Source organism: Pantoea coffeiphila (assembly GCF_016909495.1).
GTDB classification, from domain to species: Bacteria; Pseudomonadota; Gammaproteobacteria; order Enterobacterales; family Enterobacteriaceae; genus Erwinia; species Erwinia coffeiphila.
In genome coordinates this window covers 55,867-113,537 of the sequence record NZ_JAFBFW010000006.1, presented here as the reverse complement: position 1 = coordinate 113,537, position 57,671 = coordinate 55,867, and the positions used below count along the sequence as shown (strand labels likewise).

Here is a 57,671-nt window from a genome sequence, read left to right as displayed (position 1 = left end):
ACGGCAGTTGAGAATGATGCAGCGGTAATCACCGAGATCTATAACGATGCGGTACAGAACACCACGGCAATCTGGAATGAGAAAAGGGTGGATATCGGCAACCGTATTCAGTGGATTCGCGACCGCCAGGCGGCCGGGTTTCCGGTGCTGGTGGCGGTGAGCGAGGCGGGGGAGACCATTGGCTATGCCTCCTACGGCGACTGGCGCCCCTGGGATGGCTATCGTCATACGGTTGAACATTCCGTCTATGTGCATAAAGACGCACGCGGCCACGGCGCGGGGCTGGCGCTGATGTCAGCCCTGATTGAACACGCGCGCGAACAGGGCAAGCACGTGATGGTAGCGGGAATTGAATCCGGCAATCGGGCGTCGATTGCGCTGCATGAAAAGCTGGGATTTAAGCAGAGCGGCCAGCTTCATGAAGTGGGTATGAAGTTTGGCCGCTGGCTGGATCTGACCTTTATGCAGCTGAAGCTGGATGCGCGTGAGCGTCCGGCAGCCGACGAGTCCGAGCGACTGTCACCACGGTCAACGCAATAAAAGCCAAATGTAGATGCCGTTCTTAAGCCCTACACCTCCCCTTTCACCAGTTCAACAAACCGCTCCACCAGCGGATTCGGGCGGGCAGAAGACCAGGCGACTGCCGTAGTGACCACTTCAATGCGCTCTTCCAGCGGTAACGTCACCACGCTGGTGAGCGACAGATGTTTCAGCGATGCCGGGACCAGCGCAATGCCCTGCCCGCAGCCGACGAAAGCAATCTGTAGCGCTACGGAGCGGACCTCATGAAGAATGCGTGGCGAAAATCCCTCACTGCGGCAGGCGGTGATGATGCTGTCGAAATAGCCCGGATTGAGGTAACGATAAAACATCACCCACTCTTCATTCATCAGCGATCGCAGGCTGATGCGGCTCTGCCCGGCCAGACGGTGATCGTGCGGTAGCGTCACCACCAGTTCCGCACTGGAGATCGGCAGTGATTCGATGCCTTCACCCTGTTCGCCAGTCAGGCGGGCGAAGGCCAGGTCGATTTCGCCATTCTGTAGCGCCGGAATCGCTTCGGCGCTGTCGATCTCCTTAATGGAAATCACGATATCCGGGTTCAGTGCCTTCATCCGCCGGATGTAGCCGGGCAGCACGTCCAGCATCGCGGCGCTGATGGCACCGATCGTCAGCACGCCGCTGTGTCCGGCAACGGCTTCGTTGATTGCCAATTCGAGCCGTTCCACCTGTTCCGCAAACTTCTTCACCGCAGGAAGGATCGCCAGGCCGACCGGCGTCAGCTGCACGTTTCTTTTTGAGCGGTCGAAGAGCTTAACTTTTAGCGATTGTTCCAGCACCTGGATTTGCTGGGTTAAGGGAGGCTGCGTCATGCCCAGTTTCCTGGCTGCACGACCAAAGTGTTTCTCTTCGGCCACGGCGAGGAACAGCCACATATGGCGGATGATACGGAAGTTAATCATTTTTTCTCGATACGCTGTGGATATCAGTTCCATGCCGGATGGCGGTTTTATATATCGAACTTTAGCGCTGGTGGGGTGAGATATTCAACATTTTGCCCGAGGGTTTTATGAGGGCGTGACGTCTGCGAATAGGGTGACGGCTTAGACTGGTCGGGGCACCGCTCGGGCGGGTCCTCGCGCCGCTTTGCGGTGCCCTCACTTCGCTCGTCAGCCGGTCGGACCGCCACAGACGCGGGTCCTGCGCGGCTGTGACTTTCGGCCACGTCCGTGTGGCCGAATCCTGGCTTCCTCGCTACGTTCAGCGCTGCGGATTGCCCGTTAGGCACCCCGGCCAGTCTGCTTTTTACTGTTGCGTTTCCTGTTTGAAAAAAGAGTCTGGCTCTGGCTCTTAAAATTAACGAACACGCGATCTTCAAACAGCGATGCCAACTGTAAGAGGGGCTCGGCATCGGCGGCTGCCGGATAATCCGCAGCGCTGAGGTGAAGGCATTGTGCCAGGAGAGCGCAGCATGAATGCTGCGCTCAGGCCGGGCTTGAACAGGGATGTTCAATCCTGGCCGATCCGCACGGCACAATGCAGTAACCGAAGGGACCGCACAGCGGCGCGAGGACCGTCCGGCAGCCGCCGAGGCCGGGCCCACTCCCTGATTCATATAAAACGCATATCAGACACATACCTGATTACGATTTCACATATCAGAAACCGTCAGCGATTATCTCTCTTATCGCAAAACACACGCCCCGCTAAACCCCAAGGAACACGCAGAACAACAAATTATCCGGCCGGACAGGCACCTGACCACAGCATTGATTTAACCGCTATTCGGCGTGAATCGAACCGCCGACAGCATTTCACTCTACAGATATAAAATGGTTCAAATGACGCTATCCGCCCCGTCCCGCGCAGCCGGGATTACGTTTGCCGTACTCGCCGCCTTTGGCTTTTCCTTTAAGGCGATTTTCGTCAAACTCGCCTATCAGTCTGCACCCGTGGATGCCGTTACCCTGCTGGCACTGCGGATGAGTATGTCGCTGCCGTTTATCCTGCTGATGGCGATCCCCATCCTGCGCCAGGGCCCGGCGCTGACGCGTAAAGATTATGGATGGCTGTTCCTGCTCGGCGTGGTGGGCTACTACGGTTCCAGCATGCTGGACTTTATGGGCCTGCAGTATATCTCCGCCGGGCTGGAACGGCTGATCCTGTTCACCTACCCGATGCTGACCATCCTGCTCGGGGTCGCCTTCTTAGGGAAAAAGTTTGAAAGAAAGGTGCTGCTGGCGATGGCGCTCGCCTACGCGGGGATTATCTTCGCCTTTATGCACGACGTCAGTGTCTCCAGCGAAATTGGTACGGTGATCGTCGGCGGCCTGCTGGTGTTCGGCTGCGCGGTGCTGTATGCCGGTTACAGTGCCGGGTCGGAAGCAGCGATCGCCCGTCTCGGCGCGATGAAGTTTTCCGTGCTGGCGCTGCTGGTATCTACCCTCGCCACGCTGGTTCACTTCCTGTTCACCCATCGACTGACGGCGCTGAATCTTCCCCTGCCGGTTTACGGCTGGTGCCTGGCGATGGCGCTGTTCTCCACGGTGCTGCCGATTTTCTGGCAGTCCGCCGCCGTGTTCCGCATTGGTGCCGCCAGGGTGGTGATGATTGGTCTTCTTGGCCCGGTACTGACCATTTTCTTTAGCTGGTGGCTGTTAAAGGAGCCGATCTCGCTGGAGCAGATGGTAGGAACGGTACTGGTGATAGGCGGGCTGCTGGTGGTGATCCGCCGTTAACGCGCCCGGCGAGGCTCAGGCCTCTTTGAGAAGCACGGCACAGTCCGAATCTCTGACCGCGGCCTTCACGGTCAGAGATCCCAGAGCATCAGCAGTACTTCGGTTTCATCCACAGCGTGCCCTGCTCGTGACTGTCCACTACTGCATCCACGAACGCCACGCCTTTCAGTCCGTCATAAATCTGCGGCACCGCCGCGCCGGCCAGGCCCGGTTCCTGCCCCGCATCACGCGCCCGCAGCGCATCGGCGAATCCACTGTAAAGGTTCGTAAATGCCTCGATGTAGCCTTCAGGATGGCCCGGCGGCGTGCGGGTGCGGGAACGGGTTAACGCAGCCAGATCGTCGCGCCCGCGTTTAATCACCTGGCTGTTGCCCTCCAGCGGGGTATAAAGCAGTTCATTCGGCTGCTCCTGGGCCCACATCAGGCTGCCGGTTTCGCCAAAAACGCGCAGCCGCAGTGAGTTGGAGCAGCCAATCGCCACCTGTGAAGACCACAGCATCCCCCTTGCACCGCCCTCATAGCGAATCAGTACATGGGCGTTATCGTCCAGCGCACGCCCCGCAACAAACGTCGCCAGATCGGCCATCACGCTTTCGGCCTTCAGCCCGGTCACATAGCCCGCCAGATGGTAGGCATGAGTACCGATATCGCCCACGGAACCACCCCGACCGTTTTTCTTCGGATCGACGCGCCAGGCGGCCTGCTGATTGTTTTTCAGCTCCACGCCGGTCGCCATCCACTCCAGCGGATACTCCACCTGCACCGTGCGCACCTGGCCTATCAGCCCGGCGGCAATACGCTGCCGCGCCTCGGCAATCAGCGGATAGCCCGCATAGGTATAGGTTACGCCGAGGAAGCCGCCGGTACGCTGAACCACTTCGGCCAGCAGCTCCGCATCCTCCAGCGTGCTGGTCAGCGGCTTTTCGCAAATCACATCGATCCCCGCTTCCAGGCAGGCGCGCGCCACGGGATAGTGGGTGAAATTGGGCGTGCAGATAGCAATCACATCCACGCCGTCTTCACGCGCGGATTCGGCGGCGATCATCGCCGTAAAATCGTCATAGGAACGGTCAGCGGCAATAAAGTTTTCTGCCGCAAAAGCATGCCCTCGGGCAGCATTGATATCGAATGCCCCGGCAACCAGCTCATACTGATTATCCAGCCGGGCAGCAAAGCGGTGGATGCCGCCGATGTAGGCTCCCTCGCCGCCGCCGACCATCCCAAGGCGAATGCGCCGCCCCTTCAGTGGTGTTTTTTTCATGATGGTCAAAGCCCCAAAATTTTACGGTTAAGCGCCGGATCGGCCCAGGATTTACAGAAGTCATCAAAGGATTTATCGGTCACGCGGATGATATGGTCGCGGATAAATGTCGCCCCCTCGCGCGCGCCGTCTTCGGGATTTTTAAAGCAGCACTCCCACTCCAGCACCGCCCAGCCGTCAAAACCGTAGCCCGTCAGTTTGGAGAAGATCGCGGAAAAGTCGATTTGCCCGTCGCCCGGCGAACGGAAGCGCCCGGCACGGCTGCTCCAGGGCTGATAGCCGCCCCAGGCCCCGCTTTTACCGTTGGGGCGGAACTCGGCATCCTTCACGTGAAAGGCTTTAATCCGTTCGTGGTAGTGATCGATAAACGCCAGATAATCCATGCCCTGTAGCACCAGATGGCTGGGGTCATACATCATATTGCAGCGGGGATGGTTGCCGGTTTTCGCCAGAAAGCGCTCGAAGGTCAGGCCGTCGTGCAGATCCTCGGTAGCGTGGATCTCGTAGCAGACGTCCACTCCCTGCTCGTCAAAAGCGTTGAGGATCGGCAGCCAGCGGCGCGTCAGTTCGTCAAACCCCTCTTCGATTAACCCTTCCGGCCACTGCGGATAGGGGTAGAGATAGGGCCATAACAGCGTGCCGGAAAACGTTACGTGTTTGCTTAGACCGAAACGGCGGGAGGCCTTCGCCGCCAGATGCAGCTGCTCGGTCGCCCAGCGCTGCCGTTCCTGCGGATTATTGCGCACGGCTTCCGGCGCAAAGCTGTCGGCGGGCAGATTAAATGCCGGATGCAGCGCCACCAGCTGCCCCTGCAAATGGCTGGCTAAATCGGTGAGTGTCAGATCGTGTTCGGCAAGGATGCCGAGAATTTCATCGGCGTAGGTCTGGCTTTCCGCCGCGCGCGCCAGATCGATCAGCCGCGTATCCCAGGTGGGGATCTCCACGCCCTTAAATCCTTTCTCTGCCGCCCATGCCGCCATACCGGCCAGCGTATTGTAAGGTGCGCTGTCTCCGGCAAACTGCGCCAGGAATACACCAGGACCTTTAATTGTCTTCATTGTGGCTCCTGTAGAAAAAGGCACCTGCGGGAAACGCAGGTGCAAATAACCCCACTAAAAATCATTACTTCGTCATAAACTGCTGATAGTTCTGCGGCGTAACCTGCTGGAATGGAATGAATTTAATGTCCTCAACTTTGCCGCCTTTCGCGGCTGTCTCAGCCATATCTACCGCGCCGTAGGCCTGTGATTTCGCATCCTGGAACACGGTGACGGTCAGCAGGCCGGTTTTAATCGCCTGCAACCCGTTCGGACCGCCGTCGGTGCCGCCGACCAGAATGTCTTTACCGGGCTTCAGACCGTTGCTCTTAATCGCCATCGCCGCTCCAATCGCCATTTCATCGGCGTTCGCGGACAGAATGTCGATTTTGTCCCCGGCGAGGAGCCAGTTGTTCATCAGGTTCATGCCGTCTTCACGCATCCATTTGGCGGTATCTTCCAGCGTCACGTGCATATTCGGGTGTTTGGCGATGACCTCTTTCGCTCCCTGGGTTCTGAAGCGGGTCGCATCGTTGCTCAGCAGCCCTTTCATGATCGCCACGTTGACGCTTTTACGATCTTTCACCATCTCGGCCAGATACGCCATTTGCAGCCTGCCCGCCTCTACTTCATCGCTGCCGATATAGCTGACGCCGTCCCCCATTTTCGAGTCCGACGGCATACGGTTGAGATAAATCAGCGGAATTTTGGCCTTTCTGGCGGCCTCGCTCATGTTTTTGGTGCCCTGGGTGTCCACCGGGTTGACGATAATCACATCAACCTTCCCGTTGATAAAATTCTGTACCTGGCTCAGTTGCTTATCGACCGCGCCCTGCGCATCTTCAAACTGCACTTTCATATCGGGATAGGTTTTACTTTGGTCCAGCACGTATCCCCGCAGGCGGGACAGGAAGACATCATCCATTTGTGCGATGCTGACGCCCACCTGAACGGCAAAAGCGGCCGGGCTGAGCGTGAGAAGGGTCAGACAGAGTAAGAGTGATTTTTTCATTATTGCCTTCCACATTAATGAGTTAATCGGCGTTAACCGACTACGAAGGTTTATTATCAACTGCCGTTATTTAAAAATGGCCCTGCCTGTCAGCAGGACTTCGCACCATTTTTTCCAATAATAAGATCGGAGCAATAAAAATTGCAATGCGCGAAAATTGAGCGCATTTCACGAATGAAACGGACGTTAAGCGTTGTAAATTCATCATGTTAATGTTTTGTTAATTACTAAAATGCCGTTATCACCCGCCAGGCAGAATCGTTTTCTTAGAGGGTAATCACATTAATTCAGGGGAAATGAACTGAGATCGTTACGGGTTCCACAACGCCTGTTCCGTTGCTACCCTATGAACGTTAATTAACTGTTATTGAGGCAAGGGATGAAAGTGGTTACCGAGCAGGCTGATGCAGAGTTTATGCAGGCATTTTTTGAAAACGAGGCCGAAGGCGAACACGACGAGCGGCGAACGGTGAAAATTCAACAGGCACTGACCACCGCCGTCGGGCAGAAAAACCGCGAGTCGACGCTGTTCTGGCAGCACGCCATCACTTTCCTCGCGCTGTTTGTTTTTCTGTATGCCGCGCTGGGCGCGTCGCTGACGCTGGATCTCTCCGCCGGGAATGCCAGCCACGGCCATAAAAGCATTGAATATGCGCTGGAAGCCATTCCGGTGCTGATCGCTTTTTCCGGCTACTTTATTGCCATTCTGTACCTGTTCCACTGTAAAACCAGCGCCCGCCGTACGGAGAGCTGGGACCGGGCCATTCACGCGCTGGAGTCTCAGAGTTCCGGCAGCCTGTTTACCGCCGTTAATACCCGCAGCTCAGGTGCCAGTGACTATTCCGGTCCGGCGATTGCCACCGCGCTGGCGCTGTTTATCGGTCTGACCTGGCTGGTGATTTATAACTATCTGACCTTCACCACCAGCGGCGTGATGGGCAGCGTGATCTCGCTGTTTATCAGTACCATGACCTATGTGATCCTCGATATCCAGCTGCTGAAACCAACGCATAACCACGCGGCGCCGGAAGAGCCGGAAAAAGCAGAAGATAAAACGGAAGAGACAAAGAAAACGCCTGAACAGGATTAAGTTCGACGCTGGCACTGATTTTGACGCAGCGGGTGGTAATGCAGCAGCATTTTCACCCGTGTTGCCCCATACTGACTGCTGTCACAGCTGAAGCTGACCAGCCTTGTAAACTCCCCGGAGACGGGCCACCGCAGGAGATGTTATGAAATATCTACTCCCCATCCTCTTACTTTTCACCGCGGCCTCTGCCAGCGCGGCGGACGAGCAGCAAACCCAGGCCAGCTATATCAACCATCTGTGCAGCGTGGTGGTGAAACAGCCGGAAGCGTCGGCGGACTATTACCTGCAAAAAATTAAAGAGATGAGCATGCGCGGCGAATCACCGTCGGCGCTGAATAAAGACGAGTTCGATCAGGAAATTGCCGAAGAAGTGGTTAACAGCTGGCAGTCGCTGTCACCGGAACAGCGCCAGCAGGCAAAATCTACCGATGCCTGCCAGCAGCTGATGGCCAGCGAATTCCAGCAGGCCGATTAACGTTCGACTCGGTGAAACTCACAGGCCGCAGGCTTCCCACCTGCGACCTGCTATTACTTCCTCCCCACGCACAAACTCATGGCAGGCATTTCGCCGTTCCTGACGCCATCGGCACCGGCGTTTAACTTCTGACAGCCATGGACCCTGTCATGGTCTTCTGAACAACACAAAGCTGCGCCCGGCCAGCGCGAAGTCCTCTTCCTGCGTGATCACCTGCCCCTGCTGCTGCGGATCGGCGGTGTTCAGCTCCAGTACCCAACCGCCTTCACCTATCTGCGGGATGCGAAACGGCACGCTGCCCTCAAAAGGATTGAACAGCATCAGCACATCGTGCCAGATCCCTTCCTGCTGTTGCAGATCGGGCCGCGTCAGGTACAAACCGATGGTCGTGCCCTCATCCCACTGCTCTGACTGCTGCGGGCCGCCGCCGGCGTTAAACCACTTGATCACCATGCCGTCGCGCCAGTTCTCGCGGCGCAGCAGCGGCTGGCTGGCACGCAGCGCAATCAGGCGGCGCGTAAATTCACGCAGCGCTTCAGCGCTTTCCGGCAGGTCTTCCCAGTGTATCCACGAAATCTCGCTGTCCTGACAGTAACCATTATTATTGCCCAACTGGCTGCGGCCAAATTCATCCCCGGCCAGCAGCATCGGCGTACCGTGGGAAAACAGCAGCGTGGTGAGGAAATTGCGCTTCTGGCACTCGCGTACGGCGTTGATGCCCGCGTCGTCCGTCGGGCCTTCCGCGCCGTAGTTGAAGGAGCGATTATCGTTATGCCCGTCGTTATTCCCTTCGCCGTTGGCCTCGTTGTGTTTCTCGTTGTACGACACCAGGTCGTTCAGCGTGAAACCATCGTGCGCGGTGATAAAGTTAACGCTTGCCGAGGGACGGCGGCCGCGCAAATCGTACAGATCGCCGGAACCCAGCAGGCGGGCGGCAAAATCGGTGGTGACGTTCTCGCCCTTCCAGTACTCGCGCACCGTGTCGCGATATTTATCGTTCCACTCGCCCCAGCCCGGCGGAAAGCCGCCCACCTGATAGCCGCCCGGTCCGATATCCCAGGGTTCACCTATCAGCTTGATTTTTGCCAGCACCGGGTCCTGCATCACCGCGTCAAAAAAGCCGCCGCGCTGATCGAAGCCTTCCGGCTCGCGCCCCAGAATGGTCCCGAGGTCGAAACGAAAACCATCAATATGCATCGCTTCCGCCCAGTAGCGCAGTGAATCCATCACCATTTGCAGCACGCGGGGATGCGAGGTATTCACCGTATTTCCGGTGCCGGTGTCGTTGATGTAATAGCGATGCTGGTCCGGCAGGGTACGGTAGTAGGAGAAGTTATCAATGCCCTTAAAGGACAGCGTTGGCCCCAGCTCGTTGCCCTCGGACGTGTGGTTGTAGACCACATCCAGAATCACTTCGATGCCGGCATCGTGATACGCCCGCACCATCTCACGAAAACCCTGAATGCCCCGGGGACCATAATAACGGCTGGCGGGAACGAAGAAGCCAAGCGAATTGTAGCCCCAGAAATTTTTCAGCCCTTTATCCAGCAGGTGCTGGTCGTCGGGGAACCAGTGTACCGGCAGCAGTTCCACCGAGGTGATGCCCAGGCTCTTGATGTAGTCAACCGACGCCTGATGGCCCATCCCCTCAAACGTACCGCGCAGCTCGGGCGGAATGGCCGGATTCAGCTGGGTAAAGCCTTTGACGTGGGTTTCATACACCACCGCGTGCGGCCAGGGGACCGACGGGCGTCGGTGATCCTGCCAGTCAAACGCATTGATATCGATCACCCGGCACTTTGGCGTAAAGGGGGCGCTGTCGCGGCTATCGAAGCTTAAATCCTTCTCTTCATGCCCCAGCTGGTAGGCAAAATGGGCGTCGTTCCAGGCGATATCACCGGCCAGCTCCCGCGCATAGGGATCGATAAGCAGCTTATGCGGGTTAAATCGGTGGCCGTTTTCCGGATCGTACGGGCCATAAACGCGATAGCCGTACAGCGCACCGGGCCTGAGGCCGGGGACGTAGCCGTGCCACACCTCATTGGTGTATTCCGGCAGCGTCAGCCGGGCAATTTCATGCTGCCCGCTGTCGTCATACAGGCAAAGCTCAACCCGCTCCGCGTGGGCGGAGAAGATCGCGAAATTTACCCCTTCGCCGTCGTAATTTGCCCCAAGTGCGTGACCGTATCCTGCCCTGATTTCAACTCGTTGTTCGTTGGACATTGTTTTCCCTTAATCCATTAGCCATGGTGTCAGCAACACATCTTCAGACGGCAACCAGCACGACCGCCCGGCCGGGCAGTGTAGAAAGCTCCAGCCTTTCACCGACGTCATAGTCATTACCGCTGAACAGTTCGCGGTAGCGCTTTCCGGCAAGCCGCGCCGGTAACGCCACGGCCGTTTCCTGCCACAGTTCAGCCGCAGCATCGGCAAGCGGCTTATCCGAGACGCTGAAGACCATACGCGGAGCAATAACAATCGCCGCGCCCTCGTCGTCCGCACGGGCGAAGGCGATCGCGTTATCCGCGCGATGCCCGACGGCCTGAAGCGGCAGATAATCACCCCGTCGGAACAGCGCCGGGGCGCGCTGGCGCAGCCCGAGCAGCGCGGCGGTGACGTGCTGATTAACCCGCCCGCTCCGCCAGTGCTCATCGGCGCTGAACGGCTCAGGTTCGGCCAGCTGCTGTGCCAGCAGAGCAAAGTCCGGCTCGCGGCGGTTGTCCGGGTCCACCAGGCTGAAATTGAGCGCCTCGCTGCCCTGGTAGATGTCCGGCACGCCGGGCGCGGTCAGCTTGATCGCCGTCTGCGTCAGGCTGTTGATCAATCCGCCCCGGATAAACGGCTGCAGCGTCTGATGGAAATCCGTCAGGAAGCGGGCGTTCTCCGGCGAGAATAAATGGCGGGCATAGTCGAGTACCGCCGTTTCATAGGCTTCATTGGTGTCCACCCAGTCGGTACGCAGCTTGGCTTCCCGCAGCGCTTTTTCAACAAAGCCCAGGAAACGCGCTTCCAGCGATGCCAGCGCGGCGGCATCGGGGATCTGACGGGATGCCGGCCACACGCCGGCCAGCGCCTGATAGAGCATCCAGGTATCGGCGGCTTTGGGCGCGGTGCCGTCGTTAAGAAACTTCACGTGGGTCTGGTTCATCTGCCGCCAGCGGGCAAAGCCGTCACGCCAGATATCCGGCGCTTCGGTCAGCGTATAGAGGCGGGCGCGGGCGTCCTCTCCACGCTTGGTATCGTGCGTTGAGGTTCCCGAGAGCGCATCGGGCTGCTGCGCCAGGCGGCGTTGCATCTCCTTATGGAAGCGCGCCAGCGAAAATGCGCGTTTAACCGGCTCGGCACCGACTTCATTCAGTGCCAGCCCCATGTTCTGGCGGAAGAACAGCGTATCCTCGACCGATTTTGCCATCAGCGGCCCGGTCAGCTGCTGAAAGCGGGTGCGGAATTCGGCGGCATGGTCATAGGCCGCTGCGGAAAGCCCGCCGATCAGAATGCACACCACAAAGTCCACCGCCGCGTTTTCCGGCGGCTCCGGCCGGTTTTTGACCTTCTCCGCCACGCGGGTCAACAGGCTGATATCCGCTTCGGACATGCCCGCCGCCGTGCCATAGGTACGGTAGGTGGGAAAGGCCAGTAGCAGTTCGCGCAGCGCATCGCGCACGCTGGATTTTTCCAGCGCTACCCGCGTCGTCTCAGCAATCGCCATTGCCAGCCTGAACAGGCGGGTAAACTCACCGGAAAAATTACGATCGACCATCAGAATCCTGGCCTCCCGCAGTTCGGCGCGCATATCCACCTCGCTTCCCACCGCGTCGTGCCAGACGTGGCGCAGGCGGTCAATGTTCTCATCATCCACAAGGACTTCGGACAGCGCGGCGATAAATTCATAGCCGGTAGTGCCGGAGACCGGCCAGTCCGGCGGCAGCCGTTCATCCTGCGAAAGAATTTTCTCAACGGTGATATAGCAATCCGGCCCTGCCTCCTGCCGCAGTCGTTCCAGGTAGCTTTTTGGATCGGCCAGGCCGTCCACGTGATCCACCCGCAGGCCGTCAACCAGACCGCTTCTGACCAGTTCGAGAATCAGTCGGTGGCAATCCTCAAACACCGCGTGGTCCTCAACCCGCACGCCCACCAGTCCGGTCACTTCAAAGAAGCGGCGGTAAGAGAGTTCAGTGGGCGCATCCCGCCATGACATCAGCCGCCAGGACTGGCGTTCGTGCAGCGTGGCGATGTCTTCGGGATCGGTCAGCGCCAGCACCGCCGCACGATTCCCCGCCCAACTGTCCGGATTAAGCGGGTAATAGCAGTCGTAATAAACCAGCGCGGGATCGCCGGTTAACGGATCGTTTTTAACGCCGATCTCGCCGTTTTCCAGCACTTTCTCGAAGGTATCGCCAAGGAACGGAAGTGTCAGGCGCTGCGTTTCGTCGATATCAAAATAGCGGGCATAGCGACTCTGCCGGCCATATTTTATGACGCTTCGCCACCAGGCGTTTTCCAGTGAGCTGGCCATATGGTTGGGAACGATATCCAGGATCAGGCCCAGCCCGGCCGCTTTCAGTGCGCGGGCCAGCCGTTCAAAGCCTTCGCGCCCGCCGATTGACGGTTCAATTTCATTGAAATCCGTGATGTCATAACCGTGGGTGGAGCCGGAGGTGGCGGTAAAAACCGGCGACGCGTAAAGATGGCTGATACCGAGTTGTTTCAGATAAGGAATCAGTTTAACGGCGCGATCGAAGGTCATGCCGTTGCGGAACTGAATACGGTAGGTGGCGAGTGGGATCATTTCGCGGCCCCCTCTGCAAGCCGAGCGACCATCGCGTTCTGCCCCAGCCGGGTGGTTTCCGCGGGCCAGGCAAACAGGGTTTTACCCGGCAGATCGGGCAGCGACAGGGCGTTACTGCTGAGATTCAGCGCCAGCGACAGCGTTCCCGCCGGGAAGCGCCAGCGAACGACTACCACCCCCGGTGCCGCCATCAGGATCTCTCCGGCCCCGACAGCACCACCGGCGATCAGCGGCACGATATGCTGCTGGCGCAGCAGAAGAAGCTGACGCACCAGCGTCAGCCAGGCTTTACCCTCTTCCCGGTGGCGTTTTTCCCAGTCGAGCTTCGATCGCTGGAATGTCTCCGCCGCGTTAGGGTCCGGCACGCTTTCGCCGCTGTATCCGGCGTGGCCGTCAAACTCCTTCGCCCGCCCTTCCCGCACCGCACGGGCCAGCTCACCGTGGAAATCGGTGAAGAACAGGAACGGATGGGTTTCGCCATACTCTTCCCCCATAAACAGCAGTGGAATATGCGGCGATAAAAGCAGGGTAGCAAGTAGAATACGGGTTCGATCGGCACCGGCCAGCGATATCAGACGTTCCCCCTGCGCACGGTTACCGACCTGGTCGTGATTTTGAATAAAGTCGACAAACGCCGTCGGCGGCTGCCCGGTACTGTCGACACCGCGCGACTCGCCGCTCTGAACGGACACTTCGCCCTGCCAGGCAAAGCCCTCCGCCAGCGCACGGGCCAGCCATTTTTCCGGCTGCTCAGCAAAATCGCGGTAGTAGGCCTGGGTTTCCCCGGTCGCAAGGACGTGGGCGGCATTATGAAAATCATCGTTCCATTCCGCGGTATACAGCGGTGCGGAGCCGTCTTCAGCACGCGGATGCAGGAAGGTCACATTGCGGCTGTCTTCCGTGGTGAGGTGAATCGGGCGGTCGGTAATATCGCGGCGGATACGTTCGGCGATTTCCACCAGCACGTGCCTGGCGGAGTCGTCTTTGATTTGGTCGATGGCATCGAATCGCAGCCCGTCCAGGCGGTACTCCGTCAGCCAGTAAAGCGGGGCTTCCACGATATAGCGGCGTACGGCGTCAATTTCGCAGGCGATGCCGTTGCCCCACGGCGTGGTGCGCTGCGGATCGAAAAAATCTGGCGACAGCGTCGGCAAATAGTTACCTTCCGGGCCAAAGTGGTTAAGGACAATATCCAGCACCACCGACAGGCCGTAGCCGTGGGCGGCATCAATAAAGGCTTTAAACTCGTCCGGCGTCCCGTAGGCAGCGTGCGGCGCGTAGAACAATACGCCGTCATAGCCCCAGCCGCGGTCGCCGCCGAACTGCGCCACCGGCATCACCTCGATTAGCGTGATGCCGAGTTCAGCAAGCCAGGGCAACTTTTCAATAGCCGCGCTGAACGTGCCTTCCGGCGTGAAGGTGCCGATATGCAGTTCATAGATCACAGCTTTTTCCCACGACACGCCGCGCCATTCCGCGTGCTGCCAGCGGTAACTCGCCGGGTCAACCACCCGTGACGGCCCGTTAACTCCGTCCCGTTGTGCTCTGGACGCCGGGTCCGGCACCGTGCTGCCGTCACTCAGCACGAAGCGGTATTCAGCACCGGGTTCAACGCCCTCAACCTGGAGCTCAAACCAGCCGTCACCGACCGGGCTCATCGGCCGATCGGTTCCGTCAAGACGCAGGGTAACGTGCTGCTGGCCCGTTGCCCACAGGCCAAAGCGGACAACGCCAGCGGCGACGCATTCCGCCCCCCAACTGCGAAAAACAGATTTACCATTCATTCTTTAGCCCCGTTTAACCCGTTAATTCCGTGAGTAACATCAACCCGGGCTGTTAAGGCGGAGGGATAGCGTGAAACGGTATCCGCTTCAGACAGCTTACGAAAAACAAGCTTAGTCGAAGCTAAAGAAAATGAAGGCCGGTCGCGTCAGTCCGCCAGCTGCCAGAGGCACTCATAAGGGCGCAGAATGCCCGTCGGCGCGCCATCCTCGTAGTTATGCAGCAGCACCTCACCGCTCAGCGCTGGCAGCGTTACCGCCTGCTCTTCACCGCTCAGATTCGCCAGCACGCGCAGGGTTTTCCCCCCAGCGGAACGGGTATAGCACCAGATAAACGGATGATCGGGCAGCAGATCCTGGTAATCGCCCTCGGTCAGCAGCGGCACGCTTTTCCGCAGCTGAATCAGCCGCTGATAGTGATAAAACACCGAGTCGTGATCGGCCAGCGCCTGCTCTACGTTGATCTGGCTGGCGTTATGCGCCACTGGAATCCACGGCGTACCGGCGCTGAATCCGGCCTGCGCATCGGCGCTCCACTGCATCGGCGTGCGGCTGTTATCGCGGGATTTACGCGCCAGAATGCGCAGCAGCTCCTCATCGCTGCGCCCGGCACTCTTCAGCTCGGCGTACATATTCAGGCTTTCCACATCACGATACTGTTCAAGGCGGGTGAAGCCCGGATTGGTCATGCCGATCTCTTCACCCTGATAGATGTACGGCGTGCCCTGCATCCCGTGCAGCACCATCGCCAGCATCTTCGCCGAGGTGACGCGCAGCGCGCCCTCATCGCCAAAGCGCGAAACGATGCGCGGCTGATCGTGGTTACACCAGAACAGCGCGTTCCAGGCGTGGCCGTGCATCCCCTGCTGCCACTCGCGGAATATCTGCTTGAGCAGCACGTAATCCGGCGCGGCATCGGTCCACTTATTGCCGTTGGGATAGTCCACCTTCAGATGGTGGAAGTTGAAGGTCATCGACAGCTCGCTGCCGTCATTGGCGGCGTAGCGGCGGCAGTCCTCCAGCCGGGTAGAGGACATCTCGCCCACGGTCATCAGGCCCAGCGGCTGAAACACGTCATTGCTGAACTCGTGCAGAAAATCGTGAATGCGCGGCCCGTCGGTGTAGAAACGGCGGCCGTCGCCCACGTCATCCGGCAGATAATCCTGCTGCTTGGAGACCAGATTCACCACGTCCAGCCGCAGACCGTCGACGCCCTTCTGCGCCCAGAAGCGGCAAACCTGCTTAAGCGCTTCGCGCACCGGCGGATGTTCCCAGTTCAGGTCTGCCTGTTCGGTGGCGAACAGATGCAGATAGTACTGCCCGCTCGCTTCGTGCCACTGCCAGGCCCCGCCGCCAAACTTGGAGCGCCAGTTATTCGGCGGCCCGCCGTCTTCAGCGGCATCCCGCCAGATGTAGAACGGGCGGAACTCGCTGTCGCGATCCTGCGATTTCAGGAACCACTCGTGATGCGTTGAGGTGTGGTTAAACACCATATCCATGACGATGCGGATGCCGCGACGATGGGCTTCCGCCGTCAGCTGCTCGAACTGTTCCATGGTGCCGTAGGCCGGGTCGATGGCACAGTAATCGGCCACGTCGTAGCCGTTATCCACCTGCGGCGACAGGTAAATCGGCGTCAGCCACAGCGCGTCCACGCCCAGCGTTTGCAGATAATCCAGCCGGTTGATAATGCCGCTGATATCGCCCGTGCCGCTGCCGGTGGTGTCCTGAAAACTTTTTGGGTAAATCTGGTAGATGGTTCCGTTTTTCCACCACTGCACTTCGTTACTCATTGCCTGTTCCTTATTAAATACCACTACACCGCAGCCAGCGCGTCACGGCGGGCTTTACGCTGGTAAACCAGCACGGTCAAAATAATCGGGATAACAGTTGCTGCCAGCATCGCCAGCGCGTAAACGCTCCAGAACTGCGGCTTGATAGAGAGGATACCCGGCAGGCCGCCAACGCCAATACCGTTCGCCGTCACGCCAGCCAGGCCGCAAATCAGCGCCGCCACGGCGGACCCGATCATCGCGCACAGCATCGGGAAGCGGTATTTCAGGTTGATGCCGTACATGGCCGGTTCGGTCACGCCGAGGAACGCCGAGATCGCCGCCGGTACCGAGATTTCGCGTTCGTTATGTTTTTTACTGACGATAATCACACCCACGACCGCCGCGCCCTGGGCAATATTCGACAGGGCAATCAGCGGCCAGACCGGGGTGCCGCCGGTGCTCTGCACCATCTGCATATCGATCGCCAGCGTGGTCTGATGCACGCCGGTGATCACCAGCGGCGCATAGAGGAAGCCGAACAGCGTTGCACCAATCGGCGCAAGGCTGCCGGTCATCACGCTTTTCACCGCAAACGCCACGCCGTCACCGATCATGCGGCCGAACGGCCCGATCAGCGTATGGGCGAGGAACACCGCAATCAGCAGCGACGTTACCGGCACGATAACCAGATACAGGTACGCGGGCACAATACGCTTAAGCGCATTTTCCACCAGCGCCAGCGCCATACCGGCCAACACGGACGGGATCACCTGCGCCTGATAGCCCACTTTTTCAATGGTGAACCAGCCGAAGTTCCACACTTCCGGCAGCTGCTGCCCGAGGTTATAGGAGTTCATCAGCTGCGGAGACACCAGAGTGATGCCCAGCACGATGCCGAGGATCTCGGTGCCGCCCATTTTTCTCACCGTTGACCAGCACACCGCCACCGGCAGGAACATAAACACCGCTTCGCCCAGCAGCCACAGGAAGTCGTAAATCGACTGCCACATCGGGTGCATCTGCGCCAGCGTCTGGCCGTTGCTGAAGGGAATATCACCGATAACGTTGCGGAAGCCGAGGATCAGACCGCCGCTGATCAGCGCGGGCAGCAGCGGGAAGAAGATTTCCGCGAAGTGGGAAATACTGCGCTCAAACAGGCTCATATTCTGCCGGGCGGCAATTTTTGCCTGCTCTTTGCCGACTTCATTCTGGCCGATTGTGGCAATCAGCACTTTGTAGTAGTCGCCGACTTCCGGCCCGATCACCACCTGGAACTGCCCGGCGTTGGTGAAGCAGCCTTTGACCATCGGCAGTTCTTCCAGCCCCTGCGGCGAGGCCTTCTTCGGATCGCTCAGGACAAAACGCAGACGGGTTATACAGTGGGTCACGGTGGCGATGTTGTCTCTGCCGCCGACAAGGTCGATCAGCCGATCAACATCCTGTTGCTTAACTTTACTCATAAGAAGTGGCCTTATCTCTGGAAGTGTCCAATGCCGGTTCAGGGGCTGTCTGAAATCGACGCAAGAATATCCAGATCAGCTACGCTCTGTCATGGGAACGTTCCCAGTTTTGCAGAAACGATCACAAATTTTCAGGATCGTGAGGGTTTAATCGGGCCGAAAGACGGCGTTAAAGCGCCAGTTTTCCGCGAATAATTGTCTGCTGCAGATCGGTGGACCCATCAAGCTGCGCCAGCAGCTGCCGGGCAGCGGCATCACCGGCGGCACCGTATCCCAACTCCACGGAGAAGGATTCCGGGAACAGGAAATGCAGCAGCGGCAGGTTACCGATACTGCACACCAGTACGCCGCTAATCTGCTGTTGCTGAAGGTATTTTTGGGCGCCAAGGGCAATAGTGTCGGAGGCACAAACCACCGCGCGGATATCGTGTTTCAGCAGCTGCGGCAGCAGATCGTAGCCGCTCTGCCAGGTCAGCTCGCCCAGCGCGATATGCGACACTAACCCGTGCTGCTGGCAGAATTCTTCATAGGCGCGCGTACGCTTCAGGCCGGTGGTGGTATCGCGGGGGGAAACGCCGATAAAGCCGATCTCGTTAATCTGCCTGTCCAGCAGCGTCTTCATCAGCAGCTGCACCGCCCCGGCGTCGTCATAACACACCGAAGAGAGGCCGGGCATCTCGCGGGCCATCATCACCAGTTTATCGCGCCACGGCAGCAGCATTTTTGCCGTCAGGCCGGTAAAACCAAACAGGATCACCCCGTCGATATTACGCTGCTTCAGCACCTGCAAATGCTCTTTCACCCGCTCCACGCTGAACTGGCTTTCCAGCACGATGGCGTCATAGCCCTGCTGATAGAAAAGCGGCAGCATGGCGCGCACCGCCTGATTTTCCGAGGGTGAATCCAGGCGCGACACGACAATAGCGATCACCTTGTCGCTGAAGCCACGCATCGCCCGCGCCGACTTGGACGGACTGAAATTATGCTCTTCAATCACCTGCAGCACGCGCTCGCGGGTTTCCGGCCGAACGTTTTCTTCGTTGTTCAGCACGCGGGATACGGTGGATTTCCCCACCCCGCTGAGGCGGGCAATGTCCTTGATCGTCAGGCGATTTTGCATGGTGTGTTCTGTTCAGCTGGCTATGGCGGGCAGTTTACCGCCTTTCCCGGCTAAAAATACAGGGTGGGATGGTGCGCAGATATGGCCTGACAGGGGAAACGATCGGACGCGACGGCTCAGATTGGCGGTAATAATCTGACCTGCGTAATGCGGTCACGGCCCTGAGCCACTACAGCGTTTAATTCCGCCAGAGCATCAGGGAACTGTATTTCCGGATATGACAAATCCACTCCCTTAATTCGATACGGAGAATCGGTGAATCCAGAAATAATCACTCTTGTAGATATCACGCAATTATATTACTGCTGACGCACTGGCAATAACTATTCCTGAAGGATTTTTTCCGCCCCAATTGCTTGAACGAAAACGATTGCTTAACGCCGACGACACCCGTGTTTCACGGCAACAACATCAATTTTCCAACCTGTGAAAACTCACACTCCACAAACAAATAACCATATGATTTTAAATGCATATTTATATGAACATGGCACCATAAAATCAATAGAAATATGTCTTCATCTTTAGCCGATATAAATCGTCAGGAATGATAATAAAATTAATTCCTGTTAACTCCTGCATGCTCACACGCTGAAAACATGATTTGGCCCTGACTGCTGCCAAATATCTCGCCATTCATTGAACCTTATCGCGGTTTTATTTCACAAAAGTGTAAGTGTTGTGATAATAAAATAATAAATGTGCAACAAAAAATAAACAAAGCACTTCTATATTGGCCCCTTCAATTTTTGGGAGGGAGTGCCATGCGTAACTGGAGTGAGCCTAAAAAAAATAAAGCCCATATCGAACTGATCCCGATGATCGATGTGATGATGTTTTTACTGGTTTTCTTTGTTCTGATTAGCCTGAATGTGATCCCGGCTCTGGGCCTGAAAACCCAGCTGCCGTCAGCCAGTAGCGCCCAACAGCTTAAACCACAGAAAAAAGCCATCATCACCCTCGGTAGCGGCGAACAGCTACAGCTGGACGGCCAGCCGCTGGCCATCGATGCGCTGGTCAATACCCTGAAGCAGCAGCAGCAGGAAAACCAGACCACCACGATTATCGTCAACAGCGATAAAGACGTGGCGGTCGAGCGCCTGGTTACCGTGATGGATACCCTACGCCAGGGCGGTTTCTTCTCCATTTCTATCGCCACACGGAAGCAGTGATATGTATCTGCTTTATCGTTCACGCCACGTTGTCAGCTGGCTACCCGCGCTGGTTATCGGTGGATGCTTACTGTTTATCAGCCAGCATGCCGTGCTGCAGGTGAAACCCCACTATGACGATACGGTAATGGAGCTGTCGCTGGCCGAACCCGAACCTGAGCCACCGCAGCCGGAACCCATCCCGGAACCGCAGCCAGAACCACCGCCGGAACCACAGCCTCAACCCGAACCGCAGCCTGAGCCAGAGCCGATTGCCGAACCCGTCGTTCCTGCTGCGGAACCGGTTATTCAGCAGCAACCGATTGTTAAGCCAAAGCCAAAGCCGAAACCAGAAACTAAGCCAAAACCGGTTCCTGAAAAAGCGCCGAAGCCGCAGGAGCGCGTGGTACCAAAGCCGTCTGCCGTCAGCAGGCCGGTGAGCCAGCCGACTGCGTCGCCAGCTCCGCCTGCTCCTCCGGCACCGAAAGCCAACGCGCAGGCGGTGGAAAACGGCTACCTGCAGGCGCTGCGCCGCGAGCTGGAACAGCGCAAACGCTACCCGAGCGGCCGTCAGGCGTCACTCGAACGTCCACAGGGCAACGTTGAGGTCTGGCTGGAGGTCGACCGCAGCGGCAGGGTGCTCGATTCCGGTATTGCCAGCAGGGCGACGAGCATGTTGCTCAATCGCGCAGCGCTGAGTTCCTTACAAAGTATCAGCCAGTTGAAGCCCTTCCCTGAAGAGGCTTTCGCCGGGCAAAGAAGCAAAAGATTTACCGCAACGTTTAATTATCAGGCTCCATAAAACTTAATTATCTGTTTTTTCACAGGAAAAAAAATGAAGAACTTTAATTATTCTGGGATTGCGTTAGCCGTAGTGACGGCATTGTTATCAGGTTCATCGCTGGCGGCAGACAGCAGCGATGTGGGGGAGATTAACGTCAAAGGGCAGTCGCTGGGCGGCGGTCTGATGGTGCAGGAAGACAGCAGTAAAGCACGCTCCACGCTGACGAAAGAAGCCATGGACAAAGCGTCCGGTGCCAGCAACGCGATCGACATGTTAAAATATACGCCGGGTATGAACGTCAACAGTAATGACGCCAGCGGCCTGAGCGGTATCGACTACACCATGCGCGGGATGAACGCCGATCAAATCGGCCTGTCGATGGACGGTATTCCAATTAACGACTCGGGCAACTACGCGGTGTATCCGAACCTGCTGGGCGACGCGGATAACCTGGAGCAGATCTTTGTGACTCAGGGTTCTTCTGAAGTTGACGGCCCGCATATCGGGTCGAGCGGCGGTAACATTGGCCTGGTCACAAAGCGCCCGTCTAAAGAGTTCGGTGGCTTCGTCAAGCAAACCCTGGGCAGCAACAGCCTCAGCAAAACCTTTGCCCGCCTGGAAACCGGGGAATACAACGGTTTCAGCAACTGGCTCTCCTACTCGCACACTGAAGCCAAAAAGTGGCGCGGAGAAGGACGCAACTACTCCAATAAGTTCGAGATGAACTCGCTTTACGAGGATGGTAACGGCAACAGCAGTAACCTGATCGTGAAATATAACAAGCAGGACAACACCAACTACAACACCCTGAGCAAAGCGCAGTTTGACGAAGATCCGACTCAGGATTACTCGACCTCGCCGGTCTATAACAGCAGAGGTCAGCTGAGCAAATATTACAAGCTGAACCGCAACCCGTTTGAAAACTTCTCCCTCTCTTTCTCACAACGACTGCAGCTTCGCGACAACCTCGCGCTGACCGTCCAGCCTTATTACTTCTGGGGTAACGGCGGCAGCTTTACCGGACAAACGGCCTCGGTGCTGTCCAGCACCTCCGATAAAGCCGGGCAGTACGATCTGAGCAATTTAACGTCCAATACCTACTACCGGCCTTCGTGGACCCAGACATGGCGACCGGGCGTTACGACGAAACTGAAGTGGGATATTAACGACGAGCACAGCCTGGATATCGGTTACTGGTATGAGCGTGCGCGCCAGTCGCAGACCCAGCCGTTTATCAGCATTCAGGATGATGGCAACCCGGCAAACGTCTCCGGTAAACCCGGCGGGTCCGATCAGGTGAAAGATGCCAACGGCAACACCGTACAGGGCCGCAACCAGTACACCGTTACCCCGGCGCAGAAAGTCTGGCTGCAGGATACCTGGTTCGTGTCGCCAGAATGGACGGTAGTGGGCGGGCTGGCGTATCAGTACGTTGAACGCATTGGTGATAACAAGGGCAGCCTGTACAACGCGCCGGAAAAACGTAAAGCCACCTACCATGAATTCCTGCCGAACTTCAGCCTAAGCTATAAGCCGAACCTGGAAAACCAGCTGTTCTATAACCTGACGCGCAACATGCGTACGCCGCCAAACTACGTGCTCTATAACGTGGGCGACTCCATCAATACCGCGCCGGAGCTGAGCTGGAACCACGAGCTGGGCTGGCGTTTCCAGCGTGACGATATGCTGCTGAGCGCGACCGTTTTCTATATGCGCTATTCCGACCGTCAGATCTCCACCACCAATGCTGACGGCGACTACGAGATGATGAATATCGGCAGCGTGGAAAGTAAAGGGCTGGAGCTGGAGTGGAGCGGTAAGCTGCCGTACAACTTCAACTACTACACCTCATACACCTATACGGATTCCGAGCAGAAAGATGACATTGTCAGCAACGGCGGCAATCCACTGCCAACGGCGGGTAAAACGGTGCCGAACGTGCCGAAAAACATGCTTAACATGTCGCTGGGATATGACGATGGCCTCTACTACGGCAGCTTCGGCGGTAAATACGTCAGCGCGTTCTATGGCGATTTAACCAACGACGAGAAAATCAGCGGGCGCACGATCTTTGATGTTGCCGCGGGCGTTCATCTGCCGGTGGACAAAAAGATTGTTAAAAGCGCCACCCTGCGCTTCGGCATCGATAACCTGTTCGATAAAGAGTACCTGACCTCCGTACGCTCAACGACCTTTAACGCAGCGCCATACAGTGGCGTGAGGGCCAGCACCCCGTATTACAACGTCGGCGAAGAGCGCACCTTTAGCGTTTCGCTGGAAGCCACCTTTTAACTAACCGGAGGGCACGCTGATGGATGCCACCCTGATTCACGACATTATTTTCTACATTATGTATGCCGCGCTGGCGATCGCCGTGGTGATACTGATTGAACGCGGGCTCTATTTTTCGTGGGCGCAGCGCCAGGCCCGGCGCTTTGAACAGGCGCTGACGTCGGACGTCCGCCGGGCATCGGACCTGCCGGACTCACTGACCGGGCGCAACAGCCTGCCACTGACCATTATTCTGCCGGTGCTGGAGAAAAAACAGATGGCGGAACACCGCGAGGCGATGAGTGATTTAATTGATGCGCAGTATCTGCTGAGTAAACCGCTGATGTCGCGCGGGCTTTGGATGCTTGAAACCGTCGTGACCGCCGCGCCGTTGCTGGGCCTGTTGGGGACGATACTGGGCATTATGGACACCTTTAAGGCGCTTTCCGCCTCTGGCGTTTCTGACGCCAGTATGGTTTCCGCCGGGATGGGCACCGCGCTGTACGCCACCGGCCTGGGGATTGCGATAGCGCTGCTGTGCCTGGTGGGCAATAACTACCTGCAAAGCCGCATGGAGCGCATTAACGAACTGCTGAAAGTTCTGCTGATCCGTGCCGGCAGCCCGGCCAGTCGCCCGGAACAGAGCGATCGGCACTGGGAAGGGCGCGAGGCGCAGCGCTATGCCTGATTATCGTCAATACGGGTGGCCGGGAGGCCGCCTGATTAGCCTGTTCGCGGGCGGCTGGATGCTGTTAAGTCTGCCCGCACACGCGGCGTTCTCAATACCGGGCTACGAGCTGGTGTACAACGCGCCCCAGGAAACCACGCTACAGAACAGCGATTTGCGCAATGCCGCCGACGTCTGGCAACAGATGTTTGATTCGGCACGCGGCCATATCGATCTGGCGCAGTTTTATGTGGCAAACGAACAAGGCTCTCTGCTGGACGGCGTGCTGACCCATCTGCGCGCCGCCGGGGAACGCGGCGTGAAGATCCGTTTCCTGATGGAGGAGAAAGGCGTTGGCCTCTCGACGCCGGAAACGCTGGCGGCGCTGAAGACCATCCCTAACCTTGAGCTGCGGATTATTCCGTTCCACCGGCTGACCGGCGGTATCGTCCATGCCAAGTATTTGCTGGTGGATGGCAAAGAGGCCTTTGTCGGCAGCCAGAACTTTGACTGGCGAGCGCTGGAGCAGATTCAGGAAACCGGCCTGCGGATCGATGATGCACAAGCAGTGCGGCAAATTCAGGCTATCTTCGATCAAGACTGGCAGGCGCAGGCACTGCTCGCCGGCAATAAGCCGGTGCCGAAACTGACGTGGCAGGCACCGGCGTCGGTTCCGCAGGGCAATTATCTGGTTGCCAGCCCGCGCGACTATAACCCGAGCGGGGTGATTGACTCGCAGGTTGAACTACCGCGTCTGCTGGACAAAGCAAAGTCGCGGATACGGGTGCAGGTGATGGACTACGCCCCGCTGTCGTGGGGAGAAAAGGGAAAGCGCCCCTATTACGCCACGATTGATAACGCCCTGCGCAGCGCAGCCGCGCGCGGCGTGCAGGTTGAACTGATGGTGGCCAGCTGGAACCTGAAGAAACCGGAGGTGTTCTGGTTAAAAAGCCTGTCGCTGGTGCCTAACGTTCAGCTGAAGGTGGTGACCATCCCTCCCGCAGCTCGGGGGTTTATCCCCTTTGCGCGGGTGGTTCACAGCAAGCTGATGACCATCGACGGCACGACGGCCTGGGTGGGAACCAGCAACTGGAGCGGGGGCTATTTTGATAACTCACGTAACCTTGAGCTGGTGATGAACAGCGTGCCGATGGCCGAGCGCCTGGACGCGCTTTACAGCCAGCTGTGGAACAGCCCCTACGCGGAGCCGATCAGGGTGGATTTTGATTATCCACTGCCCCACCCTGCCCGCGAAAAGTAGATGACGTTGTGGCTGATAATGTAGGCGGGATGCATCATCGGAAAGAAGAAAAAATGCGACTGCCGCGGTTTTGGGTGCGGTGGTGGCATTTATCTTTGGAAAATGTGCATCGGTTGTTATCTGTTTCGGCATGCAATAAGACGCGACTGCCCAGATTGTCGGTAAAAGATACAGGAGGGTTAAAAGCACGACATTATCAGTGGACGCATTGGAAACTGCCGAAGGTGTGTGGCTGGTTAATGTTTCAGATCATCTGTTTCAAATTATTGCGCCGGCCTGCCGTATTTCAGCAGATTTATAATGAGAAACCATCTGGTTTTGTAGGTGTGTTATTTCTCAATTTATTAAGTCATTTTTTCGATGCATTCCGCAGCGGATGCAACGTTAAGGGGTCAACCCTTCCCGAAAGAAGGCGCTCTATAGATGGATAATCCGACAAAACCATATCCAGTTCACTCAAAGAATAGAGTTTGAACAAACCGCCTTGATCGTAGTTTCCCTCCTGAGCCAGAAGCACCTTTCGCCGTGAACCAGCCATCAGACATGAATACCACTCCTGACGGTACTCGTCATGATGCCAGATACCGTTTTCATTCCAGCTTCCAGGGGAAAGAAACAACAGATCGAAACTCAGCCTTCCCAGCGATTCCATAGCCAGAGACTTACCGCAGCTGTTGTCATTGCGGTTTAATTCTCCGCCAATGAAAACTAACTGAGCTTTTGTCTGCCGTATAATGTCACAGGCGATCGTGAAGTCGTTGGTGACTACGGTCATCTTCGACGACCAGGGTATCAGCTGCGCCAGTTGTCGGCAGATCAAACCGCAGTCTAAAAAAATAACCCGACTCTCTTCCAAATAACTGAGAGCCGCGTGCAGTAGCACGCGGTTTTCAGCCGTTGTCAGAGTATTCCCGAGTGGAGGCGCAAGCGATTTGACCCCGCCGCGAACCACCAGCAATTTGCCTCTTGATGACAATTCAGCTACGTCGCGACGTACGGTCATCTCCGACACATTGAGCGACTGTGCCAGTGCAGCAATGCTTATAAAGCACTGGCCTTGTAGCACTTTAAGCAACTGCTGGTGACGTTCAGCAGGGATCATGCTTTACACCGGAATAATGTTGAACGCGATTGCAGCCAGAAGCGCGCACACACTCATAATCCATACTTTCATCATCGAATGGCGAACATGTTCATCCACGCGAAGACCCAGCAAGCTCAGTCCCAGATGGGTTGCCGGTATGACCGGGCTAAGCAGCAAACCAATTTGTTCGGTTATCAACATGGCGATGGTGACATGCAGAGGTGACACGTCGAAACTCTGTCCTAATCCCACGGCCAACGGAAGTAAAGCAAAATAGAAAGCATCAGAACCAATCAGGATGACAATAGGTACACTAAAGGCGGCCAGAATTAAATACAGGTACGGACCAAGACTGGCCGGGAATATATCCGCCAACTCATTAACCAACACTTTAATAATCCCGGTGTTTTGCAGAATCCCAACAAATACACCGATAGTCAGAAAAATCACGATAACTGGGAAGATAGTGACGGCATACTCTTTAATTTTTTGCTGCGCCTTTTTTGCGTCAGGATAGTTAATTATCACCGCTAACGAAAACGAAATCATGAAGAGGAAATTACCGGCAACCCAGCCTGATACCAGAATCACTATAGTCGCAATAACTAAAATAAAGTTAAGTTTCAATAACCACGGATTAGGACGGTGCGTTGGGTTGAGCATTTCCTGGCGCATAAGATGGAATGCTTCTGGCGTAATACCGGAACCGCTGCGATTTTCCACCCGAGCCATGTACCAGCACAAGACGATGCCAAGCACAAACAGCACACCTTGCAGAGGAAGCAGCTTGTAGTAAACCTCAAGAATATCGAGATGCGTCACGGCAATAGCACGATTGAGAGAGCCACCCCACGGTGTAATACCCGTGACGCCTACGCCGACAGTAACCAGTAACAGCAGCGTCTTTTTGCTGATATTCATCTTTTTATAAATAGGCAGCAGCGCAGGAACGGTAACCAATAAGGTCGCGTAGGCATTACCGTCGAGGCTACAGATAGAAGCAATCACCAGCGTTGCCAGCAATACGGAAAATGTTGAGGGTGTAACAAAGCGCAGAATAAATCGCACAATAACGTCGAATACCCCTGCTTCCTTCATCAGGGTAAAGAACATGGCACTAAAAGCAACCAATGTTGCTGTTCCCACTACGGATTTCAGACCAAGCGCAACATATTCACTCAGCTCCTTAAAACCGAATCCGCAGATTAAAGCGGCGACAGTCGGTAGGATGATAAACAGTATTCCCGGAGGGAACGTATTTTTGAGTAAACACCAGGTCAGTACAATGAACATGACGATCCCGGTGATCAGCATTAATGACATAATGAGTTCCGATTATAATTTTATGATTTTCAGATACAGTTATCCCTGACCAATAAATTGGCCAGGATTATCAGGAGCTACTTCATATTAAACAGTGAATCTAGTTCGTTAACATTTTCTGATGTCAATATATTCATCCCAAAGGGCTTAAGCATAAAATAAAGCTTTGCCGTTTCTTCTAATTCTTCGGCGTTAAATACCGCTTCTCGGATATTTTTTCCAGAAATAATCGGCCCATGATTAGCCAGTAAAATAGAATTGTGATTAACCGCGAGCTTTTCTACTTCATCAGCAATGAGAGGAGAACCAGGACGAATATAGGGAACGACCGGCAGTTTCCCCACACGCATCACATAGTAAGGTGTCACAGGTGGTAAAGCATTTTCATAATTCAAACCGGGCATGCATGATAGCGCCGTCAGCCACGGTGAATGCAGGTGAACAATGGCACCACATTGCGGACGCTGGCGGTACATCGCCAGATGCATCAGCACTTCTTTGGATGCCTTTTGTCCCGACAGCAATTCACCTTGCGTTGTAACCTTGCTGAGTTCCTCAGCATCGAGATCGCCGAAGCTCGAATTTGTCGGCGTCGCGAGAACATTTCCATCCGGCAGTTTCAAACTGATGTTGCCTGCGCCACCGCTGCTGTAACCGCGTTCATACATGGAGCGGGCGTAACGCACCAAATCCTGACGTAACTGTGCTTCACTCATGGAAATGCTCCTGAGCTTTGAGGAAGAAATCGTTGTTACCAAAGTTTCCAGATTTGAGAATCACCCACTTCTGCTCGCCAAGAACCTGTGTCCACGGTACCCCCGGCGCAACAGCATCGCCAATCACCATGCCGTTGATGTCCAGTCCTTGCGTAACAGCACCCGAAGTTTCACCACCCGCAACGATGAATTTATTAAACCCTGCCGAGCTCAGCAGCTGCGCAAGCCGGGCAAAAAAGTTCTCGATCTTTTCACTCACCAGCGCCGCGCCGTAATTTTGCTGAATAATTTCGATGATTTGCGGTGGCTGCGTGGCATAAACCAGGGGTGCCAGACCATCATCTTTATTTTTTTGCACCCAGTCGGCGACAAAGTGCAAATAGCTCTCATCATGAATGATTTTCTCCACATCCAGTGCCAGAGAAGGCGCTCGTTGCCGATAAAAATCGACCTGCTGATTGGTCATTGAAGAGCAGCTGCCGGAAAGAACGACGCTGGAACCTGCGGCCGCGATCTGCATCGTGCTTTTGCTGAAACTATGCCGTTGAGTATCCAGTGCGGCGATTGCATAACCTAACCCCGCGGCACCGGTAACCAGCGGGAAATCCTGCGTAGCGCGCGCAACAGTAAGTAAATCCGCATTATCTAATACGTCAAAAATCACGTACTTCGTTTTATTCGCCGCCAGCGCATCAAGCTGCCCCGTTATCTCTTGCGGGTGGTGTTTTACGCTGTTGAACGAGATGTTGCCGCACAAACCTTTGGACTGCATTTCCATCAGTTTTTTCAACGAGGATTCCGTCATGGGTGTGACCGGATGGTGCTGCATACCGCTCTCGTTCAGCAGCTCGCCTTTCACAAAGAGATGGCCATGAACGATAGTGCGATGATTGTCTGGTACCGCCGGGCAGATCAGCGTCATCGTGGTATTAAGGTTTTTCATCAGAGCATCGGTGACCGGGCCAATATTGCCCTGCTCGGTCGAATCGAAAGTTGAACAATACTTGAAGAACTGACGATCGCATCCTTGTGATTTCAACCAGTTAGATGCTGAAAGAGACCGATTCACTGCTTCAGTAACTGCAATTGAGCGGCTCTTTAATGCAATCACGATTGCATCCACATCTGTTGAATCAAATGCTTGCGATGGCACCCCATTAAACATCACTACTTTCCAGCCTGCATCCACCATAAAGCTGGCGATATCGGTTGCGCCGGTAAAGTCGTCGGCAATAACGCCTAACTTCGTCATGATCGTTTCCTTAACTTGCTTGAATTTGCACATACTGCTTTTATGGTTACAAAAATGCAAATATGAACAGTATTAAATTGTGGAATCGATCACAAATAGCGGCTCAAATCGATTATTTAAGCCCGCGAGGGTGCTTTTTAAACAGATGGTCAGCGAGCATGATAAACATGCCGATGACAATCTGAGTGTCTATTTAGTTGATATTTATATAAAAATAATAAATGTGATTTTTTTGTACGATAAATGTGATCTTCGTCACCTTGCATTAAGTGCATTTATTGGTATAAAAGTGCAATCGAAACCGATAAATCATTTGGAGTGTATATGCGTATTCTGGTTTTGCCGTGCGACGGCATCGGCCCTGAAATCACCTCAGCTGCGGTAACCGTGCTGACTTCTCTCGACAAAGCTTTCGGACTGGGTTTTGAGTTTGACTATGAAGATGTCGGTTTTAAAAGCCTGGAGCTCCACGGCACAACCCTGCGTCAGGAATCATTAGACAAAGCGAAAACCTATGACGGCATCATTCTGGGTACGCAGTCCCATGCTGATTACCCGGCTCCTGAAAAAGGTGGCCGTAACGTGTCTGCAGGCTTCCGTATTGGCCTGGATCTTTACGCTAACGTGCGTCCAGCACGTACCCGTCCATTCCTGACCTCGAACATGAAAGAGGGTAAGTCAATGGATCTGGTGATCATGCGTGAAGCAACAGAAGGCTTTTACCCAGACCGCAACATGACACGTGGCTGGGGCGAAGTAATGCCAAGCCCGGACATGGCGCTGTCTACCCGTAAAATCACCCGTCACTGCTCAGAGCGTATCGCGCGCAAAGCCTTCGAGCTGGCAATGCAGCGTAAGAAGAAAGTCACAGCAATCCATAAAGCCAACAGCTTCCATATGACTGATGGCTTGTTCCTGGAAGCCGTGCGTGATGTGGCAAAAGACTTCCCGGAAGTCGAGCTGGATGACCTGCTAGTTGATGCATCGACGGCACACCTGGTGCGGAACCCGGAGCGTTTCGACGTGCTGGTCGCTACCAACTTCTATGGTGACATCATCAGTGATTTAGCGAGCGAGTTGTCAGGTAGCCTGGGTCTGGCTGGTTCCATTATGGCCAGCGACACCCTTTGCTGCGCACAGGCACAGCATGGTTCAGCGCCAGATATTCAGAATCAGGATAAAGCCAACCCGGTTTCGATGATCCTGTCTGCCGCTATGATGCTGGCATGGTATGCCGAGAAGCATAACCAGCCTAAGTTCCTGAAGGCCTCGGAAGAAATTAACCGCGCCGTCGACGAAGTGCTCGAAAACCCTGAAACCCGCACGCCGGATCTGGGTGGCAACTGCGGTACCAAAGCATTTGCGGATAAAGTCGCTGCGGTAATTCGCGCGTAATAGCTGATATCGGGCCGTTGCAGAATGCAGCGGTCCGGTTTCGCGGAGAATACGATGAGCCAACGTATTGTAATGATTCACGCGACACCGCTTGCGGTCGCACCAATCAATGACACCTTTGCTAAACAGTGGCCGGAGGCTGACATCAGTAACTTACTGGATGATGCCTTAAGCACCGATCGCGCGAAAGTCACTGAAATTAGTCCGCGTTTGAACAAGCGTATTCACTCGCTGGTTGACTATGCGGTCAGTATTAATGCGGCTGCGGTATTGTTTACCTGTTCGGCCTTTGGTAGCGCAATTGATGATTGCGCAAGGCAGCATACACTTCCGGTGTTAAAACCTAACGAGGCCATGTTTGAAGCCGCATTAGAACAAGGTGAAGACATCGTTATGCTCGCCACGTTCGCACCAGCCGTAGCTGGCATGGAAGCTGAATTCCGTGATCTAGCTTCAGCCAAACAATCAAACGCAAGAATGACCGCCGTGGTAGTCGCTGGCGCGCGTGATGCCTTGAACGCAGGTGATGTTGCGCTACACAACAAACTGATTATTGAAGCTGCTCGTCAGAATCAGCATGCCGATGCAATTGTACTCGCCCATTTCTCTATGGAAGTCGCTTTTGAAAATGTCCAGGCCGCAGTGGTGTGCCCTGTATTAAGTAGCCCTCAGGCCGCCGTAGCGAAATTAAAGCGTTTGATGAGTTAATCAAAATTAAGGCAAGGCCGTGAACAGCCATTATTTAGCAGAAAAAGTGAAATACAGTACTATTTCTTCTCTGCCGGACATCGTATTACCACCACAAAGCTGCGACTGCCATCATCATATTTTTGATCGGCGATTCCCTTATGCGCCGGATGATAAACGCGATCTGCCTGATGCCACAGTTAATGATTATCGCAGTTTCAAAAATCGGCTGGGATTCAGCAGACATGTCGTTGTGCAGCCTTCTTCATACGGTACAGACAATCGCTGTTTACTGGATGCACTGTCGCAGTTCGGTAGCAGTGCACGCGGTGAAGCCGTGGTGACAGATCGTATCACCGACAGTGAGCTGGACAGGCTTGGCAGCGCGGGTGTGACTGGTGTGCGTTTTAATTTCGGGGCGGGAAGCGCGACAACCCCTGAAATGCTTCTGCCCCTGGCACACCGGCTGGTGGAACGAGGTTGGCATATTCAGGTACACGCCACCGCAGATATGCTGTGGGAACTGCGTCCCCTGCTGTTGCGGGTGCCCGGAAATCTGGTCATTGATCACTTTTTCCGTCTGCCGCAGCCGCAGCCTCTTGATCATCAGGCATGGCGGCTGGCATGGGAACTAATCGATCAGGGACACTGTTGGGTGAAACTTTCAGCGCTCTATCACCAGTCAACTCGCGCTGATGTTTCTGATATGGCAAGCGTAATGAAATCCTTTATACATGATGCAACTGAACGCGTGTTGTGGGGGAGCGACTGGCCGCACCCTAATTTAATTAGCGCGAATAAAAATATGCCAGATGATGCATTAATCCTTTCGCAGATATTTAACTGGGCAAGTAACGAACAGGTACGACATAAATTATTTGTGTCGAATCCGGCTGACCTTTACCGATTTACTGAGTCGAATGCCAAATAAGGCCGAATATAATGGATACTCTGAACTCTACTGCACGAAAAAATAAACCGACTCACTATCGCTATATGATTTTGCTGATGGTGTTTCTCAGTATTGCTCTCAATCATGGTGACCGAGCCACCTTCTCGATTGCTGGCACCGACATGATGAAATCCGCTGGTCTGGATATTGTCGCACTGGGTTATCTAATTTCTACCTTCACCTGGGCTTATGTTTTGGGCCAATATCCTGGCGGCTGGCTACTCGATCGCTTTGGTTCCAAAAAGGTACTGGTAACCGGCGTCTTTACCTGGTCTTTTTTCGTTTTCCTTGTCGGGTTCAGCACCTCATTCGATAACGTCTGGGTGACACGTATTATGATGTTTGGCTTCATCTTCATGATGGGGTTAATCGAAGCACCCACGCTTCCCGCAAACTCCCGTTTTCTCGCTGCATGGTTCCCGGCAAAAGAGCGCGGTAAAGCGTCCGGTTTCACCACCGCTGCACAGTATTTTGCGTTAGTCGTATTCCTGCCGCTGATGGGATGGTTCTCTTATACCTTTGGCTGGGAGGCCGTCTTCTGGTTTATGGGTGGCCTCGGCATCCTGGTCTCACTGTTGATGCATCGCGTGCTGGCTGATACACCCAAAGTGCATCCGTTGGTCAACAACGTGGAGCTGGAATACATTCAGTCCGGCGGTGGCTTAACTAACATGAAGGCCACCAGGAAAGGCGATAAAAGCGGCAAAGGTTACACACGTAAGTTGCTCACCAGCCGTCTGGCGTTGGGGGTTTACATGGGGCAGTTCTTCTTTACCGTGCTTTCTTACTTCTTCCTCACCTGGTTTCCGGTTTATCTGGTACACGATCGGGGTATGACGATTCTGAAAGCCGGTTTTGTTGCTTCACTCCCAGCGCTTTGCGGCTGCGCGGGTGCGCTGCTCGGCGGTGTACTGTCAGATGCCATGCTGGCGCGCGGATTCAGTTTGTCGGCTGCGCGCAAAACGCCGATCGTGATTGGCATGCTGCTCGCTGTCAGCATGGTGATTTGTAATTACGTTGATTCCGCATGGGTTGTCGTAGCGATTATGTCGCTGGCGTTCTTCGGTAAAGGTTTTGGCGCGATGGGTTGGTGTGTTGTTTCTGACTTCTCGCCGAAAGAAGCGGTCGGGCTGAGCGGCGGATTATTCAACATGATTGGTAATATTTCAGGTATTTTCACGCCAATTATCATTGCGTATATCATTCAAGATACCGGCTCATTTAACGGTGCACTGATATTTGTCGGCGTTTGTGCCTTCCTGAATCTCTGCTGCTATCTGTTTGTAGCCGGTAAAATCCAGCGCCTGAACTTTGAGCCTAAGCAAGAAAACAACGACAGCTTCCCGGAGGAACCTCATGCCAGCCAGCGCTAGCCCTTTACGTTTCGCTATCAATCTCGGTAACGCTGTTCTGGCAAAAGTATTGCCAGACGGGTCGGCGGGCGGCATGACTGTTGAAATTGCCAATCGAATTGCCGCTACGCTGAATACCGTTGCAGATTTCGTTACTTACCACACCGCAGGCAACGTCGTTGATGACGCGCTGCAAGACGTCTGGGACATTGCGTTCCTCGCGGTCGATCCAAAACGTGAAGAGGTGCTGCGTTTTACTCAGCCTTATATCGCGATTCAGGGCACAGTGATGGTCAAAGCTGACAGCCACTGGCGAAGCGTGGAGCAAATGGATAGAGAAGGTGTCGTCATAAATGTGGGTAAAGGGGCAGCCTACGATCTGCAGCTTTCTCGCGAATTGCAGCATGCCACGCTCAATCGGCTCGGTTCTTCTCAGGCGGCGATTGATGCGTTTCTTAACGGAGAAGGCGATATGGCTGCTGGAATTCGCCAGCCACTTGAGCGTGCAGCACGGGAAAATCAGGGCTTTCGGGTTTTGCCTGATAACTTTGGACAAATTAATCAGGCGATTTGCGTGCCGCATAAAAACACTGATTTACATGGAAAAATAACTGAGCTTTTAACGCAATGGCAGCAGGATGGCTCCGTTCAGTGCATCATTGAGCGCCATTTTTCCGAGTAATCATTCCGACAATAGCGTTCTCTTTTGGAGAACGCTATCTTATCAAACGTTCAATTTTCATTCCTTTTCTCTCCTGTCATCGTTATCCCTTCAAGAACATAAAAACAAATGCGGTAACGGAAGGTTTGTATGACATTGCCCTTATCTCTGGAACGCTCTGAGTTAATCATAAACGGCTGCAACTATCACTTCATCGATTTAAGTCGTCTGATATCGCTGGAAAAACTGCAGCAGATGCCTTACAGCTTGCGAATTCTGCTTGAGAACGTCGCGTTACGCTCGCCGGATACGCTGCCCGGATTTCTTCGCATGCTGTCAGGAGAAGCCGCTTACGAAGAAGTGGGGTTTTATCCCGATCGCCTGATGTTCCATGACACAACCTGCCTGCCAGCGTTAGCGGATTTCGCCGCAATGCGCGATCTGACGGCTGAGCTGGGTGGCGATGCCCGCGCCATTAATCCGCTTATTCCGGCAGTGCTGACTATCGATCATTCAGTGATTGTTGAAAGCTACGCATCATCTAACGCACTGGAGGAAAATCTACAATTCGATTTCCGCCGCAATGCTGAACGCTATCGTTTCATACGTTGGGCAGAGCAAAGCCTGGATAATTTCCGTGTCATTCCTCCCGGAACAGGCATCATTCATCTGATGAATCTTGAAGCGATAGCCGAGGTGGTTACCGTTGATGAGCGTGACGCTATTCCGCTGCTGCATGCGGATTACATGATTGCTACCGACAGCCATACGCCGATGATTAACGCGCTGGGTATTCTTGGCTGGGGCGTTGGCGGACTTGAAGGTCAGGCAGCCTTACTCGGTGAACCGGTGACGCTACGTTTTCCTGAAGTGATTGGTATATCCCTGTCAGGGAAACTGTCTGCTGACGTGAGTGACAGCGATCTGGCGCTGCACGTTACCCGCCTACTGCGCGAACAGGGTGTTGTAGGGAAATTCGTTGAATTCACCGGACCTTCACTTCATCTGCTACCGCTTGAGTCTCGCGCAACCATCGCCAATATGGCCCCAGAATACGGCGCTACGGTGGTTTTTTTCCCCTTTGATCGGTGCAGTGCAGACTATGTCTGCATGACCGGAAGAAGTGAAGAGAAACAGGCGCTGATTACCGGCTATATGCAGGCACAGCATCTTTGGTGCAGCCCGGAAATACCGCAACCTATATTCACGCAGCTTATTGAGCTGGATCTTGGCACCATTGAGCCGAGTATGGCCGGGCCGGTGAATCCGCATCAGCAGATCGCCTTAAGTCATGCTGCCGAAAGCTTTACACAAAGTATCTCCGTTCAAGCTCAGGCGCGTAGCTGGGCGCATGACGCTTATCCTGAGCCCATTCATCAAGGAGCGATTGCCATTGCTGCCATCACCAGTTGCACTACGACAGCCAATCCGTGGTTGGTGGTACAGGCGGCGCTCTTCGCTCGTAATGCCGCACGTCATGGATTAAAACCGAAGCCTTGGGTCAAAACCTCGTTTTCACCGGGTTCACGTGCTGTGACTGATTATCTTGGTGAATCCGGGCTGCTGGATGAGCTTGGAAAAGTCGGTTATGACGTTGCCGGTTATGGCTGCATGACCTGTATTGGTAGCTCAGGTGCACTTCAACCGGCGATGGAAGAACTGGTTAATGATGGGCTTCAGGCGGTGTGCGTGTTGTCCGGCAACCGTAACTTCCCACGCCGCGTTAATCCCAGTCTTGGCCACGGCTACCTGACATCTCCTGCTCTGGTGATCGCCTGGGCGTTGGCAGGTCATATGTCGCACGACATGCTCAAGGCTCCATTGGGAATTGATGAAGACCAACGGCCGGTTTACATGCGCGATTTAATGCCAGGCCAAGAAGAAGTGCAGCTTTGGGTCGAAAAAATTATGAAGCGAGACTTCTACGTTAAGCGTCGTGACGTCATCTGGCAGGGCACACCTCACTGGCAACGGATTACCGCACCGGGTAGCGTTCTCTATCAGTGGGAAGATTCATCAACTTATCTGCGTCGTCCGGGATATCTGAATAAGTTGCCGCGAAACGCGAATGAGCCTTTAACGCTTCGCGGCGCGCACGCTTTCCTGTGGTTTGGTGATGACGTGACGACCGACCACATCTCACCCGCTGGCGCGATTCCCGCCAGCAGCCTGGCGGGAAAATGGCTGTTAGACCGCCATGAAGATCCCCAGGACCTGAATCTTTATTCTACACGCCGCAGCAATCATGAAGTGATGGTACGCGGTGCATTCACTAATAAAGCACTGGCAAATCGCCTGTTGCCCGAAGACCGACGCGGCGGCGGCGGTTTTGCCTGGGATGTTGGACACCAACAGATTTTGCCCGCTTATGAAGCTGCGCAGAGTTGGTTGGCCAGAGATTTGCCGTTAGTCGTGTTTGCCGGCGAGCGTTACGGCGCTGGCTCCAGTCGGGATTGGGCAGCCAAAGCTCAGGCATTAATGGGCGTGAAAGCGGTGGTGGCAAAAAGCTTTGAGCGTATCCATCGCACCAATCTCATCGGTATGGGGATTCTGCCGCTGCATTTTGTGGACGGGGAAGCTGAACGCTTACCTGACATGGATGGCAGTGAAAAATTGGATTTCACTGGGTTAGAATCGCTGCAGCCCGGCAATAATCCGCTCTGGATGTATATCCACCGCGATGGCGAGCTACTGGCCCAAATTAGCCTGCTCGCCGTTATTGATTCGCAGCAGGAGCTGCGATATCTGCGCCACGGTGGCATTTTGCCGTATGTTATTCAGCAAACCCTGGACCAATGAGTGGATAGCCCAATGCGTTATGACCTTGTTTCGTTATCAATCTTTGTGGCCGTTGCAGAAGAGCAGAACCTGACGCGTGCGGCACACCGCAAACACACCGCTGTCTCGGCGGTGAGTAAACGCGTTGCCGAACTGGAACAACAGGTTGGAACGCAGCTGATGCTGCGACTGCCGCGCGGAATTGAACTGACACCAGCCGGACACTCTTTGCTTTATCACGCCCGCCAGGTTTTTCGCAATCTGGAACAAATGGAAGAAGAGTTAAGCGATTATGCTGCAGGCGTACGTGGCCATATTCGTATCTACACCATTTCAGCCGCCCTGATGCACTGTCTGCCGAAGGCAATTGGGCAATTTTTGGGAAATTATCCTCAAACCGATATTGATATTGAAGAACATACCGGCATCAGCGTGGTGCAGGGATTGCTGGAAGGCAGTGCTGACGTGGGGATTTTCTCCAGTTGGACGCCGTCATTGGGCATCGAAGTCTGGCCCTGGCAACAGGATCATCTGGCGGTGATGGTATGGCCCGGTCACCCGTTAGCGGAAAGTGCGTCCCTTACACTCACCGATATCATCGATGAAAAGATAATCGGCCCCCATCGTGATAGTGCGGTTAGCCATATTCTTGACAGGGAAGCACGCAAGCTGGGAAAAACACTCAATATTGGGCTACGCGTCAGCAGTTTTGTGTCAATGGCGGAGCTTGTCAGCCATCAGCTTGGCATCGCCATTCTGCCGGTTAATGAGATCTCTCCGGCCGCCCTGCACAACGGGGTCAGAGGCATCCCATTGGCAGAAACCTGGGCAAGCAGAGAGCTGTTAGTCGGGGTAAAAAAATACGCACATGCTTCTCCTTCGGTTAAGACCTTGATCAAAAGCCTTATGCCCGCGAAAGGATGCGAGATTGAGGATGGCAGAGAAGATCGTAAAAACCGGCCAGCCTGAGCTGACCGGTTTACTGTCAGACAAAGCAAATGCAGGTTGGACTGGCTGCTTCAATAACGATATTGGTTTTTATCAACATACCGCTGCTGAGATCTACATTGAAGACCTGAATAGTATCTGAATCTTCGTTGGCGCTATAAAACTGCTTGCCGTCAGGCGATAGCGTGGTGAAACGAGGCGTTTTTCCACCGCAAGGCACCCAGCTAAGTGGCGCAAGCGTACCGTTTTGTGCATCTATCGCGAATATTGCGATGCTGTCATGACCGCGATTGGCGACATAGAGAAAACGACCAGAAGGATGTACCTCTATCTCACTTGCATCGCTGCGCGCGGTGTAACCTTCTGGCAATGCAGAAAGGGTCTGGATCAGCGTTAACTTACCCAGTGTTAAATCCACCGCGAATACGCTGACAGTGCTACTGAGTTCGCTGACGCCATACAGCCATTGTCCGCTGGGATGAAAATCAACGTGGCGAGGCCAACTCCCCTCAGCCAGTTGCACCTCGTCAGATAACTCAGACTGGATTCCGTTCCAGCGATAGAGTCGTACCATGTCGATGCCATTGCCAGCGGGACGTCCCTGCATCGGAACAGCAAAAAGCGCGCTCCCTGGCGCAAAAACAATTTCATGCGGTCGTGAAAGTGACTGAACGTCATCCTGCGGATGCCCCTCAACAAAGGCCAGATGTGATGGCGCGGCCAGGCCATCAGGCTCAATTGTTAACGCAGCGATATTGCCGCCTTCATGATTCGCGATCAGCAGCACGGCATTGTCTGGCGTCAGTGAACTACCGACCGGATTGTTCCTACGCTGTGGGTCAAGCGCTGGATTGCGGTGGCGAGGTCCAGTGGTTTGATCGCTGACTAATGTCAGCAGGCCGGTGTTCTCATTACGATCGTACACCGCGACACGATCGCCATCCCCATGCAATGCATACAAACGTTTACGCCCTGGGTCTAACGTTAGCCATGAAGGATTTTCCTGTACTGACGCTATGCACTGCACATGCTGCCATGCACCAGAATCCGTAATGTGAAAAACCTCAATACCTTTACCTCTTGCGCCGCGCCAGGTTGACGTGCGGCAGCCAACATATGCAAAACTTGCCATAACACACTCCTTTATTTGCATTTATAATTACACAAGTGCAAAAAATGCAAAGTGATCAAAGTCGCAACTTTTTAGTCAAAACCATAAAACACTGCGTATTTCCGGCCTTTAAAAGACCTTCCATGGTGGGAAAATTTTGATCCCATAAAGATTATTTGCATTTAATTAACTTCAAATGCACAAAATGAACGATCTCGCTCACAATTTCAGCAAACCCACATTGCAGAAATTCCCTGCTCACCGCTTACTGTTAACAGATAGTGAACAACCGTTAATAAAATGTATCTGGGAGAAGGGTATGACCCAACGTATTGCTTATGTGACATCCGGTATGGGCAGTCTTGGAACTGCGATCTGCCGTCGATTAGCTCAAGATGGTTTTAAGGTAATTGCTGGTTGCGGGCCAGACTCAAAAAGAAAACAAAGCTGGCTTGATGATAATAAAAAATTAGGCTTCGATTTTATTGCATCTGAAGGCAATGTTGCAGACTGGGATTCTACCGTTAAAGCTTTTGAAAAAATCCGTGCTGACGTTGGCGAAGTTGACGTGCTTATTAATAACTCTGGAACGGCTCGCAATGTTTTATTTCGCGACATGCAGCCTCCGGAATGGAAAGCAGTCATCGACATCAACATGAACTCATTATTCAACGTAACGCGTCAGGTGGTAGACGGAATGATGGCTCGAGGTTGGGGTAGAATAATCAATATTTCTTCCCTGAACGCTCAGGTCGGCACGATCGGGCAGGTAAACTACTCTACCGCGAAATATGCCGTGCGTGGTTTCACCCGAGCACTGGCCCGTGAAGTTTCCGCGCGCGGCGTTACCGTTAACACGGTCTCACCGGGTTATCTTGCGACAAGTAAGCTGAAAACCGTCACGCCGGTGCAGGTCATCGATAAAATCGTGCAGGAAATACCCGTACGCCGTTTGGGCTCGCCAAAAGAAATCGCTTCGATTTGCGCCTGGCTGGCATCAGATGAAGCCGGCTATGCTACCGGGGCTAATTTCTCCCTCAATGGCGGAATGCATATGAGTTAATAAGCCACCTCACGCTTTTTACAACGACAATTCATTTAATTACGCATATAGCAATATATGCGTAGGAGGCTTTTATGCTCTCTTTTCTGGGTTACGGCATGATCGTGGTCTTTATGATCCTGATTATGACCAAAAGACTTTCCGCACTGGTTGCATTAACACTTATTCCCATTATCTTTGCCATCATTGCAGGTTTCGGCGGTGAAATGGGCGGCATGATGATCGACGGACTGAAAAAAGTGGCTCCCACGGCCATAATGGTAATATTCGCGATACTATATTTCAGCACCATGTTTGATACCGGTTTATTTGATCCCATAATCCGTTTCTTCCTGAAAATCATTAATGGCGATCCCGTAAAGGCCGTTATGTGTACGGCATTACTGGCGGCGATGGTTTCGCTGGACGGCGATGGTTCAACGACCTATATGATCTGTGTCACCGCGATGCTGCCGCTGTTCAAACGTATTCGCCTCGATCCGCTGGCGCTAACCTGTGTGGTGTTCCTGTCAGGCAGCGTGACAAATCTTCTTCCCTGGGGTGGACCGCTGGCGCGCGTGTCGGCATCGTTGAAAGTTGAATCCAGCGAATTGTTTATCCCGCTCATTCCCACCATGCTGTGCGGCCTTGTCGGCGTACTGGTGCTTTCCTGGTATATCGGGATTCGTGAACGTCGCCGCCTGGGTAAGCTCAGTATTCAAACGAAGGGTAACGGTTCAGTGATGGAAGAGGATGCCGAGAGCTATCTGCCAGCCATTAATGATGTGAATGAGGAACTGCGCAGACCAAAACTGTTCTGGCTGAATGCGGCCCTAACGATTGTATTAATGGCATCGCTTGTGATGGAACTTCTGCCCCTGTCAGTCCTGTTTATGGTCGCATTTGCCATTGCGTTGCTGATCAACTATCCGCATCTGGATGCACAACGCCAACGCATCGCAGCCCACGCGCCGGCAGCGCTTAATCAGACCTCCATTTTCCTGGCTGCCGGTATCTTCGCCGGTATTCTTTCTGGCACGGGAATGGTTACGGCGATGTCAGGTACGTTGCTTAACGTATTACCTGATGCGTGGGGACCTTACCTTGCTCCGATTACCGCGCTGATCAGCTTACCGGGTACGTTCTTTATGTCGAATGACGCCTTCTATTACGGCTTACTGCCGGTGTTGGCAGAAGCAGCAAAGGTCTATGGCATTACGGCAGCAGAAATCGGCAGGGCTTCACTTGTGGGACAACCCGTGCATCTGTTGAGCCCTCTTGTGGCTTCGACTTATCTGTTGGTCGGTCTGGCAGGTGTTGAGTTCAGCGATCATCAGAAGTACACCTTTAAATGGGCATTCCTGCTGTGCATGATTTTCCTGGGATCGGGACTACTACTTGGACTGTACCCAATATATTCATCCGCCAGTTGATACAAAAAAGGCTCACCGGGTGAGCCTTTTTTCATTCTGCTTCAGCACTTATCCGACGCCGTTTTTTGTTCTCTAGCGCGACATAAAGATGCTGCTTCATCGTGTACGACGCTTCTATACGTTGCCCGGCCTCAATCATCTCCAGAATACGCATATGGTCTTTAACTTCGGCATAGTAGCGGCTGCGGTCATCCATGATGCGATAGTCCATCAATCGACGCATGCGGTTGACGTTACGAAGAGAAATTTCAAAAAAAGGATTGTTTGAAAAGCTGATAATAGTTTCATGGAAACGATAGCCAGCTATCTGAAGTTGAGTCGGGGATAAGCGTTCAATGCCCGATTCCAGTAACATTTCAAGCTCGCGACGAATGTCGTTTATTTTTTCCTGAGGCGCATTAAAAGTCGGCTCAAGGATGGCCATCGGTTCGATGACCATGCGGAAGCTGAAAATCTGTTCGAGAGCGGCTTTTGTTTTGGCCACGGGTAAAAAACGCCAGCCATAACCTTGTTTACGCTCAACCCAACCTTCGCTAATTCCGCGCGCCAGAATCGTTGATAGCTGGCTTTTGGTCAGTTCATAACGCTTCATCAAAAACAACTCAGTCACTTCGGCTTCGATTTTGTCCTGTAACCAATCTTCGGCTAATTGGTAATATTCTGGCAAATCGGGGCCATCCGGGACTAATTCTTCTTCTCGTTTCTGTGGGGCATAGTCATTACTGACAAAAAAACCACGATTGAGTTTTTGCTCAAGAATCCCTTTCTGCTCGAGAAACATTAATGCTTCACGTACAGGGGTGCGCGAAACGTCAAGGTTTTCAGCGAGTTTAGGAACGCTCAGGTGAGAGCCAGCCAAAATATCACCGGCATCAATCAAACTAATAATTTTTAATGAGATGCGTTCCGTCAGTGCACTGATCTTCATTTCTAACATCCGAATAGTCACAACTTATCAAATATTATTGCATTTGAAGTCAGTTAAAAGCAATGTTTTGAATGCATATCTATGATCCCTATAGGATATTGAACATTTTATCTTACTCACCTTAATTGAGAACCTTGTTGCATTAATCACGACCGTATTTGTCCCCCTTCCAAATCCCCCTACCCACCTCCAAACATCTACAGCCAGTATGAGTATTAAAAAAAGGCCGCCATCCCGGCAGCCCCTATCAATACATCAACCCTTACAAACCCCTTACGGGCGTGCCGCAGTCCCGTCCGGCAGGCGCGCGTGGGTCCATTCGGGAATGCCGCCCAGCACCGGGTATTTCGCCGCTTCTTTCAGATTGATATCTACCCCCAGTCCCGGGCGGTCGCTCAGGTAGGCATAGCCGCGGTCGATTTCCGGGCAGCCAGGGAACACCTCCATCAGCGCGTCGTTGACCGGCGTGTATTCCTGAATCCCCAGGTTGGTGATGCTCATATCGATATGCAGATTGGCGGCAACGCCGACGGGGGAGATGTCACCCGGTCCGTGCCAGACGTTTTCTTCGTTGTTCAATACGTAGGCTACGGTGGATTTCCCGCCGCACTGAGGCAGGAAAAGGTAATGCCCTGCAGAACAAAAACGCTTGAGGAATACAAATACCACAAACCATAATATATATTTTTATATTATTGACAACGACACCATCAGATAACAGTATTAATAGCATTTCCATATCAAACAATTAATTATTATTTTAATGCTCACCAATAAAAAGGTTCCACTCAGCCAGCAGATTACCCACACTCTGTCACCCTTGCCGGAGAACGTTTGGTTATCTTATCCTCATTATTAATTTAGCATTTCGAACTGGAGAGGAAATTTTGAAAAAACTCGTTATTCTCCCCAATGACTCATCGGCGGGGCACTTTAAGTTTATGGTACACAATGGCAATAAAATAAAACCCACAGAGATTTACACCAAAAACAACAGCGTGATAATCTCATTTAAACCTAACTTTACGACTGACCCTATTTATAATACAAAAATAGCCACTGACATTTTCGTTAAGCGTGATGAGCAGAGAAAAACCCGTCCTGGCATCTTCCACTCGTTGAACAACCTGAATACCGATGTTTATGAGGCGGAAACACTGCAGGAAATACTCGATTATAGTGAGAAAAATCACCCTATCGATATCTGGCTGGATGTGAAAACCATTTCAAGAATCAACACTGTCTTTTTGATCAAAGCCATCACCGATATCAATCCCACTCTGGCCGGAAGAGTCAATTTATACGCCTATCCTCACTCGATTGCCGAGCAATCAACCGAAACCTGGCAGCCCGCACTGGTGAAGGCAACGGAAGTCACACCGCATCTGGTTGAGAAAAACAATGCTATCTGGCACGCATTAACCAGCGATACACCTGAACTTGCCGCCGAGATATTCAGTCAGGAACGAGCGGACGAATGGACCGCTCAGCTATTAAAACGCTTCCTTGAAGAATTACCTGAACGGCAAAGTCATCTCACACGCAGCGAGCGGGAATTGCTGACAATCGTGAATGATGCCACCGGTTTACGGTTCATCGACCTTTGTGGATTGCATCATGCAAAATTTAACGATGATTTTATTAACTGGATGGAAATTCCGGCATTTCTTGATGAGTTAGAAATAAAGGGATTGATCGAATACGGCAACCGACCAGGTCATTCTAATCTGAAAGAAATTGTCGAACAAAACATCCATGATGATTTCTATGCTTACAATAATGTTGAAATACGAATAACAGACAAAGGCCGTAACGTCATCTCGGGCAGTCAAAAAGCTTCACAGAAGACCTCCGAATCAGAAACGTCCACTCTGTCTGAAAACGAAAACCCGTGGCTATGGGATGAAAATGAAATGCGCGTTGTACGGGCGTTTCATCCCTCAGACAAATAATTAAACGCGTCAGCGGGTAAGAGCTCATCCTCCCCTGACGCGCAATTCATCGTCACTCCCCCGGAATATAGTCCGCGGCCACCAGCGCCAGATCGCGGTATCCCCGCTCTTTCAGCTGCTGCGCCGCGCGGCCCGCACGAATGCCGCTGGCGCAGACCAGTACGATACGCCCCGACGCCGGTGGCTGCCAGGCCGCCAGCTCGGCGGGCAGGATGCGCTGAGCCTGGGCGGCCACGCTCACCGGGGCTTCTTCCAGGCTGCGCAGCTCCACAATGCAGTCTTCCGCCGTCAGCATCTGTGCGTCGAGGAACGGGATGATGGCTTCCGTCGGTTCCGGTGCACCGTCAAAGCGGAACTGGCCGAAACGCCAGTTCACGAAATCACAGTTCACCATGCAGCCCAGCGGTGATGGCGTCAGGCCGAGCAGCACGCTGAGGGTCATCTGCGCCTGTAGCGCGCCCAGCGTGGCGACCGCAGGCCCCATCACCCCCGCCGTGCTGCAGTTAGCCGCCGAGGACGGCAGCTGCGGGAACAGCGCACGATAGCTCGGTGCCCCGGCGCAGAAGCCGCCAACATAGCCCTGCCGCCCCAGAACCGAGGCGGAAATCAGCGGCAAATTACGGCTGAAGCAGGCGTCGGAAAGCAGCCAGGTGATGGCAAAGTTATCCGCCGCATCCACCACGATATCCATATCGCGCAGCGCATGATCCAGGCTGCTGCCGGACAGCCTGATATCAACGGCTTCCACCTCGCACTCCGGGTTCAGCGCGTTCAGCGCCCGGCGCGCAGCTACGGCTTTCGGCTGGCCGACGTCCTGCATGGTGAACAGCGTTTGCCGGTGCAGGTTATGCACCTCCACACGGTCGTCATCGCAGACGCGCAGGAAGCCGACTCCGGCCCCGGCCAGCTGCGGCAGTAAGGTGGCACCCAGACCACCTGCGCCAACCACCAGCACCCTCGCCTGCGCCAGCTTCTGCTGCCCCTGCGGGCCGATTTCCGGCAGCATGGTCTGCCGCTGGTAGCGATCCATCAGTTAAACTCCGCCAGGCCGAAGACAGGGGTTGAGGCCGCCGCCATATCGCGGCGCTCCATCGGCCCGGCCAGCAGCGCCTGCTGCCCGGCGTGGATCGCATCGCGGAAGGCGCTGGCCATACGCACCGGGTCCTGCGCTTTCGCTACGGCGGTATTCAGCAGGATCGCGTCAAAGCCCATCTCCATCGCCTGCGCGGCCTGGCTCGGCGTGCCGATCCCGGCATCCACCACCAGCGGTACGTCCTTAAACCATGCGCGCATGGTGCGCAGCCCTTCAATATTGCGCAGTCCCTGGCCGGAACCGATCGGTGCGCCCCACGGCATCAGTACCTGGCAGCCCGCCTCCAGCAGCTTCTCGCCCAATACCAGGTCTTCCGTGGTGTAAGGAAACACCTGGAACCCCTCTTCGCAGAGGATACGCGCCGCTTCCACCAGCCCGAACGGGTCCGGCTGGAGCGTGTCGGCATGGCCGATCACCTCCAGCTTGATCCAGCGGGTGTTGAACAGCTCACGCGCCATATGTGCGGTAGTCACTGCCTCTTTCACCGTATGGCAGCCTGCCGTATTCGGCAGCACGCGCTTGTTCAGCCGGGTCAGCAGATCGCGGAATGCCCCACCCGCTCCGCCTTCACGACGCAGGCTGACGGTAATAATCTCGGTGCCGGAGGCTTCAATCGCCTGGCCTAAAATCTCCGGCGACGGGTAGCCCGCCGTGCCCAGCAGAAAACGTGATTCAGGTGCGTAATCGTAAAAGTTCATCTCACCCCCCCTGCATCGGTGACAGCACTTCAATCTTGCTGCCTTCGTTAATTGGCGTGGCGTCATACAGCCCGCGCGGGACAAAATCGCCGTTCAGCGCACAGGCCACGCAGCTGCGATCGATCTGCTGCTCGTTAAGCAGCGCCGTCAGGGTCGCGGCCTGGGTTTCGGTCGCCTGACCGTTCAGTAAAATGTGCATCAGCGCGTCTCCTGCGACAGCTGTTGGATAAGGTTTTGCGCCACGATCGGTGCCAGCAGAAAGCCGTGCCGGTACATGCCGTTGACGTGGAAGGTGCCGTCGCGATAGCGAATATCCGGCAGGTTGTTCGGGTAAGAGGGGCGCAGGCCACTGCCGGTTTCAATCACCCGCGCTTCGGCCAGCGCCGGGTCGATGGTGTATGCCGCGCTCAGCAGTTCCATCAGCGCGCGGGCGCTGATCGGGCTGGCGTCGTTGCTTTCCACCATGGTGGCACCGAGCATAAAGCGCCCTTCGCTGCGCGGCACAAGGTAGCAGGGAAAGCGCGGATGCAGCAGGCGGACCGGGCGCGAAAACTGTACCTCATCGCTTTGCAGGATCAGCATCTCACCGCGCACGGCGCGCAGTTCCGGCAGCAGCGGCGCGGCGTGAATCCCCCGGCAGTCGATAATTTTGCCCGTTGGTTTGCCGTGGTGGATCGCCACGCCCGCGGCCAGCAGCTTCTGCCGCAGCTCCTGCATCGCCTTGCGCGGGTCAAGGTGCCCTTCGCTGGGGAAAAACAGCCCGCGTGCGAAGCGCCCGGCCAGGCGATCCTCCACGCTGCCCGGGTCCACCCACTCATGGCCCTGGGTCATTTTGGCAAAGCGGTTCAGTTCCATGCTGTCGCGCGGCGGCGCAATCACCAGCGTACCCTGGCGCGCCACGCCGCTGACGTGCGCCTGCCACCAGTCGGCGGAGCCCTGCCCAAGCCTGACCACCTCTTCCGGTGCGCCTTCGCCCTCGCAGAACGGCGCGAGCATACCGCCCGCATAGTGCGACGCGGGGCAGTGTTCATCAGAGGTGATGATTTCCAGCTTTTCTCCGGCGTCGGCCAGCGCGGTCGCCACGCACAGCCCGGTCACGCCGGAACCGAGGATCGACCAGTGGCTCACGATGTCGCCTCGGCGAAATATTCAGGGAGAGTAGTTACAAACGTCATACCGGCCTCTCAGATAACTAAGAAGACCCGCGATAATGAGAAGGGAGAGTATCGGCGTTCGGCGGCTGCGATCTGCCCGATAAGGCGTGCGGTGAAGCGGCACGACAGGTCTTCCTACGCCAGTATCAACTGGGTCAGGTTCTAAGGGTCGCTGAGCCGCGATAAATCGCAATCAGCCTCTCAGTCTCTTCGGCGAGACTCCCCTGACAGAGACTTTTTTATTGCATCCTGAGCGCAACCGCAAGCGTTTAGGTGGATTTATTTCGACGACCGTTTTCACCAGATGAAAATAGAGTGCCGGATTCAGCATTTTGCAAAGTGCGGGGCAGGCAACACAATTGCCCGATGCTGAAGGATTTTTCAGCGCGCCTTTCCCACATCAGGTCTGAACGGATGGACACCATGACAAAACCGGCCATATCGCATATCGCTTTCCTTACTCCCGGGAACTACCCGGACCACGCGCCGCTACAGGGACTGGAAGAGACCCTGCAACTGTTCGAGCTGGGTGAATCGCTGGGCTACAACGGTGGCTGGATTCGCCAGCGCCATCTGGAGCACGGCGTCTCCTCGGCGAGTACCTTTCTGGCCGCCGCCACGCAGCGCACCCGGCATATTGAGCTGGGCACCGCGGTGATCCAGATGGGCTATGAAAGCCCGTTTCGGCTGGCGGAAGATTTACTGACGGTGGACGTGCTGTCCCGTGGACGGCTCAACGTGGGCCTCAGTGCCGGGCAGCCGAACCACCTGGAACTGATCGGCCCGGCGCTGTTTTCCGGCGACTGGCGGCAGGAGGATTTCTCCTACGATCGGGTTCGACGCCTGCGGGATAACCTCAGCGGCCGCTGGCTGGCGGATGAAAATACCCTGATTGCCTCGCCGGGCAACCAGCAGCGCCCGCGCCTGCATCCCGACTCGCCGGGGCTGGTTAACCGCCTGTGGTACGGCGGCGGCTCGCTGAAATCGGCGGCCTGGGCGGCGGCGAACGGTTTTAACATGCTGATCGGCAATCTGACCTCAGGTGAAGAGACGAATAATTACTATGAGGCCCAGCTGGCGCAGATTGCCACCTATCGTAAAAACTGGCCCGAAGATGCCCCGCGTCGGCCGCGCATCGCCGCAGGCCGGGTCATTGTGCCCATCGACAGCGCGGACACCCCAACCCGCCGCCGCTACGCGGAATTTGCCGCCAGCCGCTATGAGCGCACGCTGACACCGCAGGGGCCGCGCCGTACGCTGTTTTCACAGGATATTGTCGGCAGCGCGGAGCAGATCCTCGAGCGCCTGTTTAACGACCCGATCCTGCGGGAAGTGGATGAACTAAGACTGGAGTTACCCTATGAGTTCACCGCAGATCAGTATCGCCAGATCATCAGCGACTTTGCCACGCTGATCGCCCCCGAACTGGGCTGGAACCGCCGAAAAAATCATCAGGAAAACACCGACATGGCTCTCTGAGCCATGACAGGCATCACAATTTTGTTTGTAGTGCCAGCAAAACCCGGGACCGCATTGGAATGATGCAATCTCTTCACTATCATTAAAAATTATTTTCATGATGACAGCAGTGAAGATCGACCAGTCAGAGAGAGGAATCGTGATAGTCTGACGGGGTCAGCAGCCATCAACTCTTTAATGCGAATCCAAACCATGAGTGGGACCTTCAGTAACGATGATGTCAGACGCCTGGCTGCCCTTGAGATGCTCAAATCTGAAGATGCTATCCGCGATGATATTTTGCAAAAATTCACCCTGCTCGCCAGCGATCTGCTGGCGTTTCCGGGCTGCTTTGTCTCGGTTCTGGATAATGAAAATCAGTATATTAAGGCCGCCTGCTGCCTGGATGTGCCGCAAAGTTCGCTGCATGACGCCTTCTGCCGCCAGGTGGTGCTCAGTGATTCGCTGCTGATCTGTAGCGACACGCTGCTTGACCCGCGTTTCAGCCAAAGTCCCTTCACGCTGGGCGCGCCTTTCATTCGATTCTACGCGGGTATACCCCTCTACACGCGGGAAGGCATTTCAGTGGGAACCCTGTGTATTACCGACACCCGGCCGCACACCATTGATGAACATCAGTCAACGATGCTGGAGCTGCTGGCGGGCCTGGTCAGCGGCTATCTTGATGCCTGGTACACTGCGGGTTACAAAGATGTGGTCACCCAGCTGCCCAATCGCCAGCGGCTGTTGAAGGATATCGGCCTGCTGCAGCGTGCCTCCAGCTTCGATCCGCTGACCCTGACGCTGATTGACTGCATTGATATGCCGCGCGCCTATGAAATCGCCCGCTCGATGGGGATGGATGCCGTAGAAACACTGCTGAAAGCCCTGACCGCAACGGTACGTTCCCGGCTGCATCTGAGCGAAGAGGACGTGCTGTACACCGTCGCTACCGGTCGTTTTGCTCTGCTCAGCCGAAAAAACAGCGCGGTCAACGCCAGAGCACTCAGCGATCGGCTGGAACATATTCGTGCTCAGGTACTGGGCGATATCACCATTGATGTGAAAATCTACGTCGGTGAGGTGAGTTTTGTGCCTGCCACCTCTCAGGTCACAGAGGTGCTGCGCCAGGCGGTCAGCGCCCTGCATGAGGCCATCAGCCAGAAGCAGACGGCGATGGCCTACAACGCCGACAGCGACAGCCGCCGCAATCTCAATTTTCAGCTGCTAAACGATCTGGCGCTGGCGCTGCGCGGCAGCCAGGGTCTGTACCTGGTGTATCAGCCGCAGCTCTGCCTGCACACCGGTAAACCGGTCGGGCTGGAGGCGCTGCTGCGCTGGCAGCATCCGGTTGCCGGCAATATCTCCCCTGCCGAGTTTATCCCGCTGGCGGAACATACCAGCCTGATGGATGAACTGACCGACTGGGTGATTGACCACGCGCTGCTGCAGCTGCGGGTCTGGCGTGAAAAAGGGCTGAATTTGCCGGTATCGGTTAACCTCAGCGTCAGCGACTTCTCCCGCCCGGAGTTTGCCTGCGATCTGGCAGAGAAAACCCGGCGCGCCGGTTTACAGCCCGGCGATCTGACCCTTGAATGCCTGGAAACCCAGCAGGTGCTGGAAAGCACCGAGGCCTGCCGGGGGCTGGATATGCTCAAGCAGCGCGGCTTTCGCATCGCGCTGGACGATTTTGGTTCCGGCTACAACAACATTAATACCCTGCGCCGCATCCCCATCGATGTGATTAAACTGGACCGTTCGCTGATCCAGCAGCTGAACTGCGATCCGGCCTGCGAAGTGATTGCCCGCCATATGATCACCATGTTGAAAGAGCTGAACTACGTGGTGCTGGCCGAAGGCGTGGAAGATCTGCAAACCCTGGCGTCGTTGCAGCATCTGGGCTGCGACGAAATCCAGGGTTTCTTTTATTCCCATCCCCTACCGCCGGACAAGCTGGAGCACTGGTTCAGCCATATGGCGGTGTAACTTCAGGGCTGTTCAATCCATACGGTCTGCGGGTTGGTAAACTCGCGCAGGCCAAAGTGCGACAGCTCGCGACCGAAACCGCTCTTCTTCACGCCGCCGATCGGCACGCGCGGATCGGAGAAGCTTGGCGTGTTGATAAACATCCCGCCGGTTTCAATGCGCGACGCCAGGCGCTGTGCGGCCTCCAGATCGCGGCTCCACAGGCTGCCCCCCAGACCGAATTCGGAATCATTGGCCAGCGCCACCGCATGTTCGGCATCATCCGCCACAATCAGCGAGGCCACCGGGCCAAACAGCTCCTGTTTAAAACTGGTCATTGCGGGCGTGACGTCGCTCAGTACCGTGGGCGCATAGTAGTTACCGTCGCCCGGCAGCACGTGGCCGCCCAGCAGCAGAGTGGCGCCCTCTTTCAGCGTGGCCTGCACCTGCGAATCCAGCTCGTCACGCAGATCGTAACGCGCCATCGGGCCAATCCACACCCCGGCTTCACGCGGGTCGCCAATTTTCATCGCCTTCACCGCAGTAAGGAATTTGTCGCGGAAGGTATCAAAAACCGCTTTCTCTACAATGATGCGTTTCGCCGAGATACACAGCTGGCCGTTATTCATAAAGCGACCGGCAATCGCCCCTTTCACTGCCGCATCGATATCGGCATCCGCCAGTACGATAAAGGCATCGGAGCCGCCCAGCTCCAGCACGCATTTTTTGATGGCGGCACCGGCCAGCGCGGCAATCGCCGATCCGGCGCGCACGCTGCCGGTCACGGTCACGGCTTTAATACGGCGATCGTTAATCGCCTGCGCCACGCCGTCGTTATCGGCGTTAACCACTGCAAACAGCCCTTCCGCCACCCCGGCATCGTTCAGCACCTGCTGTAGCAGCAGCGCACAGCCGATCACGTTCGGGGCCGGTTTCAGCAGATAGCTGTTGCCCGCCAGCAGAATCGGTACCGCGCCGCGCAGCACCTGCCAGATCGGGAAGTTCCACGGCATCACCGACAGCACCGCGCCCAGCGGCAGATAGTCAACGAAGGCTTTGTTACCTTCAACGGTGGTCGGTTCACGTTTCAGGAAGTCAGGACCGTGCTGTGCGTACCATTCACACAGCTTCGCGCTTTTCTCCACTTCGGCCAGGCCCTGATCGATGGGCTTACCCATTTCCGTGGTCATCATCTCCGCCAGCGCACGACTCTGTTCGCGCAGCCCGGCGGCAACGGACAGCAGCAGCTGCACGCGTGCGCTCAGCGGGCTGGTGCGCCAGTGCTGGAAAGCGCTGTCGCTTTGTGCCAGCGCGGCATCAACGTCGGCCCGGCTGGCGAAAGGATAGCGGGCCACCACGTCGCCCGTGGCGGGGTTGCGGGAAACGGCAGAATTTACGTCGGTCATGTTTTGCACCTTCTCGGTCATTCGGTTCGACATGGCACCCAGCGGCTCAGGCTGAAATGCGGCATGAGGTAAAGGATAAGCTTGTCACTCTTTCTTTAAAAATGAATAATAATGAAAGTTATTTACTCAAATTGAGAATGATATGGATCTGACCCAGCTGGATGTCTTCCGTGCGATTGCCGAAGAGGGCAGCATTACCGCTGCCGCCGACAGGCTGCACCGCGTGCCGTCAAATATCTCTACCCGCCTGCGCCAGCTGGAAGAAGAGCTGGGCTGCGAACTGTTCCGCCGGGAAAAACTGCGGCTGCATATTACCGACAGCGGCCGCACGCTGCTGGACTACGCCCGGCGCATTCTGGCGCTGGCCGATGAGGCGAAGCTGAGCGTTTCCGGCCAACATCCCAGCGGCGTCTTTACCCTGGGCGCGATTGAAAGCACTGCTGCCGTGCGCCTGCCGCCGCTGATTGCCCGCTACCATCAGCAGTGGCCGCAGGTGGAGCTGGATCTCTCCACCGGGCCTTCCGGCGATATGATTGACGGGATTTTCTCCGGCCGCTACAGCGCGGCGTTCGTCGACGGGCCGCCGAAGCATCCGCAGCTGGAGGGCGTTCCGGCCTTCAGCGAAGAGCTGGTGCTGATCGGCGCGCTGAATCATCCACCGGTGCCGGATGCCGCCAGCATTTCCGGCTCAACGATTTACGCCTTCCGCGCCAACTGCTCCTATCGGCGGCTGTTTGAAAACTGGTTCGCGCGGGAGAATGCCGTGCCGGGAAAGATTTTCGAAATGGAGTCCTATCACGGCATTCTCGCCTGCGTCAGCGCGGGCGCGGGGCTGGCGCTGATCCCGGCCAGTATGCTGGAGAGTATGCCGGGGCGCGACAGCGTCCAGGCCTGGCCGCTGGGTGGAGGGATGGGCAATATTGAAATCTGGCTGGTGTGGCGCAAGGGCACACACTCAGCCAGTTTAAAAGCGATGAGCGAAATGCTGCAACCGCCGGGCGCTAGCCGGTCTCCTGCTGCCCTGCCGTCAGCGCGTGGAAGCGTCGTTTGAAGTAAATCAGCCCGTCACCGGATGCCGCCAGCCAGATATGGCGGATCTCCACCAGGTACATCTGGTGTGTGCCCAGCGTCTGCACCTGAGCAATCTGGCCTTCCAGACTGGCCAGCGCCTCATTCAATATCGGCTGCCCGAGACTGCCCTCCCGCCATCCCTCCAGCAGAAAACGATCCGCCATCGGCAGCTCGGTCATCCCGGCAAAGTGGCGGGCCATCTCTTCCTGCCGGTGGTTCAGTACGTTAATACACATTCTTTCGTTCTGGCGAAACACCGGATTCATCGCGCTTTTGCTGTTAACACACACCAGCAGCGTGGGCGGCGAATCGGTAATCGAACACACAGCGGTGGCGGTAATCCCACAGCGCCCTGCCGGGCCCTCGGTGGTGACAATATTCACCGCCGCAGGCAGGTTTGCCATCGCATCGCGAAAACGCAGGCGATGTTGGTTGTCATCGGACATGGTGGCTTCTCCTTATTTCAGCAGGCTGTCGAGCTGGTTAATATCGTGGTTGTTATGCAGGTGCGGCACCGTCCAGCCGTGGCGGTCATAGTCGGCCAGGCAGCGATCAACCAGCGTCATCATGCCGTTCATTGCTCCGGATTTCTGCGCGTGCTGCAGGCACTGCATGCGCACCAGATCCTGGCTGCCCGCGTAGTTCAGCTCGTACAACTCATGGCGGCCGCCAAACTCGCTGCCCATCGCATCCCACATCAGCTTAAGGATTTTGATGCGCTGTTCGTGATCGATGCCGTTGGAACCGCGAACAAAGCGTGCCAGATAGCCGTCGATTTCCGGGTTTTGCAGATCGCGCACGCTGGACGGCAGATAGATCAGGCCGCTGGCGACGTTGCACTCAATGATGTTTTTGATCTTGGCCCAGGCGATCGGCGCCATCACCCGATAGGTCTGCATCGCCTGCATATCCGGCAGGTATGCGCCGTTGATCCAGTGGGTGGATTCCGCGCACATCGCGTCGCTCAGCGACCAGAACAGGTTACGCCAGGCCACCACTTCGCCCAGCGCCGCCTGCACGCCGCGAAACTCCAGTACGCCGGTACACTCCAGGCTTTTTTGCAGCAGCGCGGTGATGAAATCCAGCTTCACCGCCAGCCGGACGCAGGCCTGCATTGGGTACAACCGCACGAACCCGCCCTCAAAATACCAGCGGCGGCAGCGGTCAAAATCCCGGTAAACCAGCACGTTCTCCCACGGGATCAGCACCTTGTCCATCACCAGAATGGCATCGTTCTCGTCAAAACGGCTGGAAAGCGGGTAATCAAACGGCGATCCGGTTGCGCCAGCCGTCAGCTCGTAGGAGGCGCGGGAAATCAGCTTCACGCCGTCAGCATCCATCGGGGCGACAAACATCAGTGCAAAATCCGGGTTATCGCCCATCACCTGTGCCGATCCAAAGCCGATAAAGTTGTAGTGAGTCAGCGCGGAGTTGGTCGCCACCACTTTGGCGCCGCTGACGATAATGCCCGCATCCGTCTCTTTTTCCAGCTTGATGTAAACGTCTTTCACCTCGTCGGCGGGCTTATTGCGGTCGATAGGCGGGTTAACGATGGCGTGATTGAAATAGAGGCCGGATTCCTGAATGCGTTTGTACCAGCTGCGCGCGTTCGCGGCGTATTCACCGTAAAAATCAGGATTGGCGCCCAGCGCGCTGCCGAATGCCGCTTTGTAGTCCGGGGTGCGCCCCATCCAGCCGTAGCTGTAGCGCGACCAGTCGGCGATGGCATCGCGCTGCTGGCGGATTTCTTCAACGGAGCGGGCGTAGCGAAAGAAGCGATGAGTATAGCCGCCGTTGCCGGTATCGGTGTTCCAGCACAGCCTGTCGTGGCTTTCCGGCGCGTGCAGCGCATCGTATAAGCCGGCAACGGAGGCAGCGGCGTTACGAAAGGCAGGATGAGTGGTCACATTCTTCACCCGCTTGCCGTAGATATAAATTTCACGCCCGTCATCCAGGCTCTTCAGGTACTCACTGCCGGTAAAGGGGCGGGTCGTTTCGGCACGATAATCTTCTGGCTTCATAGTAACCTCTTCTGTTTCGGAGAAACGCAGTGGCCGTAAATCGCCACTGTTGTTAATGAATTGTTTTTTCTTTGTTGAGATTTAAGCGTGGTAGCGCAGAAGGAGGAAGAGACGAATCAGGCCATCACCGGTACTTTTCAGCAATGAACCCGGTCTTGAATGAAAACGTGAACGCGCTCGCAAAACCGGGGAATTACAGCCTATCGTCGGCGATATTCACTGGGAGAACAGCCTTCAAGACGATGAAAGAAACGAGCGAAATAGGCGGGATCTTTGTATCCGAGCTGCCAGGCAATCTGGTGAACGCTGGAGGTGCTGAACAACAGCATTCGGCGGGCTTCACGCATCACCCTTTCAAAGATCAGGCGCTTGGGCGGCAGGTTCGCCAGCCGACGACACAGTTCGTTCAGGCGCGATTCACTGATCCCCAGCTCATGGGCATAGTCCGGTACGGTACGATGCTCGCGGTATTTTTCGTTAACCATCTGGTTGAAACGCTGAAAAAGCCGCATTTCACCCCGCACGCTGACGTTACCGCTGTCGTGCAGATCGGCTTCGCGCAGTACCAGGGTAAACAGGCTTTGTGCCAGCAGCCTGAGTTGGGTTTGTCGGCCGCTTAGCTGGGAAGAAAACTCCTGCACGATCAGCGGCCAGAGCCTGTCCAGCGCCTCCCGCGTTTGGGGGCGCGAGGCCAGCGACAGGCAGAAGCCGGGAATATCCAGCGACTCGCGGCTGCCGGGCCACAGCGCCTGCATCAGCGGCCAGATCAGCTCCTGGCGCACGGTCAAAACGTGGCCGTCGCTGTCGCTTTCGGTGTTGAAGGCGTGCGGCACCGACGGCGGCGTCAGCACAAACAGCGGAGCCTGTAGCGAGTAATGATGCTCATCCAGCTGCAGCTCCATTTTTCCGCTGGTCAGATAGTGCAGCTGAAAAAATCGATCGTGCCAGTGCGGGCGCATATCGCGGCCGAAGAATGCCGCCAGCCCGGAAAACGTCGCATAGTGGACGTCTTCATCGGCATACTGTCGGTCGTCGTACTGTTGACTGATATTGATATTTTCCATCATCGTTACTCCGTCCATGATTATGATTTCACCGCCGCCCTGTTCAGCGGATCCCGCTGAATGGCCACCTCGCGCTGCATCGGTATTCGCCAGACCACCGCCGCGCCCAGCAGTAGCAGCGCCGCCATCAGCCACAGCCCGCTGTTAAAACTGCCGGTCATGTCGTGCAGAATGCCGATAAACAGCGGGCTGCAGGCGGAGCCGATATTGCCCACCGCGTTAATAACCGCAATCGCCAGCGCTCTGGCCCGCAGCCCGATAGCCCGATCGGGCGTCGTCCAGAAGATCGCCATCGCGCTGAAGGAACCCATCGAGGCCATCACGATGCCGCCAAGCTGTAGCAGAGGATGTGACGTTGCCGACGCCAGCAGCCAGCCCGCTGCCGCAAACAGGAACGGCAGCAGCGTGTGATACTTACGCTCGTGGCGGCGGTCGGAACGGCGGCTCCACCAAATCATGGCGAAAATAGTGCACAGCTGCGGCACGGCGGCCAGCAGTCCAATAACGATATTGCTGCTGTGCTGGTTAAAGCTTTGCAGGATTTGAGGCGTCCAGATATTAATCGCGCTCAGCGTGTTGGTCAGGCAGAAATAGGCAAGGGTATACAGCAGCACTATCGGGGTCAGCACCTGTCGCCACAGCGGTCTGCCGTTTTCCGCCTGCGGCTGCACGTTTTGCTGACGATCGCGCTCGAGCATCGCCGCCAGCGCGGTTTTCTCCTCCGCGGTCAGCCAGCGGGCTTTTGCTGGGGCATCGTCAAGGAAGAACCAGACCAGTACGCCCAGCAGCACGGAAGGGGCACCCTCCAGCAAAAACAGCCACTGCCAGCCGCGTAAATTCAGCAGCCCGTCCAGCGCCAGAATGTAGCCGGAGACCAGCGACCCCAGCATCATGGTGACCGGCATGGCGATCATAAACAGCGCGTTCGCCCGGGCGCGATAAACCGCCGGGAAC

General features: G+C 55.4%; 47 protein-coding genes, 1 pseudogene and 1 riboswitch (2 of these 49 only partly in view). Of the genes and pseudogenes, 22 read left to right on the top strand and 26 right to left on the bottom strand.

The genetic code is table 11. The features are described from left to right. Positions 1–540 carry the 3' portion of a GNAT family N-acetyltransferase gene (locus tag JOE09_RS19300; protein WP_239553189.1) on the top strand. Its footprint begins 15 nt before the window's first position, so 540 of the gene's 555 nt are visible here — the last part of the coding sequence; its start codon lies off the left edge, out of view; it ends in the stop codon at positions 538–540. A 29-nt stretch (positions 541–569) separates the two neighbouring features. Here the strand turns inward: JOE09_RS19300 and JOE09_RS19295 are convergent, their stop codons facing one another. Next, complete coding sequence (locus tag JOE09_RS19295) at positions 570–1,463, bottom strand: LysR family transcriptional regulator (protein ID WP_205066895.1); 894 nt, start codon at positions 1,461–1,463, stop codon at positions 570–572. 879 nt (positions 1,464–2,342) lie between these two features. Here JOE09_RS19295 and JOE09_RS19290 point away from each other — a divergent pair. Next, complete coding sequence (locus tag JOE09_RS19290) at positions 2,343–3,239, top strand: DMT family transporter (protein WP_205066894.1); 897 nt, start codon at positions 2,343–2,345, stop codon at positions 3,237–3,239. 88 nt (positions 3,240–3,327) lie between these two features. Here JOE09_RS19290 and JOE09_RS19285 read toward each other — a convergent pair whose 3' ends face one another. From JOE09_RS19285 to JOE09_RS19275, 3 genes are all read right to left on the bottom strand, one after another. Then, a complete protein-coding gene (locus tag JOE09_RS19285) occupies positions 3,328–4,500 on the bottom strand; it encodes a Gfo/Idh/MocA family protein (RefSeq protein ID WP_205066893.1) in 1,173 nt (390 codons plus the stop codon). A gap of 5 nt (positions 4,501–4,505) precedes the next feature. Next, entirely contained in the window at positions 4,506–5,558 is a 1,053-nt protein-coding gene (locus tag JOE09_RS19280) for a sugar phosphate isomerase/epimerase family protein (RefSeq protein ID WP_205066892.1), read from the bottom strand. Positions 5,559–5,622: 64 nt separating this feature from the next. After that, positions 5,623–6,549, bottom strand: coding sequence for a substrate-binding domain-containing protein (locus tag JOE09_RS19275; protein ID WP_200559201.1), 927 nt, complete (start codon positions 6,547–6,549; stop codon positions 5,623–5,625). A gap of 379 nt (positions 6,550–6,928) precedes the next feature. On the opposite strand from JOE09_RS19275, the gene JOE09_RS19270 reads away from it, so the two are divergent. After that, complete coding sequence (locus JOE09_RS19270; RefSeq protein ID WP_205066891.1) at positions 6,929–7,639, top strand: RipA family octameric membrane protein; 711 nt, start codon at positions 6,929–6,931, stop codon at positions 7,637–7,639. A gap of 142 nt (positions 7,640–7,781) precedes the next feature. Beyond that, on the top strand, positions 7,782–8,114 hold the full coding sequence (locus JOE09_RS19265; RefSeq protein WP_205066890.1) for a hypothetical protein: 333 nt from the start codon (positions 7,782–7,784) through the stop codon (positions 8,112–8,114). Positions 8,115–8,261: 147 nt separating this feature from the next. Here JOE09_RS19265 and glgX read toward each other — a convergent pair whose 3' ends face one another. The 6 genes from glgX to treR form a co-directional block, all read right to left on the bottom strand. Beyond that, positions 8,262–10,337: a glycogen debranching protein GlgX gene (gene glgX, locus JOE09_RS19260; RefSeq protein ID WP_205066889.1), complete on the bottom strand. Its 2,076-nt coding sequence runs from the start codon at positions 10,335–10,337 to the stop codon at positions 8,262–8,264. Positions 10,338–10,380: 43 nt separating this feature from the next. Next, positions 10,381–12,903 (bottom strand): malto-oligosyltrehalose synthase, encoded by a 2,523-nt coding sequence (gene treY, locus JOE09_RS19255; protein ID WP_205066888.1) that lies wholly within the window; start codon positions 12,901–12,903, stop codon positions 10,381–10,383. Continuing rightward, positions 12,900–14,687, bottom strand: coding sequence for a malto-oligosyltrehalose trehalohydrolase (gene treZ / locus JOE09_RS19250; protein ID WP_205066887.1), 1,788 nt, complete (start codon positions 14,685–14,687; stop codon positions 12,900–12,902). The genes treY and treZ overlap by 4 nt, the downstream gene beginning before the upstream one ends. A 146-nt stretch (positions 14,688–14,833) precedes the next feature. Next, the gene (gene treC, locus JOE09_RS19245) at positions 14,834–16,477 is read right to left on the bottom strand and encodes an alpha,alpha-phosphotrehalase (protein ID WP_205066886.1); all 1,644 of its coding nucleotides are present in this window, start codon (positions 16,475–16,477) and stop codon (positions 14,834–14,836) included. Between the two features lie 23 nt (positions 16,478–16,500). Further along, a complete protein-coding gene (treB, locus tag JOE09_RS19240; protein ID WP_205066885.1) occupies positions 16,501–17,919 on the bottom strand; it encodes a PTS trehalose transporter subunit IIBC in 1,419 nt (472 codons plus the stop codon). Between the two features lie 169 nt (positions 17,920–18,088). After that, positions 18,089–19,039: a trehalose operon repressor TreR gene (treR, locus tag JOE09_RS19235; protein WP_205066884.1), complete on the bottom strand. Its 951-nt coding sequence runs from the start codon at positions 19,037–19,039 to the stop codon at positions 18,089–18,091. A gap of 764 nt (positions 19,040–19,803) precedes the next feature. On the opposite strand from treR, the gene JOE09_RS19230 reads away from it, so the two are divergent. From JOE09_RS19230 to JOE09_RS19210, 5 genes are read left to right on the top strand one after another with little or no spacing between them, the layout of a single operon-like run. Continuing rightward, positions 19,804–20,211: an ExbD/TolR family protein gene (locus tag JOE09_RS19230; RefSeq protein WP_105591958.1), complete on the top strand. Its 408-nt coding sequence runs from the start codon at positions 19,804–19,806 to the stop codon at positions 20,209–20,211. A gap of 1 nt (position 20,212) precedes the next feature. After that, a complete protein-coding gene (locus tag JOE09_RS19225) occupies positions 20,213–20,992 on the top strand; it encodes an energy transducer TonB family protein (RefSeq protein ID WP_205066883.1) in 780 nt (259 codons plus the stop codon). A 33-nt stretch (positions 20,993–21,025) separates the two neighbouring features. After that, on the top strand, positions 21,026–23,266 hold the full coding sequence (locus tag JOE09_RS19220; RefSeq protein ID WP_205066882.1) for a TonB-dependent receptor family protein: 2,241 nt from the start codon (positions 21,026–21,028) through the stop codon (positions 23,264–23,266). Positions 23,267–23,285: 19 nt separating this feature from the next. Then, positions 23,286–23,933 carry a MotA/TolQ/ExbB proton channel family protein gene (locus JOE09_RS19215; protein WP_205066881.1) on the top strand — a complete coding sequence of 216 codons (648 nt, stop codon included), beginning with the start codon at positions 23,286–23,288 and terminating at the stop codon, positions 23,931–23,933. Continuing rightward, complete coding sequence (locus JOE09_RS19210; RefSeq protein WP_205066880.1) at positions 23,926–25,173, top strand: phospholipase D-like domain-containing protein; 1,248 nt, start codon at positions 23,926–23,928, stop codon at positions 25,171–25,173. The genes JOE09_RS19215 and JOE09_RS19210 overlap by 8 nt, the downstream gene beginning before the upstream one ends. A 349-nt stretch (positions 25,174–25,522) precedes the next feature. Here the strand turns inward: JOE09_RS19210 and JOE09_RS19205 are convergent, their stop codons facing one another. The 4 genes from JOE09_RS19205 to otnK form a co-directional block, all read right to left on the bottom strand. Continuing rightward, positions 25,523–26,275 (bottom strand): DeoR/GlpR family DNA-binding transcription regulator, encoded by a 753-nt coding sequence (locus tag JOE09_RS19205; protein ID WP_205066879.1) that lies wholly within the window; start codon positions 26,273–26,275, stop codon positions 25,523–25,525. 3 nt (positions 26,276–26,278) lie between these two features. Beyond that, complete coding sequence (locus JOE09_RS19200; RefSeq protein ID WP_205066878.1) at positions 26,279–27,580, bottom strand: SLC13 family permease; 1,302 nt, start codon at positions 27,578–27,580, stop codon at positions 26,279–26,281. 77 nt (positions 27,581–27,657) lie between these two features. Further along, positions 27,658–28,296 (bottom strand): 3-oxo-tetronate 4-phosphate decarboxylase, encoded by a 639-nt coding sequence (gene otnC / locus JOE09_RS19195; RefSeq protein WP_205066877.1) that lies wholly within the window; start codon positions 28,294–28,296, stop codon positions 27,658–27,660. Beyond that, positions 28,289–29,548 (bottom strand): 3-oxo-tetronate kinase, encoded by a 1,260-nt coding sequence (gene otnK, locus JOE09_RS19190; RefSeq protein WP_205066876.1) that lies wholly within the window; start codon positions 29,546–29,548, stop codon positions 28,289–28,291. Before otnK ends, otnC begins: the two co-directional genes overlap by 8 nt. 324 nt (positions 29,549–29,872) lie before the next feature. Here otnK and JOE09_RS19185 point away from each other — a divergent pair, with 324 nt between their 5' ends. The 7 genes from JOE09_RS19185 to JOE09_RS19155 all read left to right on the top strand — a co-directional run bounded on the left by JOE09_RS19185 (position 29,873) and on the right by JOE09_RS19155 (position 38,342). Beyond that, entirely contained in the window at positions 29,873–30,943 is a 1,071-nt protein-coding gene (locus tag JOE09_RS19185; RefSeq protein ID WP_205066875.1) for an isocitrate/isopropylmalate dehydrogenase family protein, read from the top strand. 54 nt (positions 30,944–30,997) lie between these two features. Further along, on the top strand, positions 30,998–31,651 hold the full coding sequence (locus tag JOE09_RS19180) for an arylsulfatase (protein WP_205066874.1): 654 nt from the start codon (positions 30,998–31,000) through the stop codon (positions 31,649–31,651). 19 nt (positions 31,652–31,670) lie between these two features. Then, entirely contained in the window at positions 31,671–32,561 is an 891-nt protein-coding gene (locus JOE09_RS19175) for an amidohydrolase family protein (RefSeq protein WP_205066873.1), read from the top strand. Positions 32,562–32,572: 11 nt separating this feature from the next. After that, entirely contained in the window at positions 32,573–33,955 is a 1,383-nt protein-coding gene (locus JOE09_RS19170; protein ID WP_205066872.1) for an MFS transporter, read from the top strand. Then, entirely contained in the window at positions 33,939–34,616 is a 678-nt protein-coding gene (locus tag JOE09_RS19165; protein ID WP_205066871.1) for a transporter substrate-binding domain-containing protein, read from the top strand. Before JOE09_RS19170 ends, JOE09_RS19165 begins: the two co-directional genes overlap by 17 nt. A 129-nt stretch (positions 34,617–34,745) precedes the next feature. After that, a complete protein-coding gene (gene acnA / locus JOE09_RS19160) occupies positions 34,746–37,394 on the top strand; it encodes an aconitate hydratase (RefSeq protein ID WP_205066870.1) in 2,649 nt (882 codons plus the stop codon). Positions 37,395–37,406: 12 nt separating this feature from the next. After that, entirely contained in the window at positions 37,407–38,342 is a 936-nt protein-coding gene (locus tag JOE09_RS19155; RefSeq protein WP_205066869.1) for a LysR family transcriptional regulator, read from the top strand. A gap of 16 nt (positions 38,343–38,358) precedes the next feature. On the opposite strand, the gene JOE09_RS19150 is transcribed toward JOE09_RS19155, so the two are convergent. Further along, positions 38,359–39,453 (bottom strand): lactonase family protein, encoded by a 1,095-nt coding sequence (locus JOE09_RS19150; protein ID WP_205066868.1) that lies wholly within the window; start codon positions 39,451–39,453, stop codon positions 38,359–38,361. A gap of 298 nt (positions 39,454–39,751) precedes the next feature. Here JOE09_RS19150 and phbB point away from each other — a divergent pair, with 298 nt between their 5' ends. Both phbB and JOE09_RS19140 read left to right on the top strand, forming a co-directional pair. Beyond that, on the top strand, positions 39,752–40,495 hold the full coding sequence (gene phbB, locus JOE09_RS19145; protein WP_205066867.1) for an acetoacetyl-CoA reductase: 744 nt from the start codon (positions 39,752–39,754) through the stop codon (positions 40,493–40,495). Between the two features lie 74 nt (positions 40,496–40,569). Then, complete coding sequence (locus JOE09_RS19140; RefSeq protein WP_205066866.1) at positions 40,570–41,907, top strand: CitMHS family transporter; 1,338 nt, start codon at positions 40,570–40,572, stop codon at positions 41,905–41,907. A gap of 31 nt (positions 41,908–41,938) precedes the next feature. On the opposite strand, the gene JOE09_RS19135 is transcribed toward JOE09_RS19140, so the two are convergent. Both JOE09_RS19135 and JOE09_RS19130 read right to left on the bottom strand, forming a co-directional pair. Further along, complete coding sequence (locus JOE09_RS19135) at positions 41,939–42,835, bottom strand: GntR family transcriptional regulator (protein ID WP_205066865.1); 897 nt, start codon at positions 42,833–42,835, stop codon at positions 41,939–41,941. Between the two features lie 273 nt (positions 42,836–43,108). Beyond that, positions 43,109–43,396 (bottom strand): annotated as a pseudogene (locus JOE09_RS19130) (enolase C-terminal domain-like protein); the annotation flags it as partial. A 326-nt stretch (positions 43,397–43,722) separates the two neighbouring features. Between JOE09_RS19130 and JOE09_RS19125 the strand changes: the two are divergent. Next, the gene (locus tag JOE09_RS19125; protein WP_205066864.1) at positions 43,723–44,787 is read left to right on the top strand and encodes a hypothetical protein; all 1,065 of its coding nucleotides are present in this window, start codon (positions 43,723–43,725) and stop codon (positions 44,785–44,787) included. A 52-nt stretch (positions 44,788–44,839) separates the two neighbouring features. Here JOE09_RS19125 and JOE09_RS19120 read toward each other — a convergent pair whose 3' ends face one another. Genes JOE09_RS19120 through JOE09_RS19105 form a run of 4 tightly spaced genes read right to left on the bottom strand, consistent with a single transcriptional unit; the run spans position 44,840 to position 47,706 of the window. After that, positions 44,840–45,817 carry a HesA/MoeB/ThiF family protein gene (locus tag JOE09_RS19120; RefSeq protein ID WP_205066863.1) on the bottom strand — a complete coding sequence of 326 codons (978 nt, stop codon included), beginning with the start codon at positions 45,815–45,817 and terminating at the stop codon, positions 44,840–44,842. After that, positions 45,817–46,578: a thiazole synthase gene (locus JOE09_RS19115; RefSeq protein ID WP_123333865.1), complete on the bottom strand. Its 762-nt coding sequence runs from the start codon at positions 46,576–46,578 to the stop codon at positions 45,817–45,819. Before JOE09_RS19115 ends, JOE09_RS19120 begins: the two co-directional genes overlap by 1 nt. Position 46,579: 1 nt before the next feature. Then, the gene (gene thiS, locus JOE09_RS19110) at positions 46,580–46,777 is read right to left on the bottom strand and encodes a sulfur carrier protein ThiS (protein ID WP_105591974.1); all 198 of its coding nucleotides are present in this window, start codon (positions 46,775–46,777) and stop codon (positions 46,580–46,582) included. Continuing rightward, complete coding sequence (locus tag JOE09_RS19105; protein ID WP_205066862.1) at positions 46,777–47,706, bottom strand: FAD-dependent oxidoreductase; 930 nt, start codon at positions 47,704–47,706, stop codon at positions 46,777–46,779. The genes thiS and JOE09_RS19105 overlap by 1 nt, the downstream gene beginning before the upstream one ends. Before the next feature lie 141 nt (positions 47,707–47,847). After that, positions 47,848–47,968, bottom strand: a riboswitch (TPP riboswitch). Between the two features lie 187 nt (positions 47,969–48,155). Between JOE09_RS19105 and JOE09_RS19100 the strand changes: the two genes are divergently transcribed. Together JOE09_RS19100 and JOE09_RS19095 are read left to right on the top strand one after the other, a co-directional pair. Continuing rightward, positions 48,156–49,211, top strand: coding sequence for an LLM class flavin-dependent oxidoreductase (locus JOE09_RS19100; protein WP_205066861.1), 1,056 nt, complete (start codon positions 48,156–48,158; stop codon positions 49,209–49,211). A 192-nt stretch (positions 49,212–49,403) separates the two neighbouring features. After that, on the top strand, positions 49,404–51,176 hold the full coding sequence (locus JOE09_RS19095) for a sensor domain-containing diguanylate cyclase (protein WP_205066860.1): 1,773 nt from the start codon (positions 49,404–49,406) through the stop codon (positions 51,174–51,176). A gap of 2 nt (positions 51,177–51,178) precedes the next feature. Here the strand turns inward: JOE09_RS19095 and JOE09_RS19090 are convergent, their stop codons facing one another. Next, positions 51,179–52,561 carry an NAD-dependent succinate-semialdehyde dehydrogenase gene (locus JOE09_RS19090; RefSeq protein WP_239553188.1) on the bottom strand — a complete coding sequence of 461 codons (1,383 nt, stop codon included), beginning with the start codon at positions 52,559–52,561 and terminating at the stop codon, positions 51,179–51,181. A 142-nt stretch (positions 52,562–52,703) separates the two neighbouring features. Between JOE09_RS19090 and ptrR the strand changes: the two genes are divergently transcribed. Continuing rightward, a complete protein-coding gene (ptrR, locus tag JOE09_RS19085) occupies positions 52,704–53,612 on the top strand; it encodes a putrescine utilization regulator PtrR (protein WP_205066858.1) in 909 nt (302 codons plus the stop codon). Here the strand turns inward: ptrR and hpaC are convergent. From hpaC to hpaX, 4 genes are all read right to left on the bottom strand, one after another. Beyond that, on the bottom strand, positions 53,563–54,078 hold the full coding sequence (hpaC, locus tag JOE09_RS19080; RefSeq protein WP_205066857.1) for a 4-hydroxyphenylacetate 3-monooxygenase, reductase component: 516 nt from the start codon (positions 54,076–54,078) through the stop codon (positions 53,563–53,565). The two genes, ptrR and hpaC, sit on opposite strands and share 50 nt — an antisense overlap. 12 nt (positions 54,079–54,090) lie before the next feature. Then, positions 54,091–55,653 carry a 4-hydroxyphenylacetate 3-monooxygenase, oxygenase component gene (hpaB, locus tag JOE09_RS19075; protein WP_205066856.1) on the bottom strand — a complete coding sequence of 521 codons (1,563 nt, stop codon included), beginning with the start codon at positions 55,651–55,653 and terminating at the stop codon, positions 54,091–54,093. A 200-nt stretch (positions 55,654–55,853) separates the two neighbouring features. After that, the gene (gene hpaA, locus JOE09_RS19070) at positions 55,854–56,738 is read right to left on the bottom strand and encodes a 4-hydroxyphenylacetate catabolism regulatory protein HpaA (RefSeq protein WP_420830685.1); all 885 of its coding nucleotides are present in this window, start codon (positions 56,736–56,738) and stop codon (positions 55,854–55,856) included. Then, a protein-coding gene (hpaX, locus tag JOE09_RS19065) for a 4-hydroxyphenylacetate permease (RefSeq protein ID WP_205066854.1) crosses the window boundary here: on the bottom strand, positions 56,738–57,671 show its 3' portion. The gene runs 428 nt beyond the window's last position; only the last 934 of its 1,362 coding nucleotides appear in the window; the start codon falls outside the window, past its right edge; its stop codon occupies positions 56,738–56,740. The genes hpaA and hpaX overlap by 1 nt, the downstream gene beginning before the upstream one ends.

Excerpts from the sequence above, each read along its gene's own strand:
- JOE09_RS19295 (WP_205066895.1), bottom strand. The coding sequence starts at position 1,463 with ATGATTAACTTCCGTATCATCCGCCATATGTGGCTGTTCCTCGCCGTG.
- JOE09_RS19290 (WP_205066894.1), top strand. The coding sequence starts at position 2,343 with ATGACGCTATCCGCCCCGTCCCGCGCAGCCGGGATTACGTTTGCCGTA.
- JOE09_RS19285 (WP_205066893.1), bottom strand. The coding sequence starts at position 4,500 with ATGAAAAAAACACCACTGAAGGGGCGGCGCATTCGCCTTGGGATGGTC.
- JOE09_RS19280 (WP_205066892.1), bottom strand. The coding sequence starts at position 5,558 with ATGAAGACAATTAAAGGTCCTGGTGTATTCCTGGCGCAGTTTGCCGGA.
- JOE09_RS19275 (WP_200559201.1), bottom strand. The coding sequence starts at position 6,549 with ATGAAAAAATCACTCTTACTCTGTCTGACCCTTCTCACGCTCAGCCCG.
- JOE09_RS19270 (WP_205066891.1), top strand. The coding sequence starts at position 6,929 with ATGAAAGTGGTTACCGAGCAGGCTGATGCAGAGTTTATGCAGGCATTT.
- JOE09_RS19265 (WP_205066890.1), top strand. The coding sequence starts at position 7,782 with ATGAAATATCTACTCCCCATCCTCTTACTTTTCACCGCGGCCTCTGCC.
- glgX (WP_205066889.1), bottom strand. The coding sequence starts at position 10,337 with ATGTCCAACGAACAACGAGTTGAAATCAGGGCAGGATACGGTCACGCA.
- treY (WP_205066888.1), bottom strand. The coding sequence starts at position 12,903 with ATGATCCCACTCGCCACCTACCGTATTCAGTTCCGCAACGGCATGACC.
- treZ (WP_205066887.1), bottom strand. The coding sequence starts at position 14,687 with ATGAATGGTAAATCTGTTTTTCGCAGTTGGGGGGCGGAATGCGTCGCC.
- treC (WP_205066886.1), bottom strand. The coding sequence starts at position 16,477 with ATGAGTAACGAAGTGCAGTGGTGGAAAAACGGAACCATCTACCAGATT.
- treB (WP_205066885.1), bottom strand. The coding sequence starts at position 17,919 with ATGAGTAAAGTTAAGCAACAGGATGTTGATCGGCTGATCGACCTTGTC.
- treR (WP_205066884.1), bottom strand. The coding sequence starts at position 19,039 with ATGCAAAATCGCCTGACGATCAAGGACATTGCCCGCCTCAGCGGGGTG.
- JOE09_RS19230 (WP_105591958.1), top strand. The coding sequence starts at position 19,804 with ATGCGTAACTGGAGTGAGCCTAAAAAAAATAAAGCCCATATCGAACTG.
- JOE09_RS19225 (WP_205066883.1), top strand. The coding sequence starts at position 20,213 with ATGTATCTGCTTTATCGTTCACGCCACGTTGTCAGCTGGCTACCCGCG.
- JOE09_RS19220 (WP_205066882.1), top strand. The coding sequence starts at position 21,026 with ATGAAGAACTTTAATTATTCTGGGATTGCGTTAGCCGTAGTGACGGCA.
- JOE09_RS19215 (WP_205066881.1), top strand. The coding sequence starts at position 23,286 with ATGGATGCCACCCTGATTCACGACATTATTTTCTACATTATGTATGCC.
- JOE09_RS19210 (WP_205066880.1), top strand. The coding sequence starts at position 23,926 with ATGCCTGATTATCGTCAATACGGGTGGCCGGGAGGCCGCCTGATTAGC.
- JOE09_RS19205 (WP_205066879.1), bottom strand. The coding sequence starts at position 26,275 with ATGATCCCTGCTGAACGTCACCAGCAGTTGCTTAAAGTGCTACAAGGC.
- JOE09_RS19200 (WP_205066878.1), bottom strand. The coding sequence starts at position 27,580 with ATGTCATTAATGCTGATCACCGGGATCGTCATGTTCATTGTACTGACC.
- otnC (WP_205066877.1), bottom strand. The coding sequence starts at position 28,296 with ATGAGTGAAGCACAGTTACGTCAGGATTTGGTGCGTTACGCCCGCTCC.
- otnK (WP_205066876.1), bottom strand. The coding sequence starts at position 29,548 with ATGACGAAGTTAGGCGTTATTGCCGACGACTTTACCGGCGCAACCGAT.
- JOE09_RS19185 (WP_205066875.1), top strand. The coding sequence starts at position 29,873 with ATGCGTATTCTGGTTTTGCCGTGCGACGGCATCGGCCCTGAAATCACC.
- JOE09_RS19180 (WP_205066874.1), top strand. The coding sequence starts at position 30,998 with ATGAGCCAACGTATTGTAATGATTCACGCGACACCGCTTGCGGTCGCA.
- JOE09_RS19170 (WP_205066872.1), top strand. The coding sequence starts at position 32,573 with ATGGATACTCTGAACTCTACTGCACGAAAAAATAAACCGACTCACTAT.
- JOE09_RS19165 (WP_205066871.1), top strand. The coding sequence starts at position 33,939 with ATGCCAGCCAGCGCTAGCCCTTTACGTTTCGCTATCAATCTCGGTAAC.
- acnA (WP_205066870.1), top strand. The coding sequence starts at position 34,746 with ATGACATTGCCCTTATCTCTGGAACGCTCTGAGTTAATCATAAACGGC.
- JOE09_RS19155 (WP_205066869.1), top strand. The coding sequence starts at position 37,407 with ATGCGTTATGACCTTGTTTCGTTATCAATCTTTGTGGCCGTTGCAGAA.
- JOE09_RS19150 (WP_205066868.1), bottom strand. The coding sequence starts at position 39,453 with ATGGCAAGTTTTGCATATGTTGGCTGCCGCACGTCAACCTGGCGCGGC.
- phbB (WP_205066867.1), top strand. The coding sequence starts at position 39,752 with ATGACCCAACGTATTGCTTATGTGACATCCGGTATGGGCAGTCTTGGA.
- JOE09_RS19140 (WP_205066866.1), top strand. The coding sequence starts at position 40,570 with ATGCTCTCTTTTCTGGGTTACGGCATGATCGTGGTCTTTATGATCCTG.
- JOE09_RS19135 (WP_205066865.1), bottom strand. The coding sequence starts at position 42,835 with ATGAAGATCAGTGCACTGACGGAACGCATCTCATTAAAAATTATTAGT.
- JOE09_RS19120 (WP_205066863.1), bottom strand. The coding sequence starts at position 45,817 with ATGGATCGCTACCAGCGGCAGACCATGCTGCCGGAAATCGGCCCGCAG.
- JOE09_RS19115 (WP_123333865.1), bottom strand. The coding sequence starts at position 46,578 with ATGAACTTTTACGATTACGCACCTGAATCACGTTTTCTGCTGGGCACG.
- thiS (WP_105591974.1), bottom strand. The coding sequence starts at position 46,777 with ATGCACATTTTACTGAACGGTCAGGCGACCGAAACCCAGGCCGCGACC.
- JOE09_RS19100 (WP_205066861.1), top strand. The coding sequence starts at position 48,156 with ATGACAAAACCGGCCATATCGCATATCGCTTTCCTTACTCCCGGGAAC.
- JOE09_RS19095 (WP_205066860.1), top strand. The coding sequence starts at position 49,404 with ATGAGTGGGACCTTCAGTAACGATGATGTCAGACGCCTGGCTGCCCTT.
- JOE09_RS19090 (WP_239553188.1), bottom strand. The coding sequence starts at position 52,561 with ATGACCGACGTAAATTCTGCCGTTTCCCGCAACCCCGCCACGGGCGAC.
- ptrR (WP_205066858.1), top strand. The coding sequence starts at position 52,704 with ATGGATCTGACCCAGCTGGATGTCTTCCGTGCGATTGCCGAAGAGGGC.
- hpaC (WP_205066857.1), bottom strand. The coding sequence starts at position 54,078 with ATGTCCGATGACAACCAACATCGCCTGCGTTTTCGCGATGCGATGGCA.
- hpaB (WP_205066856.1), bottom strand. The coding sequence starts at position 55,653 with ATGAAGCCAGAAGATTATCGTGCCGAAACGACCCGCCCCTTTACCGGC.